This is a genomic window from Microbacterium sp. NPDC091382, assembly GCF_044757025.1.
In the GTDB taxonomy this organism is placed as follows: domain Bacteria; phylum Actinomycetota; class Actinomycetes; order Actinomycetales; family Microbacteriaceae; genus Microbacterium.
Genome location: NZ_JBIVUD010000002.1, coordinates 395,723 through 453,393 on the forward strand (window position 1 = coordinate 395,723; position 57,671 = coordinate 453,393).

The following is a 57,671-nucleotide window of genomic DNA, read 5'->3' on the forward strand; positions in this document are numbered from 1 at the left end:
GACGAAGAGGCCGACCCGTCGCGCAGGGTCGTGGCGGTCCATGATCTCGCCGTGACGGCGGAGCAGCGTGTCCATCACCCGCGTGCGGTGGATCGTGTCATACCAGGCGGCGTCGTCGAAGCTCAGCGCCGACCCCTTCACATCCCACTCCCCCGTCGGGAGCGTGTAGTAGTGCAGGCTCAGCGCATCCATGTGACCGGCCGCGCGCGCCATGAGCACCTCGGTCCACTCGTAGTCGTCCGCATTCGCTCCGCACGCCACCTTCGCGACGTGGCTGTCGCCGTAGTCGCGCACGAACGTCTGGTACTGCCGGTAGAGGTTGGCGTAATGGAGCGGGAGCATGTTGCCGCCGCATCCCCAGCTCTCGTTGCCGACCCCGAAGAACTGCAGCTTCCACGGCTGGTCACGTCCATGCGCTCGACGGAGCTCGGCCATGGGGGTGTGCTTGTCGAGGGTCATGTACTCGACCCAATCCTGCATCTCCGCCACCGACCCGCTGCCGACGTTGCCGTTGACGTAGGCCTCGGCGTCGAGCTGATGCAGGAGCTCGAAGTACTCGTCCGTCCCGAAGGTATTGGGGTCGACGACGCCGCCCCAGTGCGTGTTGACCATCGCGCGGCGCTGCTGCGTCGGTCCCACGCCGCCCAGCCAGTGGTACTCGTCGGCGAAGCAGCCGCCCGGCCAGCGGACGACGGGCACCTTGATCTCGCGGAGAGCCGCGATCGCGTCCGTACGCAGACCGTTCTTGTGCGGGATCTCGTCCTGCTCGCCGACCCAGAGGCCTTCGTAGATACCGCGTCCGAGGTGCTCGGCGAACTGGCCGTAGATGCGGCGGTCGATGCGGTGGGCGCGGGTGGTGGCGGTGATGAGGCTCATGCGGTTCTCTCCGTCGAGGGGGTGAGGTCTGGTCAGGTCAGGGGTGGCGGATCTCGGGCAGGTCTGAGAGTCGGGCGAGCGCCGCTCCGACCCGCCCGCCGCGGTGGAACACCGGGATGGAAGCCAGGGGTGCGTCGACAGTGATCGTCTGCCCGCCACGGTGGCTGCGCCCCGTCCGGGCGTCGGTCCATTCGGCCCCCGCCGGCAGATAGACGTTCCACCGGGTCGCGCCCGGCGAGGTCACTGGCGCCACGAGGATGTCGGGACCGAACAGGAATTGCCCCGATGTCGTCCAGGCCAGCTCGTCGTCGGGGAACTCGAAGAACATGCCGCGCATGACCGGTGCCCCGTCGTGGTGGGCGTCGGCCATCGCTTCACGCGTGTAGCTCCGCAGGTCCTCGCGCAGCCGGATGTACTCGACCAGAAGGCCCTCGATCTCTTCGCCGAAGCTCCAGACCTCGTTGTCGGCACCGGTGCCCACCCGCGCGACGCCCTGGGTGTCCACGATCGGGATGCCGGGCACTCGGTCGCCGTGCAGACGCATCACCGGGCTGAACGCGCCGAACTGGAACCAGCGGATGAGGAGTTCGTGGAACGCGGGTTCGCGCACGTCGCCGCCGGTGAATCCGCCGATGTCGGTCGTGAACCAGGGGATGCCGGCGGCCCCCATGTGGATTCCCGCGGAGATCTGCGCTTTCAGATCGTCGAAGGTCGAGTGCACGTCACCCGACCATACGAGCGCGCCGTGCCGCTGCGATCCGGCCCATGCCGCTCGAACGAGCGAGACCGGCTGGTCGTTCCCCTCCGCACGGAGGCCGTCGGCGATCGCCCGGGTGAATTCCCGCGGGTAGAGGTTCGCGACCTGCGCGCTGGGGCCGGCCGCCAACCGGTAGTTCTCGAAGTGGTAGGCGCCGTACTCGGGCTCAGCCTCGTCGAGCCAGAAGGCGGTGATGCCGTAAGCCCCGTAGTTCTCGGCGAGCTTCTGCCAGAGGAACTCCCTGGCCCGAGGCTCGGTGACGTCGAGGAAGCGGGTGTACTGACCGTCGAAGTAGTACTGCACATCGATGCCTCGCCGGGTGCGCACGAGCATGTTGCCGTCGCGCAGTTCCTCCCAGTTCTCGGACTGCGGGACGATCTGCGGCCACACCGACACCATGAGCTCGATTCCGAGTTCGCGAAGCTCGGCCGTCATCGCCGCGGGATCGGGCCAGAACTCGTCCTCGAAACGCCAGTCCCCCATCCACCGCCAGTGGAAGAAGTCGGCCACGATGACGTCGATCGGGATGCCGCGGCGGCGATACTCGCGCGCCACGGAGAGGAGCTCGTCCTGCGTCGAGTAGCGGAGCTTGCACTGCCAGAAGCCGAGACCGTACTCCGGCATGATCGGCGCATGCCCGGTCGCCTCGGCGTACGCGGCGGCGATCCCGGCGGGGCGGGGATCGGCGCACACCCACCAGTCGATCTGCGTCGCGCTCTCGGCCTCCCACTCGGTGCGGTTCGCGCCGAAGACGGCGCGGCCGATCGCCGGCAGGTTCCAGAGGAAGCCGTACCCGGCGCTCGAGACGACGAAGGGTACGGAGGTCTGCGAGTTCCGGTGCGCGAGCTCGAGCACGGTACCCTTCAGATCGACGAGATCCTGCTGGTAGAGCCCCATGCCGACGAGATGCTCGTCCGCGGGGGCCGCGAGGCTCAGTCGCACCCGGTGGTCACCGCCCTCAGTGGGACGGAACTCGCGCGCGGAGAGCTTCAGCGCACCGCCGTCGGTGATCTCCTCGAACAGGAGTCGGCCGTCGGCATCCTGCACCTGGAGCCGCAATCGGGTGGTGTGGAAACCCACCGACCAATCGTTGTACTCGTCCTCGACGGCCGTCACCCTGACGCCGCCCGCGGCCACCGTCGCGCGGAGACCCTCGACGACGACGACTGCCTCGGTGCCGGGGACGTCCAGGAGAGCGCCCGGGGCGTCATCGATCGCCCCGAGCGCAGCGCGCACGCGCACCCCGCGCCCCCACGCGTCGATCGAGACCGTCTGACCGTCGCCGCGCCACAGCACGCCGGTGTCCGAAACCTGGAACGTCATGAGATCGCCTTTCGTGGTGCCGCAGCCGTGCTCCCCCGCACGACCAGTCGGGTGGGAACGAGCAATCGCCGGACGGCGTCCGCATCGTCGATACGAGCCAGCAGGACGTCGACGGCAGCGCGCCCGACCTCCTCGAACTCCTGATGGATCGAGGTCAGCGGTGGCCAGAACTGGGCTGCCTCGGGCATATCGTCGAAGCCCACGACGCTGACCCGCGAGGGAATGGCGACACGGGCTTCGTGGAAGGCCCGGAGCACTCCCAGCGCCATCTGGTCGTTGGCGGCGAAGACGGCGGTGACGTCGGGCTCCGCGCGCAGTCGGCATCCGGCGTCGTACCCGGACTGCGCGCTCCAATCGCCCCGCTCGAGCGGCGGCGCCGCTCGCCCCGCGTCCGTCAGCGCCACACGCCACCCGTGCTCGCGGCGAACGGCGGAGTACGAGCTCGCAGGTCCTGCAACGTGATGGACGGTCTTGTGGCCGAGGTGCAGCAGGTGCGTGACGGCCTGGCCTGCACCCATCGTCTGATCCGTGTCGACGTAGGACCGGTCCTCGAGCGCCGAGGCGTCGACCACCACGACCGCGAGGTCGTCGGGCAGCGGCAGATCCTCGCCTGCCGAGAGATGATCGCCGATCGCGATGACGAGCCCATCGACGGCCTGATCGCGGGCGCGCTCGATCGCCTCGGCGACGGCGGTGCGATCGAATCCCGCCGTGGGGACGAGTGCGACCGCGTACCCCGAGGCCGCACCGGCGCGTGAGATGGCCTCCCACGTGCGGACGCTGCCGTACGAGGTCAGATCGCTCATGATCACGCCGATGCTCCGGTAGCGGGCCGAGCGCAGAGCCCGTGCCGCGCGGTTCGGCCGGTACCCGAGCTCCCGCATGCTCGCGCGAACGCGCTCCTGCGTCTCATCGTCGACGCGGGCAGCCCCCGTGACGACGCGAGAGACCGTCTGCGCCGAGACCCCCGCGTGGCGGGCGACATCGGCCTGCGTCGGCACCCCGTGAGGCGTCCCACCGCGTCGCGCGACGGGCTCGTCGAGGGGGGCAACGACACCCGTCTCCGGGGCCGGTCGCGTGCTACGCTGAGGCGACATGATTGCGTAAACATAGCAGTTGACGCAGCGGCAGGACACCCCTTCTCCACGCGGTAGGGCGTCCGAACCCAGCTCCGAGTGGAGATCACATGAGCACCTTCGCCATCGGCGACCGCGACTTCCTCCTGGACGGACAGCCGCACCGCATCATCTCCGGAGCGATGCACTACTTCCGGATCCACCCCGGCGACTGGGCCGACCGCATCCGCAAGGCGCGGCTCATGGGGCTGAACACGATCGAGACGTACGTCGCGTGGAACGCCCACGAGCCCGTCCAGGGTCGATGGAGCGAATCCGACGGTCTCGACCTGGGTCACTTCCTCGATCTCGTCGCCGCCGAGGGACTGCACGCGATCGTGCGCCCCGGGCCGTATATCTGCGCCGAGTGGCACAACGGCGGCCTCCCGACGTGGCTCACGGCCACCCCCGGCATCCGCCTGCGCCAGACGGATGCCGCCTATCAGGCCGCGCTCGAGACCTACCTCCGCCGTGTGTACAGCATCATCGCGCCGCGCCAGATCGACCGGGGCGGCAACGTCGTGCTCGTGCAGATCGAGAACGAGTACGGCGCGTACGGTTCGGACAAGGACTACCTGACCGAGCTCGTCCGCATCACGCGGGACGCGGACATCACGGTTCCCCTCACGACGGTCGACCAGCCCGAGCCCGACATGCTCGAGGCGGGCTCGCTCCCCGGCATCCACCTGACCGGCTCGTTCGGCTCCCGCGCCCGCGAGCGGCTCGCGACCCTCCGCGAACACCAGCCCACGGGACCGCTCATGTGCTCGGAGTTCTGGGACGGCTGGTTCGACTGGTGGGGTGGACCGCATCACACGACGGATGCCGCGACCGCCGCGGCCGAGCTGGATGACCTGCTGGCCGCCGGAGCCTCGGTGAACATCTACATGTTCCACGGCGGGACCAACTTCGGCACGACCAACGGAGCGAACGACAAGGGGCGCTACCTCCCGATCGTCACCTCCTACGACTACGACGCGCCTCTCGACGAGGCGGGCGACCCCACCGACAAGTACCACGCGTTCCGCGACGTCATCGCGAAGTACGCAGACGTGCCCGCCGAGGTACCCGACGCACCCGCACCGCGGCCGGAGATGTCCGTTGCGCTGACCGAGGTCTCGCGGCCGGGCCCCACGGAGGCCGGGGGGTTCGAGGGACTGTTGACGTTCGAGGACGCCGAGCACACCGGCACCCTCATGCGCGTCGAGGTCGCCCTGCCCGGCGGCTTCAGCGGTGGCGTGCTCTCGGTCGTCGAGGTCCGCGATCAGGCGTGGGTGTCCGTCGACGGCGTCCGTGTCGGTTCGCTCTCGCGGACCCGGCACGAGCACACGCTGCGGCTACCGGCGGGGACGGATCTGTCGATCCTGGTCGAAGAGCAGGGCCGGGTGAACTACGACGACCGACTCGGCGAGGTCAAGGGACTCATCGGACCGGTGACGGTCGACGGGAGGGAGCTGTCCGGGTGGCGGACGACGCCCGTTCTCCTCGGCGACGCCGTCGACGCACCGGAGCTCCTCGTGGCCGAGGGGTCGTTCGAACTCGACGCTCCGTCCGATCTGTTCCTCGACACGGCCTCGTGGGGGAAGGGGTACGTCTTCGTCGGCGGATTCCTGCTCGGGCGCTACTGGTCGAACGGTCCGCAGCGGACGCTCTACGTCCCCGCCCCCGCAACCCGGGCCGGATCGAACACGATCAGGGTCGTCGAGATAGAGCAGCCGACTCCGGCCGCGGCGCGATTCGTCGCCGCGCCGTCCCTCGGGCCACTGCACGAGTGACCGCGCGGACGATCACTGCCCGACGGTGATCCCCGGCGAGAACGCGACGTAGCCCGAGAAGTCTGCGCCGACGCGGTCGAACGCGGACGGGTAGGGGTTGGGATACGACCACGCACCGTCGGTCATCCGCTCCGTACCGGCCTCGACGTGGAAGTACTGGCACTCCCCCTTCCACGGGCACGTATACGGGGTCGGGCTCTCGACGAGGACACCCTGCTTCACGGATGACGGCGGGAAGTACGCGTTCCCCTCGATCCGGATGATCTCGTCGTCGGCCGCCTCTGCGATGACGGTGTCACCGATGGTCGCTTTCATGTGTTCTCCGATCGCCGAATGGTGTGGGCTCAGAGTACGCCCGCTGGAGAGTAGCGTGGGTGGGTGAGCGGAGAGCGTCGGCATGAGACGACCCCGGTGAGCGGGCCAGGCCTCCGCGCCTGGCTCATCTGGGGCACCGGCGTCGCCGCCTACGTCCTCGCGGTGACCAACCGGACCTCTCTCGCGGCGGTCGGTGTCGATGCCGCAGACCGCTTCCAGGCGGATGCGGCGACCCTGTCGCTGTTCGCGGTGGTCCAGCTCGCGGTCTACGGCGGAATGCAGATCCCGGTGGGCGTCCTTCTCGACCGCTACGGATCGCGCCCGATCATCACCATCGGGATGCTCTTGATGGCCGTCGGCCAGCTCACCATGGCCCTCTCCCCCAGCGTGGGGGTGGCGATCGTGGCTCGCATGCTCCTGGGCGCCGGCGACGCCGCCGTCTTCCCCGCGGTCCTCCGGCTCGTCGCGACGTGGTTCCCCGCTCAACGCGGGCCGCTCATGGTGCAGCTGACGGGCATCCTCGGGCAGGCGGGTCAGCTCGTCGCCGTCATACCGATCGCCGCCGTGCTGCACGCCACGAGTTGGACGGTGACCTTCGGCGGGATCGCCGGACTCTGCGTCCTCTTCGCCGTCCTCGTCTTCGCCCTCGTGCGGAATCGACCCCCCGAACTCGCTCGCGACGTCAGCGTCGACACCGACACCGGTGCGATCCGCGTCGTGACCTCCACCGTCGACACGGGGGTCGGGATCCGAGCCGCCCTCGCGCACCCCGGGACCCGCCTGGCCTTCTGGTCCCACTTCACGACGCCGTTCGCGGGGACGGCGTTCATCCTGCTGTGGGGCTTCCCCTACCTCACGGCGGGCGAGGGACTCACGACGGGTCAGGCCGGCGTCCTCACCTCGCTCTACGTCTTCGCCGGAATGGCCCTGGGCCCGGTCCTCGGCGAGCTCTCCCGCCGCGCACCGCATCGTCGCTCCCGCGCGCTCGTCCTCCCGGCCGTCGCCTTCCAGCTGGTCGCCTGGATGACCGTGATCGTCTGGCCCGGACGCGCCCCGATCTGGCTGCTCGTCATCCTGCTGATAGCCCTGGCCATGGGTGGCCCGGCGTCCATGATCGCGTTCGATCACGCGCGGACCCACAACCCGTCGCACCGACTCAGCACGGCGACGGGCGTCACGAACGCCGGCGGGTTCCTCGCCGCTCTCATCGCGATCTTCGCCATCGGGTTCGTGCTGGATCTGCAGGGCGCAGGGACGCCGAACACCTATCGCCTCGATGCGTTTCGGATCGCCTTCCTCGTGCAGGTGCCCCTGTGGCTGATCGGCGCCACCTTCATCAGCATCGAACGGCGACGCACCCGCATCCACATCGGCATGGATCAGCCGCGTCGACGCCCGCGCAGATGACGAATGGCCCGCCCCGCGAAGGGACGGGCCATATCGTTTCCGCGAGCCGACGTCAGATGGAACCGTCTCCCGACGTCCGGGTCTCGGAGCGGGTGACCCGCTCCCCTGCGACAGGGTCGACCGTTCGGACGGTCGATTCGCTGGAACGCCGACGCAGCACCAGCACGAGGCCGATGAGGAAGACGACGACACCGGCTGCCATCAGGATGTAGCCGATCAGGTTGAGGTCGACGTACTGCACATCGACGTTCACGGCGAACGCCAGGATGGCGCCGATCACGAACAGCACGATTCCGGATCCGATGCTCATGCGCACCCTCACTTTCTTGGCGGTGTGGTCCCGATCATCGTCGCCGCTGACAAGAAGCTGATAGCCCTTGACAGGTGCCCGCCGTGAGGGATTCAGTCGTGCGGGCGAGGTTCGACTCGGAACCATTCCCCGTACTTGGCCTCGCGACCGTCGCCGGAGGACGTGCCCGTCAGTCGGCGTCGCAGCCACGGGCCGAGGTGCTCGCGGAAGTACCGGCCGCGGGTGAGGGCGACGCTGTCGTCTCTGTCGTCCAGGCGCCACCACTCGGCGGGCGCCTTCTCGCCGAGCGCCTCGAGCACGCGAGCCGCGACACGGTGGTGGCCCCGGGCGTTCATATGCAGCCGATCCTCGGACCAGAACGATGCGTCCGACAACTCGGTGTCGGGCCAGTTCAACGCGACGACGACGTCGTCTCGTCCCTCGAGGCGCGCGGTGACGGCCTGCGACAGCTCGTCGCCGCGTCGCTGGATGAGCCGTGACAGGGGAAGCTGAGCCGATGGGTTCGCCCCGGAGAGGACGACGAGGGTCACTCCCTCCTCGTCGCAGCGACGGAGAACCTCGGTGAAGACGTCCGCGACCCGAGCGATCGGCGTTCGAGGGCGGAGCATGTCGTTGCCGCCGCCGTTGAACGAGAGGTGCGTCGGGCGCAGCGCGAGAGCGCGTTCGAGTTGTTCCTCGACGATGGGCTGGATGAGTTTTCCGCGGATGGCGAGGTTCGCGTAGGAGATCGCCTCCCCGCGGGAGTCCGCCCACCCCTGGGCGACGAGGTCCGCCCAGCCCCGGACGCTGCCGTCCGGCAGCTCGTCACCGACGCCTTCTGTGAACGAGTCCCCGATCGCGACGTAGCGGATGTCCTGCGGCATCCTCTCAGCCTATGACTCAGTCCGCGAGCGAGCGTCCCCGCGATTCCGCGAGACCCCAGGTCGCGGCGGCGGCGACCGCGAAGAAAGCGCTCAGGACGATGAAGACGACCGGGATGCCGCCGAGGGTCTGCAGCACCGGTACGATCGGCGGCGCCAGGATCGACGCGATGCGCCCGATGCCGGCGGCCCACCCGGCACCGGTCGCGCGAAGCGATGTCGAGTACGTCTCGGGCGTCACGGCGTACAGCGCACCCCACGCGCCCAGGTTGAAGAACGACAGCGCCATCCCGGTCGCAAGAATCAGCGGAACGGTCGTCGCCTGGCCGAAGAGGATCGCCGCCACCGCCGATCCTGCCAGGAACACCGACAGGGTCACGCGCCTCCCCCACACCTCGATCAGCCACGCGGCGACGGCGTACCCGGGCAGCTGCGCGAGAGTGATCAGGAGCGTGAACTCGAAACTGCGGACGAGCCCGAACCCCTGCGAGACGAGCAGCGTCGGAATCCAGATGAACGCGCCGTAGTACGAGAAGTTGACGCAGAACCAGACGATCCAGAGGGATGCCGTCCGTCGGCGCATCCCGGACGCCCACAGGCCGCGGAGCCGCTCTCGGACCGTCGTCGCCCGGGCTGCGGGCGCGTCGATGGCCTCGGCCGCCGACGTCACGCGGCGGCCCAGCAGCGCCGGCGAGGACTCCAGACCCGAGACCACGCGTTCGGCATCTGCCGTACGTCCCCGCGAAGCGAGCCACCGCGGCGACTCCGGCAACGCCCACCGCACGATCAGCGCGTACACCGCGGGAACCGCGCCGATGGCGAGAGCCCAGCGCCAGCCCTCGGGGACGGACGGGATGACCAGGTATCCGATGAGGGCGGACGCCGTCCAGCCGACCGCCCAGAACGCCTCGAGCACGACGATGATGCGTCCCCGCATACGCGCCGGCGCGAACTCGCTCACATACGTGCTGGCGACGGGCAACTCCGCGCCCAGGCCCAACCCGACGACGAAGCGCAGAGCGATGAGGGCGACGAGTCCGCCCGCCAGCGCGCTCGCGCCGGTCGCGATGCCGTAGACCAGAAGGGTGATCGCGAAGACCGATCGCCGACCGATCCGGTCCGCGAGCAGTCCGCCCACCGTGGCCCCGATCGCCATCCCCGCGAACCCCGCCGAGGCGATCCACGACGTCGACGACGTCGTCAGGTCCCACTCGCTCACGAGCGCCGCGATGACGAACGAGATCAACCCGACGTCCATCGCATCCAGCGCCCAGCCGGCGCCGGACCCGGTGAGGACGCGCAGGTGCGTGCGGGTGAAGGGGAGGCGATCGAGCCGGCTGGTGATGGAGCCGGTCGTGGTCGTGGTCATCCTCGCATCGTACGAGGCGCGGCGGGTGACGCGATCATTCGCCGAGCATCTCGCGCACGAGCGGAATCACTTTGGTGCCGTAGAGCTCGACGGAGCGCATCAGTTTGTCGTGCCCGAGGGTGCCGTTGGCGTACTTCAGGTCGAAGCGTCCCGCCCCGAGCGTCGTGATGGTGTCCGCGATCTTGCGCGCCACCGTCTCGGGAGAGCCGGCGTAGATGGACCCTCCCGGACCGACCTCCTGCTGGAACCGCAACCGACTGTAGGGCGGCCAGCCCCGGTCGCGGCCGATCGAGTTGTTCTGCGCCTCGAAACCCGGGTACGCCTCTTCCCACGCCTGCTCATCGGTATCGGCGATGTGGCCCGGCGAGTGGATGCCGATGGGCTGCGCCTCGCCGCCCAGCTCACCGATCGCACGGTGGTAGAGGTCGACGTAGGGGCGGAATCGGGCCGCTGGCCCACCGATGATGGCCAGCATCAGTCCGTAGCCGTAGCGCGCGGTGCGGATGACGGACTCGGGTGAGCCGCCGACGCCGACCCAGGCGCGGATGCCGTGCTCGGTCTTCGGGTACACATCCGCATCCGTCAGAGCGGCACGCGTCGAGCCCTGCCACGTGATCGGGTTCTCCGTGCGCAGCAGCGAAAACAGTTCCAACCGCTCCTCGAAGAGGGTCTCGTAGTCAGAGAGGTCGAATCCGAACAGGGGGAAGGATTCGATGAAGGAGCCGCGGCCGAGGATCACCTCCGCACGCCCGTTCGAGATCGCCGACAGCGTTGCGAAACGCTCGTACACCCGGACGGGATCGTCGCTGGAGAGGACCGTCACCGCCGTTCCGACGCGGATGTGCTCCGTTCGCGCGGCGATCGCGGCCAGCACGATCTCGGGGCTCGAGACGGAGTACTCGGCGCGGTGGTGCTCCCCCACTCCGATGAAATCGACGCCGGCCTGATCGGCCAGCGTGGCCTGCGCCACGAGGTTGCGGATCGCCTGCGCGCCCGACACACGGTCGCCGTTGTCGTCGACGGTGATGTCCCCGAAAGTGTCCAGGCCCAGCTCCACAGCGGTCATGTCCGCCCCTTTCATTCAGATGCATAAACGAAGGGGAACGTCGGATATTCCCGGCGTCCCCCTCCGTCGTCGCAGAACGCCGACGTCAGCCGTCGCGAAGCGCCGCTCGCAGCGTGTCGAGACCGACCCCGCCGAGCCGGAGCGCCCGCATGTGGAACTGCTTGATGTCGAAATCCGCACCGCCGCGCTGGGCCGCCTCGTCGCGGATCTGCTCCCAGATCCGCTGGCCCACCTTGTAGGACGGCGCCTGTCCGGGCCATCCCAGGTAGCGGTTCACCTCGAACTGGATGAACTCATCGGACATGTTGACGTTGCGGCGCATGAACTCAAGCGCGTAATCGGCGTCCCATGTGCCGTGACCGTCGAGGCGCGGCTTACCGAGGTGCACTCCGATATCGAGGACGACGCGCGCCGCCCGCATCCGCTGACCGTCGAGCATCCCGAGGCGGTCGGCCGGGTCGTCGAGGTAACCGAGCTCCGCCATCAGCCGCTCGGCGTACAGGGCCCATCCCTCGGCGTGGCCGCTGGAGCCGGCGAGCAGACGGCGCCACGAGTTCAGCTCCGTGCGGTTGTAGACCGCCTGCGCGATCTGCAGGTGGTGTCCCGGAACACCCTCGTGATAGACCGTTGTGAGCTCGCGCCACGTGTCGAACGTGTCGACGCCCTCGGGAACCGACCACCACATGCGACCCGGACGCGAGAAGTCGTCCGTCGGTCCGGTGTAGTAGATGCCGCCCTCGTTGGTCGGCGCGATCATGCACTCGAGCCGCCGGATCGGGTCCGGGATGTCGAAGTGCGTGCGTCCGAGCTCCTCGACGGCCCGGTCGCTCGTCTCCTGCATCCACCGCTGGAGGGCGTCCGTGCCGCGCAGCTTCCGGGCCTCGTCCTGCTCGAGGAAGGCGACGGCCTCCTCGACGGACGCGCCGGCCTTGATCTCGTCGGCGATGGACTCCTGCTCCGCCACCATCCGGGAGAGCTCTTCGACGCCCCAGTCGTAGGTCTCGTCGAGATCGATGGTCGCGCCGAGGAAGCGGCGCGAGTGGAGCGCGTAGAGCTCACGGCCCACGGCATCGACATCGGATGCCGCCGGAGCCAGCTCGTCGCGGAGGAATGCGGCGAGCTGGTCGTAGGCGACTCGAGCGGCGCCGGCGTTGTCGGCGAGCTCACGAGCCAGCGACGCCGGCAGGTGGCCGTCTGCAGGAGCGGCATCGCCCACGAAGGTTGCGAAGAAGCCGGAGTCGCTCGTGTAGCGGGCGATCTGCGTCACGACTTCGGTCACCTGGCGGCGCGCCGGGACGACGCCGTCGGAGATCCCCTGCCGCAGTGTCTGCACATACCCGGCCAGCGCCGTCGGGATCGCGGAAAGACGCGTCGAGACGACGGACCAGTCGTCTACGGTGTCGGTCGGCATGAGGTCGAACGCCGCACGGATGTCCTGCGAGGGCGAGGCGATCACGTTGATGTCGCGGAGGTGCGACTTCGCGTCGTGTAGATCGAGCTGCAGACCGAGTTCGGCGGACAGGTCCATCTTCGTGACCTCGTCGACGGAATCGACGGCGTCGGCAGCCTCGAGCGCCCGAAGGGTCTCCGCCCCTGCGGCGGCCAGTCGATCGTGGCCCTCCGGCGAGAAGTCGTCGAGACGGCCGTTGTGCTCGGTTCGTCCGATGTAGGTCGCGAGGCTCGGTGAGAGCTCCGCCAGCGTGTCCACCCAGCGGTCCGCGATCGTATCGATGGGGGTGGGCGTGCGTTGTGCGTCGGTCATCCCTCGAGCGTAGAGCGTCGTGCGCCCGGCGTCAGTGAGCCGCCTCGTCCCAGTGACTCCCGCGCCCGATCTGCACATCGAGCGGGACCGAGAGCGCGGCCGCGTCACCCATCCGGGTCCGGACGATCTCCTCGACCGCGTCCCACTCCCCCGTCGCCACCTCGACGACGAGTTCGTCGTGGATCTGCAGGAGGACGCGAGACGCCAGCTCCTTCTCGCGGAGGTCACCGTGGATCTCGACGAGCGCGATCTTCATGATGTCGGCGGCACTGCCCTGGATCGGGGCGTTGAGCGCAGCGCGCTCCGCGTTCTCGCGGAGTACGCGGTTCGGGCTGGTCAGGTCGGGGAAGGGACGGCGGCGACCGAAGATGGTCTCGGTGTAGCCGTCGATCCGGGCCTGCTCGACAGAGGAGCGCAGATAGTCGCGCACCGCGCCGAACCGGGCGAAGTACTCGAGCATGAGCTGCTTCGCCTCCGACTGCTCGATGCGCAACTGCTTCGACAACCCGAAGGCGCTCAGACCATAGACGAGGCCGTACGACATCGCCTTCACCTTCGTGCGCATCGGAGCGGTCACCTCGCCGGGGTCGACGCCGAACACGCGGGCACCGACGAAACGGTGCAGGTCCTCCCCCGAGTTGAACGCCTCGATGAGTCCCGGATCGCCCGACAGATGCGCCATGATGCGCATCTCGATCTGCGAGTAGTCCGCCGTCAGCAGCGTCTCGTAGCCCTCGCCGACCTCGAACGCCGCACGGATCCGCCGGGATTCCTCGTTGCGGATCGGGATGTTCTGCAGGTTCGGATCGGTGCTCGAGAGGCGACCCGTCTGACTGCCGGTCTGCACGTAGGTGGTGTGGATGCGGCCATCGTCGGCGATGCCGACGGTCAGCGACTCGATGATCTGACGGAGCTTGGTCGCCTCGCGGTGCTGCAGGAGAAGACCGAGGAAGGGATGCGGGTGGGAGTCCTGCAGGTCGGCGAGGACGGCGGCATCCGTCGAGTACCCCGTCTTGGTCTTGCGGGTCTTCGGCAGCTCCAGCTGGTCGAACAGCACCTCCTGAAGCTGCTTCGGCGAACCCAGGTTCACCTCGCGGCCGATGATGCCGTACGCCTCCTGCGCGATCGCATCGGCGCGGGCCGCGAGCTCCCCCGAGAACCCGGCGAGCTTCTCGCGCGAGACCGAGACACCGGCGAGCTCCATGTCTGCCAGAGCGTCCAAGGAGGGGAGCTCGATGTCGGTCAGGACGGCGCCGACAGGGGCCGGGAGCTCGGCACGTTCGGCCTCGGCCACCCGCAGCGCGAACCATGCCAGTTGGCCGGGCGTCGCGCCCTCCGTCTCGGGAACCAGTTGGGACGGGTCGGCCTCGGGGAGCTTCTCGTCGAGGTAGCGGTCGACGAGGTCGGCGAGTGTCTTGTCGGGCAGGCTCGGACGCAGCAGCCAGCCCGCCAGCAGGACGTCGAAGGTCAGACCGCTCAGCCGGACACCGGCGCGACGGAGAGCCTTCACCTGCGGCTTCGCGTCGGTCATGACCTTCGGTGCGTCGCTTTCGAGCCAGGGGACCAGCGTCTCGCGAGCGCTGTCGTCCCAGTCGATCTCGTGCACCGTCTCCGACGTCGCGACGCCGAGACGCGTCGGCAGGCCGCCGGCGACGGTGACCGTCAGAGCCAGTTCGCCCGTCTGCTGCGTGAGCCACGCGGCCAGGGCCGCGCCATCCGTCTGCTGCGGTTCGGGAGCCGACACCTCGGGCGCCGGCGGCTCATCGGTCGCGTTGAACGCCTCGAAAACGCGCGGCAGGAGGGTGCGGAATTCGAGCCGCGCGAAGATGTCGCGGACGGCCTGCGTATCGAGCGGACGGACGGCAAGATCCTCCGGTGCGTACTCGAGCTCGACGTCGCGGAGCAGCCGGTTCAGCTGACGGTTGCGGCGGACGTCGTCGAGGTGCTCGCGGAGGTTGCCGCCGACGACCCCCTTGATCTCGTCGGCACGCTCGAGCAGCGCGTCCAGCGTCCCGAACTGCGTGATCCACTTGACGGCGGTCTTCTCGCCGACCTTCGGGACGCCGGGGAGATTGTCACTGGTCTCGCCGACGAGCGCCGCGATGTCGGGATAGTTCTCGGGCGGGAGGCCGTACTTCTCGACGACCGCCTCGGGCGTGTAGCGCTTGAGCTGCGAGACGCCCTGGACGCTCGGGTAGAGCAGCGTGACGTCGTCGGTCACGAGCTGGATCGTGTCCCGGTCACCGGAGCAGACGAGCACGTCGTAACCGCTCTCCACCCCGCGCGTCGCGAGCGTCGCGAGGATGTCGTCGGCTTCGACGTCCTCCTTCGTCAGGACAGGCACACCCATGGCGGCGAGGCAGTCCTGCAGCAGCGGGATCTGCCCCTTGAACTCCGCGGGTGACTCCGACCGGTTGGCCTTGTACTCCTCGTAGACCCGGGTCCGGAACGACTGCCGCGAGGTGTCGAACGCGACGGCCAGATGCGTCGGCTTCTCGGCCTTGACCAGGTTCACGAACATCGACAGGAAGCCGTAGATCCCGTTGGTGTGCTGGCCGTCCTTCGTCGAGAAGTTGTCGACCGGGAGCGCGTAGAACGCCCGGTAGGCCAGCGAGTGGCCGTCGACGACGAGCAGAGTAGGCTTTGCGGAGTCGCTCACCCGACCAGCCTAGTTCGGGCCCGCGACATCGACTCCCCCGCGGCGCCCCGTCGGCGCCGCTCGATCCGCGAGGTGAATCGCCATGCCCGAGTCCGCGTCCTTCCCCTCCGACGCGCTCGAGTGGGCGGCCGACCGCGGCATGGGAGCCCTCGCCGAGAAGATGGGCATCGAGTTCACCGAGTTCACCCCGGAACGGGCGATCGCGCGGATGCCGGTGGCCGGCAACACGCAGCCCGTCGGCCTGCTGCACGGCGGCGCCTACGTCGTCCTCGGCGAGTCCCTCGGCTCCATGCACGCCAACCTGCACGCCGGTCCCGGCAGACTCGCCGTGGGCATCGACATCAACGCGACGCACACCCGGTCGGCGACCGAGGGCTGGGTCACCGGGGTCTGCACTCCGCTCCACCTCGGCCGCAGCCTCACCGTCCACGAGATCGTCGTCTCGGACGACCAGGGTCGCCGGTGCTCGACGGTCCGGATCACCAACATGGTGCGGGACCTGCCGGCATCCTGATCCGAGTCAGCGCGAGACGGCGAGCTTGAAGCCGATGTGCGAGTCGACGAACCCCAGCCGCGTGTAGAACCGATGGGCATCGGTGCGCGCGGCATCCGACGTCAACTGCACGAGGGTTGCTCCCACGGCAGATGCGGCGACGTCGGCGACCCACGTCATCATCGCGGCGCCGATCCCCGCGGAGCGCTCCGCGCTCGCGACGCGCACAGCCTCGACCAGGAGTCGCGTGCTGCCGCGGCGCGCCATTCCGGGGATCACCGTCAGCTGCATCGTCGCGATGACGCGGCCGTCTCGCTCCGCGACCAGCACGTCGTTGCTGTCCGAGTCCAGGATACGCGTCAGGCCACGGAGATAGAGTCGACGGTCCTCCGCCGCGGCCACGTCGCCCCGGCCGGCACTAACCGGGTCGTCCGACAGCAGCGCCACGATCGCATCGAGGTCGTCCTGCATCGCGCCCCGCAGCCGCACCGAACCGTTCCGCGATGCGAGCACTACGGGAAGGTCGAGCTCGTCGAGCATGACGGAGGCGTCAGGACTTCTTCGGCGCGAGCTGCTCGATGATCGCCTTGGCGACGTCCTGCATCGTGAGGCGACGATCCATCGACGCCTTCTGGATCCAGCGGAACGCCTCGGGCTCGGACAGGCCCATCTTCTCGTTGAGCAGGCCCTTGGCCCGGTCCACCAGCTTGCGGGTCTCGAAGCGTTCCACCATGTCGGCGACCTCGGCCTCGAGCGTGATGATCTGCTCGTAGCGCGCCAGGGCGATCTCGATCGCAGGCAGCAGGTCGTTCGGGGTGAACGGCTTGACGACGTAGGCCAGTGCGCCGGCCTCGCTCGCCCGCTCTACGAGCTCCTTCTGGCTGAAGGCGGTGAGCAGGACGACCGGCGCGACGTGGTTCTTGCTGAGCTTCTCGGCAGCGCTGATGCCGTCGAGGATCGGCATCTTCACGTCCATGATGACGAGGTCCGGGCGGAGCTCGGTCGCCAGCTGGACGGCGGTTTCGCCGTCACCCGCTTCGCCGACCACGTCGAAGCCGCTGTCGCGCAGGATCTCGACGATGTCGAGGCGGATCAGCGACTCATCCTCCGCGACGACGACGCGTCGCGGAGCGGGAGCTGCCTGGGGGGCCGTGGAGGGTTCCTGCTCAGTCACTCGTCCATCCTAGGCCAGGGCGCACCCGCATCCTGCGGTATCGTCGTTGAGGCTCAAGCCGGTGTGGCGGAATGGCAGACGCGACCGACTCAAACTCGGTTGCCCGAAAGGGCGTGTGGGTTCGACTCCCACCACCGGCACGACAGTGAGACGACACAGCGAAACGGCGCCCCCTGTGAGGGGACGCCGTTTCGTGCATCACGGGCGTGCGGTCAGCTCTCCGCCTTGTAGATCGGGGCCTTGCCGTGCACGGCGTCGCCGATCTTGTGGATGCGGATGTCGTTGGTCGCACCGATGATTCCGGGAGGGGACCCGGAGATCACGACGACCTTGTCGCCCTCTTCGAGGAGGCCGCGCGACAGAAAGTAGTCGTCCACCTGAAGGAACATGAGGTCCGTGTGCGCGACGTGCTCGACGAGCGCGGACTGGATGCCCCAGGTCATGGCCATCCGGCGACGGATCGCCGGCTCGATGGTGAAGGCGAGCATCGGGATGCCGGAGCGCAACCGCGACATGCGACGAGCCGTGTCACCCGACTCCGTGAAGAGGCAGATGTATTTCGCCTCGACGAACTCGGCGACCTCGTTCGCGGCGAGGGTGATGATGCCACCCTGCGTGCGAGGCTTGGCCGTCAGCGGGGGGATGCGCTCGAGACCGTGGGTCTCGGTCGCGTCGATGATGCGGGCCATCGTCTCGACGACGCCCACCGGGTGCTTGCCCACGCTCGTCTCGCCCGAGAGCATGACCGCGTCCGCGCCGTCGAGGACGGCGTTCGCGACGTCGCTGGTCTCGGCACGGGTGGGAACCGGGTTCTCGATCATCGTCTCGAGCATCTGCGTGGCCACGATGACGGGCTTCGCCATGCGGCGGCAGAGCTCGACCGCGCGCTTCTGCACGATCGGAACGGCCTCGAGCGGCAGCTCCACGCCGAGGTCGCCACGGGCGACCATGATGCCGTCGAAGGCGTCGATGATCTCCTCGAGGGCCTCGACAGCCTGCGGCTTCTCGATCTTGGCGATGACGGGGACCTTGCGGCCCTCCTCCGCCATGATCTCGTGAACACGGGTCACGTCGGCGGCGTTGCGCACGAACGAGAGCGCGATGATGTCGGCACCGGCACGCAGACCCCAGCGGAGGTCGGCCTCGTCCTTCTCGGACAGCGCCGGGACGTTCACAGCGACGCCCGGGAGGTTGATTCCCTTGTTGTTGGACACGTAGCCGGCGACGATGACCTCGGTCGTGACGACCGGTCCGTCGACGCCCGTGACCTGGACACGTACCTTGCCGTCGTCGATCAGGAGGTAGTCGCCCTTCTGGACGTCCTCGGGCAGCCCCTTAAAGGTCGTGCCGACGATCTCTTTGGTTCCGGCGATGTCCTCGGTCGTGATCTTGAAGACGTCGCCGACGGCGAGGAAGTGGGGACCTTCGGCGAACCGGCCGAGCCGGATCTTGGGGCCCTGCAGGTCGACGAGGACGGCGACGGCACGGCCGGCGTCGTCCGCCGCCTTGCGCACGTTCGCCAGTCGGGCGTCATGGTCGGCGTAGTCACCGTGGCTGAGGTTGAAGCGGGTCACGTCCACACCGGCATCGATGATGGCTCGAACCATCTCGTAGCTTTCGGTGGCGGGACCCAGAGTGGCGACGATCTTCGCGCGTCTCACAGAAATAGCTCCGTCGGGTAGTGATGTGGGAACGGTTCCAGCCTAGGCGTGCTGGAGACCGATCGCGACGTCGGTCGGTCGGACCGGCGCCGGGAGGCTGGTCGATCCCATGAGGTACTCGTCGACGGCCGAAGCCGCCGCGCGTCCTTCTGCGATCGCCCAGACGATGAGGGACTGGCCGCGCCCGGCGTCGCCGGCCACGAAGACACCCGGTGCCGTCGCCTGCCAGTCGTCTGCCCGCTCGACATTGCCGTTCGAGGTGAACACGGCACCGAGCTGCTGCTCGAGCGCCGGGCGCTCCGGACCGGTGAAGCCCATCGCGATGAGGACGAGATCTGCGGGGATCTCCCGCTCGGTGCCGCTCTTGGGGACGCGACGGCCGTCGAGGAACTCGGTCTCGGCGACGCGCAGGGCCCGGACCTCCCCCGCCTCGTTTCCGAGGAACTCGACCGTCGACGCGAGGTAGGAGCGCTCCCCGCCCTCTTCGTGCGCGGACGCGACCTCGAAGAGGGTCGGCATCATCGGCCACGGCTGGTGGTCGGGCCGCGACTCGGGCGGCTGCTTGCCGATGGCGAGGTTGGTGACGCTCAGCGCACCCTGTCGGTGCGCCGTGCCGATGCAGTCCGCACCCGTGTCGCCGCCGCCGATGACGATGACGTGCTTGCCCTCGGCGTGGATCTGGTGCGGCACCTGATCGCCCGCCACAGCCTTGTTCGACTCGACGAGGTACTCCATCGCGAAGTGGACGCCATCGAGATCGCGACCGGGGATCGACAGGTCGCGCGGGACGGTGGCGCCGGTCGCGACGACGACGGCGTCGTAGCGAGCCCGGAGGTCCGCCCACGACAGGTCCTTGCCGATCTCGACACCGGCGCGGAACCGCGTGCCCTCGTCGCGCATCTGACGCAGTCGCGTCTCGAGGTGACGCTTCTCCATCTTGAAGTCCGGGATGCCGTAGCGCAGCAGGCCGCCGATGCGATCGTCGCGCTCGTACACGGCGACCGTGTGCCCCGCGCGGGTCAGCTGCTGCGCAGCGGCGAGTCCGGCGGGGCCCGACCCGACGACGGCGACGGTCTTGCCCGTCAGGCGTCCGGGCGGCTCGGCCTCGACCCAGCCGTGCGCGAACGCCTCGTCGATCGTGGAGACCTCGATCTGCTTGATCGTGACGGCGGGCTGATTGATGCCGAGGACGCACGAGCTCTCGCACGGGGCGGGACACAGGCGACCGGTGAACTCCGGGAAATTGTTCGTCGCGTGGAGCCGTTCGATGGCCGCGCGGCCTTCACCGCGCCACGTGAGGTCGTTCCACTCCGGGATCAGGTTGCCGAGCGGACATCCCTGGTGGCAGAACGGGACGCCGCAGTCCATGCAGCGACCCGCCTGGCGACGGAGCACGGCCTGGTCGCCCTGCTCGTACACCTCTTTCCAGTCCATGATGCGTACGGGAACGGGCCGGCGCGGCGGGAGCTCGCGCTCGGTGACTTTGAGGAAGCCCTTCGGGTCAGCCACCGGTCACCTCCAGGATGCGGTTCCAGACGACGTCGCTGTCGGGGTCCAACCCCTCGGCGGCCGCCTCCTGGCGGGTTTTCAGGACGGCCGCGTAGTCGCGCGGCAGGACGCGGGTGAAGTTCGCCGCATCGGTGTCGAGGTTCGCGAGCAACCGCTCGGCCAGGTCGGACCCGGTCTCCTCGACATGACGGTTCAGGAGGTCCCGAAGGATCTCGACGTCGCCGGCACCCAGGTCGAGGAGCTCCAGCTCACCGGTTGCGAGGGCCTCACGGTTGATCAGCGCGCGATCGAGCTTGTAGATGTACGCCGACCCGCCGGACATGCCCGCACCGAGGTTGCGGCCGGTCGCGCCGAGGATGACGGCGAGACCGCCGGTCATGTACTCGAGGGCGTGGTCCCCGACACCCTCGACGACCGCGGTCGCGCCGGAGTTGCGCACGAGGAAGCGTTCGCCGACGACGCCCCGGAGGAACATCGATCCCTGGGTGGCGCCGTAGCCGATCACGTTCCCGGCGATGACGTTCTGGGAAGCGTCGAAGGCGGCGGTCCGCGGAGGTCGGACGACGATCTCCCCGCCCGAGAGCCCCTTGCCGACATAGTCGTTCGAATCGCCCTCGAGACGCAGCGTGATCCCCGATGGGAGGAACGCGCCGAAGGACTGACCCGCCGATCCGGTGAGGTTCACCTCGATCGTCCCGGACGGGAGCCCGTTCTCGCCGTGCGCCTTCGTCACGTGGTGGCCGAGCATGGTCCCGACGGCGCGCTCGGTGTTGCGCACCGGCAGGTCGATCTCCAGGTGACCGCCGTGCTCGATGACGTCGCGGGCACGATCGAGCACAGCGACGTCGAAGTGCTCTTCGAGCTCGTGGTCCTGCTCGCGGACGCGGCGCCGCGGCGCGTCGTCGCCGAAGGCCGGCCCGTGGAGGATCGGCGAGAGGTCGAGACCGTACGCCTTCCAGTGGTCGACGGCGGGCTGGACGTCGAGGACCTCGGTGTGGCCGACGGCGTCCTCGATCGAACGGAAGCCGAGCTCGGCGAGGTACTCGCGCACCTCCTGCGCGATGAACTCCATGAAGTTCACGACGTGCTCCGCCTTCCCCGTGAACCGCTTGCGCAGTTCGGGGTTCTGCGTCGCGACGCCCACCGGGCAGGTGTCGAGGTGGCACACGCGCATCATGATGCAGCCTTCGACCACGAGCGCGCTCGTCGCGAAGCCGAACTCCTCGGCGCCCAGGAGCGCGGCGATGAGCACGTCGCGGCCGGTCTTGAGCTGCCCGTCCGCCTGGACGACCACGCGCCCTCGCATGTCGTTGATCATGAGCGTCTGCTGCGTCTCGGCGAGACCCAGCTCCCACGGCGTTCCCGCGTGCTTCAGCGAGTTCAGCGGGCTGGCGCCCGTCCCACCGTCATGTCCCGAGACGAGGATGACGTCGGCGAGGGCCTTGGCCGTTCCGGCCGCGACCGCCCCGATCCCGGACTGGCTGACCAGCTTGACGTGTACCCGTGCGGACGGGTTGGCGCGCTTCACGTCGAAGATCAGCTGCTTGAGGTCCTCGATCGAGTAGATGTCGTGGTGCGGCGGCGGCGAGATGAGGCCGACGCCGGGCGTCCCGCCGCGCGTGCGCGCGATCCATGGATAGACCTTGCCGGGCGGCAACTGACCTCCCTCGCCCGGCTTGGCGCCCTGGGCGAGCTTGATCTGGATGTCGTCGGCGTGCGTGAGGTACATGCTCGTCACACCGAAACGCCCCGATGCGACCTGCTTGATCGCGCTCCGGCGCTCGGGGTCGAGGAGGCGGTCGACGTCCTCGCCGCCCTCCCCCGTGTTCGACTTCGCGCCGAGGCGGTTCATCGCGATCGCGAGGGTCTCGTGAGCCTCCTGCGAGATGGAGCCGTAGCTCATCGCGCCGGTCGAGAAACGCTTGACGATCGAGGACACCGGTTCGACCTCGTCGATCGGGATCGCCGGGCGCGTGCCGGTCTTGAGTCGGAACAGTCCCCGGAGGGTCTTCAGCTCTGTCGCCTGGTCGTCGACCAGCTGCGTGTACTCGCGGAAGATGTCGTAACGGCGGGTGCGCGTCGCGTGTTGCAGCCGGAACACCGTGTCGGGGTTGAACAGGTGCGGGGACCCGTCGCGGCGCCACTGGTACTCGCCACCCGTCCACAGACGCTCGTGGGCGCGCACCGCCTGATCGGCGGGGTACGCGAACTCGTGACGCGCCAGATTCTCGCGCGAGATCTCCTCGATACCGATACCGCCGAGCTTGGTCTCGGTGCCGGTGAAGTACGTGTCGATGAAGTCCTGCGACAGCCCCACCGCCTCGAAGACCTGCGCGCCGGCGTAGGAGGACACGGTCGAGATGCCCATCTTCGACATGATCTTCAGGACGCCCTTGCCGAGGGCGTAGATCAGGTTCCGGACGGCCTTCTCGGGCTCGAGACCCGTGATGTAGCCCGCGCGCACCAGGTATTCGACGGTCTCCATCGCGAGGTACGGGTTGACCGCTGACGCGCCGTAACCGATGAGGGTCGCGACGTGGTGGACCTCCCGAACATCGCCCGCCTCGACGACGAGCCCCACCTTCATGCGGTTCTCGTTGCGGATGAGGTGGTGGTGAACGGCCGACAGCGTCAGCAGCGACGGGATCGGCACGAGGTCCGATGTCGAGTCGCGGTCGCTCAGGATGATGAACTCGACACCGTCGGCGATGGCGGCGTCCACCTCGGCACAGATCTCGTCGAGCCGCGACCGGAGCGAGTCCGCATCGGCGTCGGCGCGGTACAGACCGCGGATCGTGATCGACCGGCGACCCGGCAGGGCGCGATCGATGTTCTGCAGCTTCGCCAGCTCGTCGTTGTCGATGACCGGGAAGTCGAGCGTGATGACCCGGGTGTGATCGGGGCCGGATGCCAGCAGGTTCCGCTCGGGTCCGAGTCCGAGACCGAGCGAGGTGACGACCTCCTCGCGGATCGAGTCCAGCGGCGGGTTCGTGACCTGCGCGAACTGCTGCACGAAGTAGTCGAACAGCAGCCGCGGGCGCTCGCTCAGGACGGCGATCGGTGTGTCCGATCCCATCGCACCGAGGGGTTCGGCTCCCGTCTGACCCATCGGGGTCAACAGGATGCGCACCTCCTCCTCGGTGTAGCCGAACGTGCGCTGACGGCGCGTGATCGAAGCGATCGGGTGCACGATGTGCTCGCGCTCGGGCAGATCCTTGAGGCGCACGCGACCCTCGTCGAGCCACTCCTGCCACGGGTGCAGGGAAGCGAGATCCCGCTTGATCTCCTCGTCCTCGACGATGCGGCCCTGAGCCGTGTCGACGACGAACATGCGTCCCGGCTGGAGCCGGCCGCGGCGCTTGATCCGCTGGGGCTCGAAGTCGAGCACACCGGTCTCGCTGCCGATGACGACGAGTCCGTCCGTCGTCTCGGTCCAGCGCCCCGGACGGAGACCGTTGCGGTCGAGGGTCGCACCCACCAGCGATCCATCGGTGAAGATGAGGGCGGCGGGGCCGTCCCATTGCTCCATCTGCATCGAGTGGTACTCGTAGAAGGCGCGCAGGTCGCCGGGGATGTCCGCCTGCTTCTCGTAGGCCTCGGGGACCATCATCATGATGGCGTGGGGCAGACTCCGCCCCGTGAGGGTGAGGAGCTCGAGAACCTCGTCGAAGGACGCCGAGTCGCTCTGGCCGGGACTGCAGATCGGCAGGAGCGGCGACATGTCGCCCAGGAGCTCGGACTCGAGCTGCGACTGACGCGCCCGCATCCAGTTGCGGTTGCCGTTGACGGTGTTGATCTCGCCGTTGTGCGCGAGCATCCGCAGCGGCTGGGCGAGCGGCCACGACGGGAAGGTGTTCGTCGAGTACCGCGAGTGCACGACGGCGAGTTCGGTGGCGAACCGCTCGTCCTGCAGGTCCGGGTAGAACGGCTCCAGCTGGAGCGTCGTCACCATCCCCTTGTAGCCGAGCGTGCGGCTCGACAGCGAGACGAAATACGCGTCGAGCTCGTGCTGCGCCCGCTTGCGCAGGCGATAGGTGCGACGGTCGAGCGCGATGCCCGACAGCGCGGCCGCGTCGCCGACAGCGGGCCGCGAGACGAAGAGCTGCTCGAACACGGGTTGCGCGTTGAACGCGAGCTTGCCGAGGTTCTCATCCGCCGTGGGCACGGGGCGCCAGCCGAGGACGGTCAGGCCCTCGCTCTCCGCGATGGCCTCGACGGCCGCCTTCTGGGACGCGCGCTCGTCGTGATCCGTCGGCAGGAATGCCAGTCCTGCGGCGTACTCGCCGGCCGCGGGGAGCTCGAAGTCCACGACGGCGCGCAGGAAGGCGTCGGGCATCTGGGTCAGGATGCCGGCACCGTCACCCGTCCCGGCATCCGAACCGATGGCACCACGGTGCTCGAGGTTGCGGAGCGCGGTCAGGGCGAGGTCCACGATGTCGTGGCCCGCCTCGCCGCGGAGGGTTGCGACCATCGCGAGACCGCAGGCGTCCTTTTCGAACGCCGGGTTGTACATCCCCTGCTTCGCAGGGAACGAACCACCGGGAACGGTCCCGGCCGGCCGGGTCGTGGTGTCTTCGTGACGGGAGCTCGAGGGCATGCCTACCGTCCTCACATGGGTGCTCAACCTGGGACGACGTCGGCCCTGCGGTGCTATCGGGTGGTGAGGGAGCTTGTGGCCCCACCGGAGGATTCTTCGGACGCGGGGGGTGCGCTCACGTCCACGAAGTCATCGGTTCCCTGCGAGTGTACCTCGCCCGGAGGGGTCCACTCGCGACCGGGCTGGTACGGCGACGGCTCGAGGCCGGGGTGGCGACGCTTCTGCACGATCATGATGGCCAGACCCACGACGACGCCGAGGATCGCGGCCCACACGTTGGTGCGGAGCCCCAGGAAGACCTCGCTCGGGTCGATGCGGATGGATTCCCAGACGATGCGCCCCGCGGAGTACCACGTCAGGTAGAGGCCGAACAGGCGACCCCACTGCAACCGGAACCGACGGCCGGCGGCGGCGATGATGATGACACCCATGACGTTCCAGATGACCTCGTAGAGGAACGTCGGGTGGAAGAGGGTGCCCTCCGGCAGGCCTGCAGGCCACGCCGAGTTCGGGTAGTCGATCTGCAGACCCCACGGCAGGTCGGTGGGCAGACCGTAGAGCTCCTGGTTGAACCAGTTGCCGAAGCGTCCGAACGCCTGAGCGAGCAGGAGCGCCGGCGCGAGGGCATCGGCGAAGCTCCAGAACCGGATTCCGCTCCACTTGCAGCCGAGCCACGCGCCGATGGCGCCGCCGATGAGGGCACCGAAGATGGCGATGCCGCCCTCCCAGATCCGGAAGATCGCCCAGATGTCCTTGCCCTCGCCGAAGTAGAAGCCCGGGTGCGTGAAGACGTGGAAGATGCGCGCGCCGATGATGGCCAAGGGGACCGCGAGCAGGGCGATGTCGATGACGACCCACGGCTCCGCACCGCGCTTGGTGAGGCGGTGGTTGGTCCAGAAGGTCGCCACGACGATGCCCGCCAGGATGCAGAGGGCGTAGAAGTGGATCGTCAGCGGGCCGAGCTGGAACGAACTGATCGGCGGGCTGGGAATGCTCGCGACGACGGAGAGGGCTGCAGAAGTCACGACGGCGAGTCTACGCGGTGGCGGCGTGCGGTCCTGCGCCCTGCGACAGCTCGCGCGCCGTGGCGGCCAGGCCGTCCACGCCGCCGTCTCGCAGCGCGCGGACCAGAGCCGTCCCCACGATCGCGCCGTCCGCGTAGTCGAGGACGCCGTCGACCTGATCGGCGGTGGAGATGCCGATGCCGACGCAGGCGTTCTCGACACCGTGGGCGCGGAGACGCTCCACGAGCGCGCGCGCCGCGGCATCCAGTTCCGCCCGCTCCCCCGTGATCCCCATGGTCGAGACGGTGTAGACGAAGCCCGTGGAATGCTGGGCGATCATCTCGAGGCGCTCCTCGGTGGAGGATGGCGCGGCCAGGAAGATGCGGTCGAGGCCGGTGCGCTCCGACGCCGCGATCCAATCGGCGGCGGCATCGGGCGTGATGTCCGGCGTGATGAGACCGGCACCGCCGGCAGCGGCGAGCTCGTCGGCGAAGCGGTCGACGCCGTACTGGAACACCGGGTTCCAGTAGGTCATGACGACGATGGGGACGTCGACCCGCTCGGCGATCGCGCGGACCGCCGTGAAGGTGTCGCGGAAGCGGAAGCCCGCGGCGAGGGCCGCCTGCGTCGCCTCCTGGATGACGACGCCGTCCATCACGGGATCCGAGTACGGTGGACCGAGCTCGAGGATGTCCGCGCCGTTCTCGGCCAGAGCCACGGCGGCGTCGATGCTCGTCTGCAGATCGGGGTAGCCGATCGGCAGGTAGCCGACGAATGCTCCGCGCCCGCCATCCTTCGCCGCGGAGATCGCTGCCGAGACGCGAGATGTCACAGCTCTACTCCTTCGCCGCTGCCGTGCTCGGGGTCGGCGGGAACCTCCACGGGCTCCTTGTCGGCGTCGTACAGCTCGAACCACCGGGCGGCGGTGTCCATGTCCTTGTCGCCGCGACCGGAGAGGTTGATCGCGATGACGCCCTCTGGTCCGAGCTCCCGACCGATCCGCAGAGCGCCCGCCAGGGCGTGCGCGGATTCGATCGCGGGGATGATCCCCTCCGTGCGGCTCAGCAGACGCAGCGCCTCCATCGCCTCGGTGTCGGTCGCGGGGATGTACTGCGCCCGGCCGATGCTCGCGAGCCACGCGTGCTCGGGGCCGACGCCCGGATAGTCGAGGCCGGCGGAGATGGAGTGCGACTCCGTCGTCTGACCGTCCTCGTCCTGCAGGACGAAGGTCTTCGCGCCGTGAAGGATGCCGGGGCGACCGCGTTCGATGGATGCCGCGTGCTTCGGCGTGTCGACGCCGTCACCGGCTGCCTCGACACCGTAAAGCGCGACGCCCTCGTCATCGAGGAAGGCGTCGAACATGCCGATCGCGTTCGATCCGCCTCCCACGCACGCGACGACCGCGTCGGGGAGCCTGCCGATCTCATCGAGGAGCTGCTGACGCGCCTCCTCGCTGATGACCTTCTGGAAGTCCCGGACCATCGCCGGGAACGGGTGCGGGCCTGCGGCCGTCCCGAAGATGTAGTTGGTCGTGTCGACGGATGCGACCCAGTCGCGGTACGCCTCGTTGATGGCATCCTTCAGCGTCCGGGAGCCCGTCGTGACCGGGATGACCTCGGCACCCAGCAGGCGCATGCGCGCGACGTTCAGCGCCTGGCGCTCCGTGTCGACCTCGCCCATGTAGATCGTGCACTCGAAGCCGAACAGCGCGGCGGCCGTCGCCGTGGCGACGCCGTGCTGCCCCGCTCCGGTCTCGGCGATCACGCGCTTCTTGCCGAGGCGCTTCGTGATGAGCGCCTGGCCGATCACGTTGTTGATCTTGTGCGACCCGGTGTGGTTGAGGTCCTCGCGCTTGAGGAACACCCGCGCCCCGCCGGCGTGCTCGGCGAACCGCGGCACTTCGGTCAGCGCCGAGGGCCGGCCCGCGTACACGTTCAGCAGGCGCGCGAACTCCGCGGCGAACTCCGGGTCCGCCTTGGCGTCCTCGTAGACGGCTGTCAACTCGTCGATGGCGGCGATGAGCGACTCGGGCATGTAGCGCCCGCCGAACTCGCCGAAGAAGGGACCCGCGGCTGCGCGCAGACTCATGAACCTGCCTCCAGGAACGAGGCGAGCGTCGACACGGGGTCGTTCGTGACGAGCGCTTCGCCGATCAGGACGACGTCGGCACCCGCGGCGCGGTAGTGCGCGACGTCGGCGGGTGCGAGGACCGCGGACTCGGCGATCTTGATCACACCCTCGGGAATCTCGGGGACGAGCCGGCCGAAGAGGTCGCGGTCGAGCTCGAACGTGGAGAGGTTGCGTGCATTGACGCCGATCAGACGCGCGCCGATGTCGTTCGCGCGCGCCAGCTCTTCGGCGGAATGCGTCTCGACGAGCGGCGTCATGCCGAGGTCCTGGATGAGGCCGTAGAGCTCGGCGAGGACGTTCTGCTCCAACCCGGCGACGATGAGGAGCACGAGGTCGGCGCCGGCGGCGCGAGCCTCGAACACCTGGTAGGGCGTCGAGACGAAGTCCTTGCGGAGGACGGGAAGGGTGACGGCGGCACGCACGGCTTCGAGGTCGGCGAGGGAGCCCTTGAACTTCCGCGCTTCGGTCAACACCGAGATGGCGGACGCGCCGCCCAACTCGTATCGGCGCGCCTGCAGTGCGGGATCGGGGATGTCGGCGAGGTCGCCGCGCGAGGGGCTCGCACGCTTCACCTCGGCGATGATCTTCACCCGATCGGCGGGCGCGAGGGCAGCCAGGGCATCGATCGCGGGGGGCTGCGTCAGGGCGAGCTTCTCGACGACCGCCGAAGGGCGGATCGACTCCCGCTCTCGTGCATCCTCCACCGCGCCGGCCATCAGGTCGGCGAGCACGTCAGTGCTGCTTCGTGACGGTCTTCGACCCGCCGACGCCGTAGCCGGCCTTGGTCATGATGTACCCGACAACGAGCCCGACGACCAGCAGGACGACGGAGAGCCACACGAACAAGGGCATGTCGAGGAAGAAGAAGACGGTGCCGATCGTCACGGCGACGAGCATGATGATGACCGTCGTCCACGCCGCCGGGGAGTGTCCGTGGCCGGGGTCCTCGATGCCGCTCATAGTTCTCCTTCGATGCGAAGCACGGGTTCTCTGGGTCGGCCGGAGCCGCTCCACCAGTCTAGCGGGGCGCGCACCCCGCCCTGCCCCGCGCGGGGTCAGGTGGTCGGGTCCTCGCCCCGGGACAGATCGTCCCAGGAGTCGATGCTGTCCCGGGGCCCACTGGTGCGGTCGGTCCGGTATCTGCGGCCGGCGCTCGTCCAGCGATGAGCGGTCGCGAGCGCGACGATCCCGCCGAGAACGATGAGGACGGATGCCGCGACCGTCACCGCCGGCCACGGTGTCGCCGTGATCTCGGACACGATCGAGGCGATGCCCTGTTCGCCACTCAGACCCGTCGCATCCGTGACGGGCCCCGCGACGGCGTCGACGGGACGCTGGGCCGCGATCCGGAACGCGCCCCACCCGAGTCCCGCGCCGAGCGCGACCGCGATCACCGCGAAGGCGTAGCGCAGGACACGTCCGACGATCGTGAGGGCGAGCGCCAGCGCGAGGGCTGCGAGACTCAGCGGTGCGACCACGGCGAGAGCGTCGGTCCCCGGGACCGCGATCGGGACCGCCGAACCGTCGTCGACAGTCGCGTCGAGCCATGTCTGGGTCGATCCGATGATGCCGATGGCCCCGCCCACGAGGATCGCGAGCACGGCCGTGAGCCGTGTCCGTCGCGAGGTCGTCTCGGTCACGAGAACTCGCCGACGACGGGCTCGAGGTCGTCGGCGTCGAAGCACGTGCGGTCGCCGGTGTGGCATGCGGCACCGACCTGCTCGACGCTCACGAGCAGGGTGTCGCCGTCGCAGTCGAGCCGGACGCCTTTCACGAACTGGGCGTGACCCGACGTGTCGCCCTTTCGCCAGTACTCCTGTCGGGAGCGCGACCAGAACGTCACGCGTCCCTCTGTGAGGGTGCGGCGGAGGGCCTCGGCATCCATCCACCCGAGCATGAGCACCTCGCGGGTGTCGTGCTGCTGCACGATTGCGGGCACGAGGCCGTCCGCGTTGTAGACCACGCGGGACATGCGTTCCTCGATCGACCGGGTCATCGGCGGACCTCCACGCCCTCGGCGACGAGGGCCTGCTTCACGTCCGCGACCGTCAGCTGTCCGGAGTGAAAGACGGATGCCGCGAGCACCGCGTCGGCGCCGGCGTCGATCGCCGGGGCGAAGTGCGCGGCATCCCCCGCCCCGCCGGAGGCGATCACCGGGACCGAGGAGGCCTCGCGCATGAGCGAGACGAGCTCGAGGTCGAAACCGTCCTTCGTGCCGTCCGCGTCGATCGAGTTGACCAGCAGCTCCCCTGCGCCGCGCTCGATCGCCTCGCGCGCCCAGGCGAGCGCGTCGAGGTCGGTCAGCGTGCGCCCGCCGTGCGTCGTGACGGCGAAACCGGAGGGCGTGCCGGGAGCTCGCTTGACGTCGAGCGAGAGCACGAGGACCTGCGAACCGAAGCGGTCGGCGATCTCGCCGAGAAGCTCTGGCCGGGCGATCGCCGCGGAATTGACCCCGACCTTGTCGGCGCCGACGCCGAGGAGTCGTGCGACGTCCTCGGCCGACCGGACTCCGCCCCCCACGGTCAGCGGGATGAAGACCTGCTCGGCGGTCCGCTGCACGACGTCGTACGTCGTGTCGCGGGCGTCGACGGTCGCCGTCACGTCGAGGAACGTGATCTCGTCGGCACCCTGCTCGTAGTACCGCCGGGCGAGTTCGACGGGGTCGCCCATCTCACGCAGGTTCTCGAAGTTGACGCCCTTCACGACCTTGCCCGCCGCGACGTCGAGGCACGGGATGACCCGGCAGACGAGCGACACCTCAGAGCCTCGCGTTGTGGATCGCGGTCACGAGGATCGCGCGGGCGCCCATCTCGTAGAGCGCGTCCATGACCTGGTTGACGGTCTTGCGCGGGCTCATCACGCGGACGGCCACCCACTCCGGATCGCGCAGCGGCGAGATCGTCGGCGATTCGATGCCCGGTGTGAGTGCCACCGCGTCGTCGACGAGGTGCGCGGGCAGGTCGTAGTCGATGAGGACGTAACGCCGCGCGACCATGACGCCGCGCAGGCGACGCAGGAGGGTCTCGGTGCCGTCGGCCTCCGTCGGTGCGCCGATGAGGACCGCCTCGGATTCCAGGAGGACGGGGCCGAAGATCTCCAGGCCCGCCTGACGGAGCGTCGTGCCGGTCGAGACGACGTCGGCGACGGCATCCGCCACACCGAGCTGGACGGCTGATTCGACCGCACCGTCCAGCGGCACGAGATCGACCGCCACCCCGTGTTCGTCGAGGTAGGCGTCGACGAGGCCGGGGTACGCGGTCGCGACGCGCAGTCCGTCGAGGTCGGACAGCTCCGTGAAGCGCCCGGGAGGACCGGCGAAGCGGAACGTGGAGCCGCCGAAGCCGAGCTGTTCGATCTCGCGGGCACCCGGCATCCGGGCGTCGAGCAGGAGGTCGCGGCCCGTGATGCCGACGTCGAGGGCGCCCGAGCCGACGTAGGTCGCGATGTCCTTGGGACGGAGGTAGAAGAACTCGACGTCGTTGACCGGGTCGATGACGTGCAGGTCCTTGGGGTCGCGGCGGCCGGTGTACCCGGCTTCGGCGAGCATCCCTGCGGTGGTTTCGGCGAGCATGCCCTTGTTGGGGACGGCGATGCGCAGCATGGAGCGTCTTTCGGTGTGGAGGTGGGCGGACGTCACGAGGGCCGATCAGAGATGTCGGTACACGTCCTCGAGCGTCAGGCCCTTCGCGAGCATCATCACCTGCAAGTGGTAGAGCAGCTGCGAGATCTCCTCGGCCGTCTCGGCGTCGGACTGGTACTCGGCGGCCATCCAGACCTCGGCCGCCTCTTCGACGATCTTTTTCCCGATCGCGTGGACGCCTCGGTCCAGCTGCGCGACGGTGCCGGATCCCTCCGGACGGGTCGTCGCCGTATCGCTCAGCTCGGAGAACAGTGCGTCGAAGGTCTTCACACCTTCCAGGGTACCGGCCCGTCCATCCCGGCCGGTCCCTCGCGACGCTCAGGCGTCAGTGTCGGTGAGCGGATGCCGCGGCCGAGCGGAGCGCGCTGATCGCCGCGCCGGGGTCGTCGGCCCCGAAGACGGCGGAGCCCGCCACGAACGTGTCGGCACCGGCATCCGCTGCGTGCGCGATCGTCGACTCCCCGATGCCGCCGTCGACCTGCAGCCACACCTGCGACCCGCGACGGCGGGCCTCGTCGGCGAGGCGGCGGAGTTTGGGCATCTGATCCGCCATGAAGCTCTGACCGCCGAAACCGGGTTCGACGGTCATCACGAGGATCTGATCGAACTCGTCGAGCACCTCGAACAGCTGCTCGACGGCGGTTGCGGGCTTCACCGCCACACCGGCGCGCGCACCGATACGCCGGAGGCGACGGGCGAGGGCGACCGGCTCGGCGGCGGCCTCGAGGTGGAACGTGACGGACGCGGCACCGATCTCGGCGTACTCGGGGGCCCAGCGGTCGGCGTCGCTGATCATCAGGTGCACGTCGAGAGGCACGGGGCTCGTCGCCTGGATGCGCTGGACCATCTGCGGCCCGAACGTCAGGTTCGGGACGAAGTGGTTGTCCATGACGTCGACGTGGACGAAGTCTGCCGATGCGATGCGGGCGAGCTCCGCCTGCATGTTCACGAAGTCGGCGGCGAGGATGCTGGGGTTGATGCGTACGTCGGAGTCGGCCACGTCAGCCATTATCCCGGTGCCCGGTCAGTTCTTCCGGAGAAGCCAGATCGACATCGCGTCGGTGCCGTGCCGATGGGGCCACAGCTGGGCGCGACCCGCGCCGTCCCCGGGCTCGGCGAGGTCGATGTCGTCGCCGGCGACCCGACGAAGGACCTGACGCGCGTCGAGCTGGCTCAGGGCGTCGCCGAAGCGGCGCTCCACCTCGGCCACGACCCCCGCCGTCTCGGCGAGGTGGGGCGAACACGTGACGTAGGCGACAACGCCGCCGGGCGCGAGCGCGTCGATGGCAGCCGTCAGCAGTTCGGTCTGCAGCTGGGACAGATCGGGGACGTCCGCAGGGCCTTTTCGCCAGCGGGCTTCGGGGCGGCGCCGGAGCGCACCGAGACCCGTGCAGGGCGCATCGACGAGGATCCTGTCGTAAACCCCGCGGCCCGCCCGCGTGCGACCGTCCTCCTCGGACACGGGCACGTCCAGCGGTACAGCCGCGACGGATTGGCGGACCAGTCGGGCGCGTGCAGACGACAATTCGTTGGCTTCGAGGGCGGCGCCTGCCGCAGCTGCCTCGGCCGCGAGGACCGCGGTCTTGCCGCCCGGCGCGGCGCACAGGTCCAGCCACGTCTCCCCTGCCCTCACGGGAAGAGCACGCGACAGCGCGAGCGCGGCGAGCTGGGAGCCCTCGTCCTGCACGCGAACGGCGCCGCCCGACCCCCTGACGATCCGCTCCGGATCACCACCGGCGAGTCGGAACCCGATCGGCGAGAACGGGGTGCGCTCCGCATCCTCCGGCACCGTGCTGACACCCCGGAGGGCCGCGAGCGTCACCGTGGGAGCGGCGTTGTCGGCGGCCAGCAGGTCGAGGAGCTCGTCGCTTCTCCCCTCCGCAGCCAGGGCACGCCGGAATGCCCGGATGATCCAGACGGGGTGCGCATAGCGGACGGAGAGCCGCTCGTCGTCGGAGCGGGCGGCATCCTCGATCCGTGACAGCCACTCCTCCTCGCCCCGCTCCGACACGCGGCGGAGGACCGCGTTCGCGAAGCCGGTCGCCCGCCGACCGGCTTCACGTCCGACGAGGTCGACCGTCTCGTGGACGGCGGCGTGCGCGGGGACCCGGGTGGCGAGGAGTTGATGCGTCCCGAGGCGCAGCGCGTCGAGGACGGGGGCGTCGATACCGGAGACCGGGCGGGACGCCGCGATCTCGATGATCGCGTCGTACGTCCCCACACGCCGGAGCGTGCCGTACGTGAGCTCCGTCGCGAGCGCGGCGTCGGCCGTGGACAGCCGAGCGCGTTCCAGCTCGCGCGGGAGGAGAAGATTCGCGTACGCGTCGTCCTCGCCGACGGAGCGGATGACCGCGTACGCGACGTCGCGGGCGGCGGTCATGACGCCGCTCCGGGCAGATCGAGCTGCGGGGCGTCGGAGCGGAGCCCCCGCCACCAGTCGGCAGCGTTCATGGCGCCTTTGCCGGCGGGCTGCACCGTGCGCAGGAGAACGCTCCCCTCCCCCGCGCCGACGAGGACGTCTCGACCGACGAGGGCGACCCGACCGGGGGCCAACTCTGCGTCGGGGCCCCGCAGGGCGGCGAGGATCTTCACGCGCTGCCCGTCGAGCGAGGCGTGCGCGCCCGGCTCCGGCGTCGTGCCCCGGAAGCGGTCCAGCACGCGATCGGCGTGCTCCCGGAAGTCGAGGGCACCATCCGCCTGACTCAGTTTCGGTGCGAGGGTCGGCTCACCCTCCTGAGGCGTCGCGACCGCGCTGCCATCGGCGATCGCGTCCACGACTGCGGTCACGAGGTCGGCGCCGGACGTGGCGAGGTCGTCGAGGACGTCTCCGGCCGTGGCGCCGCGAGGGACGTCGTAGCGCAGCTCGGCGAAGACGTCGCCCGCGTCGAGGGCAGGGACCAGCTGGAAGACCGCGGCCCCGGTGACCCGGTCGCCCGCGATGAGGGCGTGCTGCACGGGTGCGGCACCGCGCCAGCGCGGCAGGAGCGAGAAGTGCAGATTGATCCAGCCGTGGGCCGGAGCGGACAGGAGGGGCTCGCGGACGAGGCCCCCGTACGCGACGATCACACCGAGGTCGGCGCCCAGCGCAGCGATCTCGGTTGTCGCGGCGTCATCGAGGCGGTCGGCCTTGATGACGGGAAGACCCAGGTCATCCGCGGCCGTGGCCACCGGCGAGGGTGTCAGAACCCGCTTGCGTCCGAGGGGAGCGTCCCGCCGCGTGACGACGCCGACGACCTCGTGAGAGGACGCGGCAAGAGCGCGGAGGGAGGGGACGGCCGGTTCGGGGGTTCCGGCGAAAACGACGCGCATTCAGGTCCTCACAGATCGAGCTCGGGCACATCGAGCCGAACCCTGAGTGTAGTCCGGGGCCCCGGACCCCGACGCCGGCCGCGGACGGCGTCGGCGACCACGGAGGCACGCAGCTGCTCCGCGACGGCGCGACCGTGGGCGTAGTCGACCCGCACGAGCGCCCGCGCACCGTCCTCGGTCGGAACGGGGCCGAGCACGGCGAGCGGACCGAGATCCGGCACCGTCTCGCGCAGCTCCGTGAGCGCACGGTCGACGGATGCCGCGGCTCCCTCGACCGCGGCGACCCGGACGGTGGGCGGCATCAGCAGCGGTGCCCGGTCGGCGAGCTCCGCCCGGGCGTAGGCGGCCTGGGTCCAGGTCGCCAGAGCTCGAGCGACGGGGCCGGTCACGCCGACGAGGTGCACGGGCGCGCCGGGGGCCGCAAGCGCAGCGGCGTTCGACCACCACCGGAGGCATGACTCACCGATGCGCAGCTGCTCGGCCATGAGCATCTTGTCGCCGTCGAGGAGGATGACCGCGCGGTACCCCCCTTCCGCGGGGGGTTCCGCACCGCGCGTCGCGATCACGAGGGCTGGCCGGCCGTCCACCGCCGCGACGGGATGGTCGCCGTCGGCGACGATGACGCGGATGCCGGGGAACGCCCGACCGAGTTCGTCCGCCGTCCGCTCGCTGCCCGACGACGCCATCCGGAAGCGGGTTCCGGAGCAGTTGGCGCAGCTCCAGTTCGGCGCGGACCTGCCGCACCACCCGCAGTCGGGGGTCGCGCCGGGTCGGCGGGCCCGGAGCGGGCCAGAGCAGTGCCGGCACCGCGCCGGCGTCCGGCATTCCGCACAGACGAGGACCGGCGAGTACCCGGGTCGGGCCACCTGGACCAGGACCGGGCCCTGCTGGAGCGCCTCCCGCGCCGCCGCGAACGCCGCAGACGGGACGCGCGCTCCCCGATGCTCCGCCTCGTGGGTCGCGGACAGGACGACACGGGGACTCGCCCGCCGTGCCGCGGGGACATCGCGCACCCAGCCGAGCTGCACCAGACGCTCGACGTCGCTCGTCCGGGTGTGCCCGGCGAAGACGAGGGCGGAGTGCTCTTCCTCCTGGCGGACCAGGGCGGCGTCCCGCGCGTGCACGCCGGGGCTGAGAGGCTCGGCGAGGAGGGTATCGCCGTCGTCCCAGACGAACACCGCACCGACGTCGTGCGCCGGTGCGTACACCGTCGACCGGTTGCCGACCACGATGCACGGTGCGGGGCTCAGCAGCCGCAGGTAAGCGGCGAATCGCTCCGGGCCGGACCGCCGGGCGTCGTCGCGGACGACGGCCTCGTTCGGAACCAGGCTCTCGAGGGCTTCGAGGATCTGCGACTGGTCGCGGTGATCCGGGACGACGATGAGAGCGCTCCGTCCCGACTCCAGCACGAGCGCCGCGAGCGCCGCCAGCAGGTCGGACCATGCCCCGCGCAGGGCGCCCGGCGTGGGGTGGGGCGGCGCGTCCAGGGCGATGCGCTCCCCCGCGAGGACCGCATCGGCGAGCCCCGGATACGTCGTCGCGAGGTCGCGTGCGCGGGCCGCGGCATCCGGCTCCACCCGTGGTCGCTCGACGGGGTCGGCGGCCGCCCAGGCCTTCTCGGCCCGTACCATGCGCTTCGGGATCGCGAGACGCAGAACGTCGCTCGCCGAACCCGCGGCGCGGTCCGCGACGCGGCGCGCGAGTGCGTACAGCGACGCGGGGAGGACGGGGACCGCAGAGACGACGGATGCCAGCTCGGACAGCGGTCGCCCCCCGGGCTCCACCTCCGCGCGCTCGATGACCCACCCCTCGACCGTCCGGCCTGCGCTGCGCAGGGGCACCTTCACCCGCACCCCCGGTCGGGCGTCGGCGTCCAGCGATTCGGGGACGGCGTAGTCGAACAGACGGTCCAGCTGAGGAAGCGGCGAATCGAGGAGGATCCGCGCGACGGCGATCACGGGCGTCAGAGCCCGACAGCGGCCCGCAAGGCGTCGACGCGGTCCGTGCGCTCCCACGTGAACTCGGGGAGTTCGCGCCCGAAGTGGCCGTACGCGGCGGTCTGGGCGTAGAGGGGGCGCAGGAGGTCGAGGTCGTCGATGATCGCCTGCGGGCGCAGGTCGAACGACTCGCGGATCGCGGCGGTGATCTTCTCGTCCGACACGTGACCCGTCCCGAAGGTCTCGACGTACAGCCCGACGGGGGCGGCGCGACCGATGGCGTAGGCGACCTGCACCTCGAGCCGGTCGGCGAGTCCCGCCGCGACGGCGTTCTTGGCGACCCAGCGCATCGCGTACGCGGCGGAGCGGTCGACCTTGGACGGGTCCTTGCCGCTGAAGGCCCCGCCGCCGTGGCGCGCGGCGCCGCCGTACGTGTCGATGATGATCTTGCGGCCCGTCAGTCCCGCGTCGCCCTTCGGGCCGCCGACGACGAAGGGCCCGGCGGGGTTGATGACGTAGCGGACGTCCGACACATCCAGCCCGGTCTGCGCGAGGACGGGGTCGATGACCTCCGCCTGCACGGCGGCGCGCAGCGCAGGGAGCGAGATGTCGGGGTGGTGCTGCGTGGACAGGACGACCGTGTCGACGGTGCGCGGCGTCGTGCCGTCGTAGCCGAGCGTCACCTGCGTCTTGCCGTCGGGGCGCAGGAAGGGAAGCGCGCCGCTGCGGCGGGCGTCCGTGAGCCGCTCCGCCAGGCGATGAGCCGTCCAGATGGCGGTGGGCATGTACGAGGGGGTCTCGTTCGTCGCGTAGCCGAACATGATGCCCTGATCCCCGGCACCGAGCGCGTCGACGGGGTCGACGGAACCGCCCTCACGGTGCTCGAGCGCGTTGTCGACGCCCGCGGCGATGTCGCCGGACTGCTCGCCGATGGACACCGTCACACCGCACGAGTCGCCGTCGAAACCGGTCTCCGACGAGGTGTACCCGATGCGGTTCACGACGCGGCGGACGATGCCCGGGATATCGACGTAGCCGTCGGTGCGGACCTCGCCGGCGACGTGCACGAGACCGGTCGTCACGAGGGTCTCGACGGCGACGCGGCTGCTGCGGTCGACGGCGAGGAGGGCATCGAGGATGCTGTCGGAGATCTGGTCGCAGATCTTGTCGGGGTGACCTTCGGTCACGGACTCCGACGTGAACAGGCGCAGCGCGCTCATCGGTCCTCCAGAGGGCGGATCGGGGGTGTGAAAACCATCATGCCCGCGGTCCCCGACACGGGGGACACGCGGGCATGAGGATGACGCCGTGTGGCGTCGGGGTCATGACGTCGAGATCACTCGGCCGCGCGCAGGCGCAGCTTGTCCTCGTGGATCTCGTGAAGCGCGATCGTCAGGGGCTTGTCCTCGACGTTCGAGTCGACGAGCGGGCCCACGTTGTCGAACAGGTTGCCCTCGTGGAGGTCCGAGTAGTAGTCGTTGATCTGACGCGCCCGCTTGGATGCGTAGATGACGAGCTGGTACTTCGAGTCGACCTTGTCGAGCAGTGCGTCGATGGGCGGGTCGATGATGCCCTGGTCACGGTTGGCCATGGTGGTCCTCCAGGATCGGTGAGGAGAGATCGTCTGCCGGAACGCGCGCGGATGCGGCGCGGCATCCCCCCAGTCTACAGGTCGCGCCGCACCGGCGACGCGCAGCGCCTCAGCGGCTGAGGAGCTGCCGCTTCGAGCTGAGGACCCCGGTGTCGAAGCCCGCGAGGTGCAGACCCCCGTGGAAGCGCGCGTGCTCGATCTTGACGCACCGGTCCATGACGACCGACAACCCCGCGTCGGCGGCGATCTTCGCGGCGCCCTCGTGCCACGAGCCGAGCTGCAGCCAGAGCGTCGAGGCACCGGCATCCACCGCCTCCTGCGCGACACCGGGCAGGTCGTCGTGCTTGCGGAAGACGTCGACGATGTCGGGGACGACGGGGAGGTCGGCGAGAGATGCGTAGGCGGGCTGCCCCAGGATCTCGCTCGCACGCGGGTTGACGTAGTATACGTCGTACGGCGAGCTGCCGCTCAGATACGTCGCGACGAAGTAGCTCGCACGGGCCGGGTTGTCGGAGGCGCCCACGATCGCGATCGACTTCGCCCGGCGGAGGATCTCGAACCGCTCCTGGGGGCCGGCGGCGGGCCAGGTGCGCTCGGGGTGGGCGGCCGGGGCAGCGCCGGGAAGTGCGCACGCGACTCCCTCGGTCGGGGCGGGCTGCGGCACGGCGCAGACGTTCGCGTCGGTCATCGGGAGACTCCTGTCGCGGCGGTGAGGGCCTGATCGAGGTCCCACACGATGTCCTCGGGGTCCTCGAGACCCACCGAGATGCGGATGAGGTCGGCGGGTACGCCGGCGGCGACGAGCTGGTCGGCGCTGAGCTGCTGGTGCGTCGTCGAAGCAGGGTGGATGACGAGGGTGCGGGCGTCGCCGATGTTCGCGAGGTGCGAGGCCAGCTGCAACGCGTCGATGACGGCCTCCCCCGCGCGGCGTCCCGCGGCGACGCGTTCGTCCTCGCTCGCGGCGTCGCCCCCGGCCTTGACCCCGAACGCGAAGACCGAACCCGGCCCGAGCGGGAGGTACTTCTCGGCCCGGGCACGGTGGGGGTGATCCGGCAAGCCCGCCCACGTGACGAACGAGACCCGCGGGTCGGAGTCGAGCCACTCGGCGACGATGCGCGCGTTCGCACCGTGCGCGTCGATGCGCTGCGGCAGGGTCTCGATGCCCTGCAGCAGCAGGAAGGCCGAGTGCGGACTGAGGGCCGCACCGATGTCGCGGAGCTGCTCGCTCCGGAGCTTGGTGAGGAAGCCGTACTCGCCGAAGTTGTCCCACCATCTGATTCCGCCGTAGGAAGCGACAGGTTCGGTCATCTGCGGGAACTTGCCGTTGCCCCAGTCGAACGTGCCCTTTTCGATCACGACGCCGCCGAGGGTCGTGCCGTGGCCGCCGAGGAACTTCGTCACCGAGTGGATGACGATGTCCGCACCGTGCTCGAGCGGGCGCGCGAGGTAGGGGGTCGCGAGGGTCGAGTCGACGACGAGCGGGATGCCGGCTGCGTGGGCGACCTCGGCGAGGCCCTCGATGTCGGCGATCTCCCCCGACGGGTTGCCGATGGTCTCGACGTAGAGGACCTTCGTGTCGGGGCGGATCGCCGCCGCGTAGTCGGCCGGATCGCTCGAGGCGACGAAGGTCGTGTCGACGCCGAACCGGCGGAGTGTCACGTCGAGCTGGGTGACCGTGCCGCCGTAGAGCTGAGCAGACGCGACGACGTGGTCGCCGACGCCCACGAGCGCGGCGAAGGTGATGAACTCGGCGCTCATCCCCGACGCGGTCGCCACCGCCCCGATACCGCCCTCGAGCGACGCCAGGCGCTCCTCCAGCGCCGCGACCGTCGGGTTGCCGATGCGCGAGTAGATGTTGCCGTACTTCTGCAGCGCGAACAGGTTCGCAGCATCGGTCGCGTCGTCGAAGACGAACGACGAGGTCTGATAGATCGGGACGGCGCGGGCGCCGGTGGCGGCGTCCGGCGTGCCGCCGGCGTGGAGGGCGCGCGTGCGGAATCCGAAGCGGTGTTCGTCGGTCATGGTCTCTTTCTGGCAGATGGGAGCCGCGAGGTGGATGCCGCGGGTCAGGCCGCGGCCAGGGCGGCGGCGATCCGGGCGACGGCGTCGGGGTTCTGGAGCGATGTGGTGTCGCCGAGGGGCGCGGGTTCGCGTCCGGCGCGTCGGTCCTGCTCGGCCTCCCACAGCTGAGCGAGCAGGCGGCGGAGGATCTTGCCGGAGCGGGTCTTCGGGAGGTCGGGGACGACGACCACGTGACGCGGCTTCGCGACCGGGCCGATCTCGCGGGCGACGTGCGCGCGGAGGTCGGCGGCATCCGGTTCCCCCGTCCCGGAAGGCACGACGAACGCGGCGACGGCGTGGCCGGTCAGGGGATCGACCACACCCGTCGTGCCGGCCTCGCCGACCGAGGCGTGTGCGACGAGCGCTGATTCGATCTCGATCGTCGACAGCCGATGGCCGGAGACGTTCACGACGTCGTCGAGGCGACCGAGGATCCAGATGTGGCCGTCGGCGTCGCGAGTCGCCCCGTCGCCGGCGACGTAGTACCCGCCGTGATCACCGTGGCCGGCGTAGGTGGACCAGTACGAGTCGCGGTACCGCTCCGGGTTGCCCCACACCGTCCGCGCCATTCCCGGCCACGGCCGGCGGACGACGAGCGTCCCGGACCGACCCGCATCGACCTCGCGTCCGTCGGGGTCCACCACCGCGGCATCGATCCCGGGCAGTGGAACGCTGGCCGAACCCGGCTTCAGTGTCGTGGCTCCCGGGAGCGGGGCGATCATCGCGGCGCCGGTCTCGGACTGCCACCAGGTGTCGACCACGGGGACCTCGTCGCGCCCGAAGGCGCGCCGGAACCACGCCCACGCGACGGGGTTGATCGCCTCGCCGACGGTACCGAGCAGACGGATGCTCGACAGGTCGTGCCCCTCGGGGAGCTCTTCGCCGAACCAGGTCATGAAGGTGCGGATGAGAGTGGGCGCCGTGTAGTACACGGTGACGCCGTACCGCTCGATGATCTCGAGGTGCCGCTCCCGGTGGGGCGCGTCCGGCGTCCCCTCGTAGATGACCTGGGTGAGGCCGTTCGACAGCGGTCCGTAGATCTCGTAGGTGTGCGCCGTGACCCACGCGAGGTCGGCAGTGCACCAGTGCACGTCGTGGGGCTTCGCATCGAAGTGGGCCCAGTGGGCCCAGCTCGCGTGCGCGAGGTACCCGCCCGAAGTGTGGACGAGGCCCTTCGGCTTCCCGGTCGTTCCCGATGTGTAGATGATGAAGAGCGGATGCTCGGCGTCGAACGGCGTCGCCTCGTGGACGGCCGACGCGGTGTCGACGACGTCGTGCCACCAGACGTCGCGTCCAGGCGTCCAGGCCACATCGCTGCCGGTGCGCCGGACGACGAGGACGTGCTCGAGCGCCGGCAAGCCCGCGGCGGCGGTGTCGGCGGCTGATTTGACCTCGACCGCTCCCCCACGGCGGAACTGGCCGTCGCTCGTGACGAGGAGCTTCGCGCCGGTGTCCTCGAGCCGGAACCGCACCGCCTCGGCCGAGAAGCCGCCGAACACGAGGGAGTGCACCGCCCCGATGCGCGCGCAGGCGAGCGCGATGACGACCGTCTCGACGAGGACCGGCAGATAGACGACGACGCGATCACCGGGCTGGATGCCGAGGGCGATGAGGGCATTCGCGGCCTGCGACACGCGGCGCTGGAGGTCGGCGTAGGTGACGGGGATGCGGTCGCCCGGCTCGCCCTCGAAGTAGAGCGCGACCTTCTCGCCGCGCCCGGCATCGACGTGACGGTCGACGCAGTTGGCGGCGACGTTCAAGGTGCCGCCGTCGAACCACCGGGCGGCGGGGATCGAGAGCGCGCCGTCGGCGTCGCGCACCGGCGGCCGCCAGTCGAGCGCGGTGTGCCACGGAGTCCGCCAGTCGAGCCGCCGGGCGGCGTCCTCCCAGAACGCGATCGGGTCGGCCGCGGCATCCGTGTACGCGGACGCCGTCACATTGGCCTCCGTGGCGAAGGCCTCCGGGGCGGGGTAGGCGCGGGTCTCGACGAGGCGGAGCTCGTCTGCGGTGTGCGCCGTCATGCCCATCTCCTGAGGACTCGGCGCTGGAGCAGCGTCACGAGCCCGTTCGACAGCGTGCCGAGTGCCGCGAGGATGACGATGGCGAGGAAGATGCGGTCGACGCGGCCGGTGCTCTGCGCGTCGGTGAGGAGGAACCCGAGCCCCATCGAGGCTGCGAGGAGTTCCGCGGCTACGAGGAAGAGCCAGGCCTGTGCAAGAGCGAGGCGCAGACCGGAGATCACGGCGGGAACCGTTGCCGGCAGTTGTACCGAGCGGAACAACTCCCAGCCGCGGAGGCCGAACGACCGGCCCATCTCCACCAACTGAGGATCGACGTGGCGCAGAGCGCCCGCAACCGTCGTGAACAGTGGGAAGAACGCACCGATCGCGACGAGAGTGACCTTCGAGTTCTCTCCGATCCCCAACCAGAGCAGGAGCAGCGGAACGAGCGCGAGGGAGGGGATGGCGCGGAATGCCGCCAGGATCGGGCTCAGGAGCACATCGCCGGATCGGGTCAGCCCCACGATGGCCGCCACCGCCAGCCCGACGAGCGATCCGAACGCGAACCCGAGGACGACACGCTGCACCGAGATCGCGACGTGGTTCCACAGCGCCCCGTCGTCCGCGAGCTGGATGGCCGCGTTGACGACGTCCATCGGAGCCGGAAGGCGGTAGGCGGGGATGAGCCCGAGCCCCGTCACGGCCTGCCAGAGCGCCAGGACGGCGACCGGGACGACGAGCCCCCCGACGATGCGGACACTCGTCCGCGACCAGAACGGCCGCACCGCCGCGGCGCCCGAGGGCGCTGCGGCGGTGGCGGTCGCGTCGACGGATGCCGTCATCGTCAGCCCGCTGCCTTCTCGGCGAACGTCGGCTCGATGATCGTGTCGAGCGCGGTGTCGACGGCACTCTGCCCGCCGGTTACGGCATCGGAGTCCACGAGGACAGGGGCGATCTTCTTCAGGACGGCGAGCTGCGCGTCGCCCGGGATGCCACTGACGTCGAGGTTCGAGCGCTCGCCGATGACCGTCGTGGCGACCTTCGGGTCGATGCCGGCCACCTTCGCGAGGAGCGCCGCGGTCTCGTCGGGGTGCGCGAGCGCCCACGTGCGGGCCTCCTCGTAGGCGTCCACGACGACCTGCGCGACGTCTTCGTGGTCGGAAAGGAACTCCTCGGTCGCATTGAGGAACCCGTAGGAGTTGAAGTCGACGTTCCGGTAGATGAGCTTGTCGCCGGACTCGACCTCGGCGGCCGCCATGATCGGGTCGAGGCCCGCCCAGGCGTCGACCGAGCCGCCGTCGAGGGCCGCGCGGCCGTCCGCGTGCTGCAGGTTCTGCACGTCGACGTCCGCGACGCTGAGGCCCTCGGTCTCGAGCGCCTGCAGCAGGAAGAAGTACGGGTCGGTTCCGCTCGTCGCCGCGATCTTCTTGCCCTTCAGGTCGGCGACCGAACTGATGTCGCTGTTCGGCCCGACGACGATGGCCGACCATTCGGGCTGCGAGTAGACGTCGATCACCTTGATGGGCGAGCCGTTCGCCCGGGCGAGCAGCGCCGCCGAGCCGGCGGTGGAGCCGACGTCGAGGGCTCCGGCGCGGAGCAGCTCGTTCGCCTTGTTCGATCCGGCGGACTGCGTCCACTCGACGTCGACGTCGTCACCGAGCGCCTTCTCGATGAGGCCCTGGTCCTTCACGACGAGGCTCAGCGGGTTGTAGGTGGCGAAGTCGATCGAGAGCGTGTCGGTCGACCACGATCCTGCGCTCGCGCCGCCCGAGGTGGAGCTCGCGTTCTCGCCGGCGAGGCATCCCGTCGCCATGAGCATCACCACGGCACCCACGGCGAGGGCGGGAACGGTGCGGCGGACGACGGTGCTCATCGGGTCTCCTGAAGGGTTGAGCGGTGGGTGTCGACGCCGAGTCCGTCGAGGAGCTCGGCGCGAAGGTCCGTGAAGCCGCGATCGGCGCGGTCACGGGGACGGATGCCGGGGACCTCGATCACTCGGGCGATCGAGGCGTCCTCGGCGTCGGCGTCGATCGCGCGCAGCTGAAGCACACGATCGGCCAGGTACAGGGCCTCCTCCACGTCGTGCGTCACGAGGACGACGGTGGTGGGTTCGGCGGAATGGATGTCGAGGAGCAGGTCCTGCATGCGGAGCCGGGTCAGCGCATCGAGCGCTCCGAACGGCTCATCGAGCAGCAGTACTTCAGGACCGCGGGCGAGGGCGCGCGCGAGGGAGGCCCGCTGCGCCATGCCGCCGGACACCTCTCGCGGACGGAGCGAGGCGGCGCCAGTCAGACCTACGAGGTCCAGCAGCTCCGCCACGCGTGCGGACGCGGTGGCTCGCGCGGTGCCGCGCGGCATCCCGAGCGCCACGTTCTGGCTGATCGTGCGCCACGGCAGCAGACGCGGTTCCTGGAAGGCGACGGCGGTGCGCTCGTCGGTGTCGCGCAGAGGTGTGCCGTCGACGGTCACGGTGCCGGCCGACGGCGCGTCGAGACCGGCGAGCAGCCGGAGGAGCGTCGACTTGCCGCACCCGGACGGTCCGACGATCGCGACGATCTCGCCGGGTTCGATGGCGAGGTCCACGCCGCGCAGGACCGGGACGGCCCCCTTGGCGCCCGCGAAAGTCCGTCGGACATCCGACAGCGACACGGCACCCCGGGGCGCGGGCGTGCTCCCGACGGCGTCGGAGGCGGTGAGGACGGCGGACATGAGTCCAGCTTCCCGGACGCCGAGGCAGCACCCGCATCGGGGCGTAACGATGTGAAACGAAGCGCTCCGGGATGCCGCGCCGAGGATCAGTGGGCGAGTCGCGCGACCTCGGCCGCGGCGCGCGCGACGTCGTCGTTGACAACGCGGTAGTCGAATTCGCCCTGCGACGCGAGCTCGACGCGTGCGGTCTTGAGCCGACGAGCCCGCTCCTCTTCGCCCTCGGTTCCGCGCCCCACGAGCCGGTTCACGAGCTCGTCCCAGCTGGGCGGCAGGAGGAAGACGAGCGTCGCGTCGGGAGCAGCCGCACGCACCTGGCGGGCGCCCTGCAGATCGATCTCCAGGAGCACCGTCCGCCCCTCCGCGAGGGCCGCATCGATCGGCCGCCGCGGCGTGCCGTAACGGTAGGCATTGTGCACCGTCGCGTATTCGAGGAGCTCGCCGTCGGCGACCAGCCGGTCGAACTCCGCGTCATCGACGAAGTAGTAGTGCTCGCCCTCGACCTCGCCGGGCCGCGGGGGTCGCGTGGTCGCCGACACCGACAGCAGGATCTCGGGGTGGTGCTCCTTGATGTGCGCCGCAACGGTTCCCTTGCCCACCGCTGTGGGACCGGCGAGGACGATCAGCCGGCTTCGGGCCTCGCGTGCACGCGGCTCGGGCAGGCGCTTGTCGAGGTAGTCCTGCAGCACCTGACGCTGACGGATGCCCAGACCGCCGATCTTCTTCACCGGGGCGATCTGCAGGTCTGCGAGGATGCGGTCGCGCTTGCCCTCGCCGATCGCCGGGATCGCGGTGAGGAACTCCGTCACCCGCATCGCCGCGGCCGCGGACTGCGGCTCGGCCCACGCGCGGCGCAGGAGGTCCTGCGGGCTGATGACGCGGGTCGACACGTCGCGCTTGAGCGCCGCACGCTCGCGGCGGGCGGCGACGGCGCGACGCGACGCAGCGGCGCGATCGACCTCGGGAGGGGTGCGGGAGTCAGGCATGTCGGGCGTCCTGGAGTTCGGAGTTGTGGGTGTCGATGGCGGCGGCGATCCCGTCGGGACCGGCACCGAGAATGCTGCGGCTGGCGCTCGCGAGCACCTGGGGCGCCAGGGCGCCGAACCGCTCGGAGATGTCGCGAAGGCGGGCACCCTGCGCTCCGAATCCGGGGGCGAGGAGGGACGCGCGGTGCAGCGCGGCATCCGTCAGTCCCAGATCTGCGCGCTCCACTGTAGCCCCGACGACGAAGCCCACCGGACCGAATCGGTCCTCCCCCACGACCGCCGACGAGTTCGCCGACCCGGCGCGCTGCGCGACCCAGTCCGCGACAGTCTGCCCGCGCTCGGCGTCGACCGCCGTGATCTCGGCGGACTGGAGCCCCGCGGCCTCGGGGTTGCTCGTCGCGGCGAGGACGTACACGCCCTTGCCCTCTCGAACGGCCGTCGCGATCGTGCCGCGCAGCGAATCCGGCCCGAGGTAGGGGCTCACGGTCACCGCATCGGACTCGAGCGGCGACCCCGCCGAGAGCCAGGCCTCGGCGTAGCCGTCCATCGTGGTCCCGATGTCGCCGCGCTTGGCATCGGCGATCACGATCAGCCCCGCCGCACGGGCCGTCCCGATGACCTCTTCGAGGGCGGCGAAGCCTCGGGACCCGTAACGCTCGAAGAACGCCACCTGCGGCTTGACCACGCCCACACGGCTACGCGCGGCATCCACCACGCGCAGGCCGAACTCGCGGACACCCGCAGCGGATGCCGGGAGCCCCCACGCGTCGAGGAGCGACGCGTGGGGGTCTATGCCGACGCACAGCGGGCCGTGGGCGTCGACCGCCCCGGCCAACCGTGAACCGAATGAGGTCACACCGTCGCCTTCCGGTCGGCGGCGTACTCCTGCAGGCTGCGGACGTCGAAGCCGTTCCGGAGGACGGGCATCGCCGACACCGCTGCGCCGAGCACGGCCATCGTGGTGAACAGCGCCTTGTCGGCGGCGACGGCGGCGGCGCGGATCTCGTAGCCGTCGGCCCGGGCGATACCGCCGGACGGCGTGTTCACGACGATGTCGATCTCGCCCGCGTTGATGAGGTCGACGACGTTCGACTCCCCCGAGTCCTGCGTCTCGGAGTACTTCGAGACGACTTCCACCCGGATGCCGTTGCGCGCGAGGATCTCCGCCGTGCCCTCCGTCGCGATGAGCGTGTAGCCGAGTTCCTGCAGTCGGTGGGCCGGCAGGATGACGGCGCGCTTGTCGTCGTCGGCGACCGAGAGGAACACGGTCCCCGAGGTCGGCATCCCGCCGTAGGCCGCGGCCTGGCTCTTCGCGAACGCCGTCGGGAAGTCGCGGTCGATGCCCATGACCTCACCGGTCGAGCGCATCTCGGGCCCGAGCACGGAGTCGACGGTGCGACCGTCGGCGGTGCGGAACCGCTTGAAGGGCAGCACGGCCTCCTTCACGGCGACCGGCGCGTCGAGCGGCACGCGCGAGCCGTCCTGCTCGGGCAGCAGCCCTTCGGCGATGAGCTCGGCGATCGAGGCGCCCGCCATGATGCGGCTCGCGGCCTTGGCCATCGGGATGCCGAGGGCCTTCGACACGAACGGCACGGTGCGCGACGCGCGCGGATTGGCCTCGATGACGTAGAGGACGCCCGCCGACACGGCGAACTGGACGTTCAGAAGACCGCGCACACCCACGCCTTCGGCGATGGCGTGCGTCGCGACGCGGACGCGATCGATCTCGCCGCGACCGAGCGACATGGGCGGCAGCGTGCACGACGAGTCGCCGGAGTGGATGCCGGCCTCCTCGAGGTGCTCCATGACGCCGCCGATGTAGAGCTGCTCGCCGTCGAAGAGAGCGTCGACGTCGATCTCCACCGCGTCGTCGAGGAAGCGGTCGACCAGCAGAGGCGCATCCTCGCGGATGATCGCCTGGTCGGCGGTGCGCGCGAAGTAGTCGCGAAGGCTCGCGGTGTCGTAGACGATCTCCATGCCGCGTCCGCCGAGCACGAAGCTCGGGCGCACGAGCACCGGGTAGCCGATCTCCTCGGCGATCGCGATCGCGCCGGCCTCGTCGGTCGCCGTGCCGTGACGCGGCGCCGTCAGCCCCGCGCGGTCGAGCAGCTGCGAGAAGAGCTCACGCTCCTCGGCGATGTCGATGGCGGCGGGCTTGGTGCCGAGGATCGTGTAGCCGGCGGCCTCGATCCCCTTCGCGAGACCGAGCGGGGTCTGGCCTCCGAGCTGGCAGACGACGCCGACGATCTCACCGGACTGCGCCTCGGCGTGGAGCACCTCGAGGACGTCCTCGAGCGTCAGCGGTTCGAAGTACAGCCGGTCGCTCGTGTCGTAGTCGGTCGACACCGTCTCGGGGTTGCAGTTGACCATGATGGTCTCGAAACCCGCATCCGACAGCGCGAACGAGGCGTGCACGCACGAGTAGTCGAACTCGACGCCCTGGCCGATGCGGTTCGGGCCCGAGCCGATGATGACGACCTTGCGGCCCTCGCTCGGGGTGACCTCGGTCTCGCGATCGTAGGAGGAGTAGTGGTACGGCGTGAGAGCCGGGAACTCCCCGGCGCACGTGTCGACCGTCTTGTAGACCGGGCGCAGGCCGAAACCATGTCGGATGCTGCGCACCTCCGCCTCGTCGAGACCGCGGAGTTCCCCGATCTGCGCGTCGCTGAAGCCGTGGTCCTTCGCGAGGCGCAGGATGTCCCCGGTCAGCTCGTCCGCCTCGCGGATGTACTCGGCGACCTCGTTGATGAGGATCATCTGGTCCAGGAACCACGCGTCGATCGCCGTCGCCTCGAACGCCTGCTCGAGCGTGGCACCCTTGCGGAGCGCCTGCTGCAGGACGACGATGCGGCCGTCGGTCGGCGTCTTCGCGATCTCGAGCAGCTCCTCGACGGACCGGTCCTCCGCGCCCCAGTGGAAGCTGGATCCGCGCTTCTCGAGCGACCGCAGCGCCTTCTGCAGCGCCGTCGTGTAGTTGCGGCCGATCGCCATCGCCTCGCCGACCGACTTCATGGTGGTCGTGAGGGTCGTATCGGCGGCGGGGAACTTCTCGAAGTTGAAGCGCGGGACCTTGACGACCACGTAGTCGAGCGTCGGTTCGAAGCTCGCCGGCGTCGCCTTCGTGATGTCGTTGGGCACCTCGTCGAGGCGATAGCCGATGGCGAGCTTCGCCGCGAGCTTGGCGATCGGGAACCCGGTCGCCTTCGACGCCAGAGCCGACGAGCGCGAGACGCGCGGGTTCATCTCGATGACGATGATCCGGCCCGTCGCCGGGTCGACCGCGAACTGGATGTTGCAGCCGCCGGTGTCGACGCCGACGGCGCGGATGATGTCGATGCCGATGTCGCGGAGCTTCTGGTACTCGCGGTCGGTGAGCGTCAGCGCGGGCGCGACGGTGATCGAATCACCCGTGTGGACGCCGACGGGGTCGACGTTCTCGATGGAGCAGACGACGACCGTGTTGTCGGCGGTGTCGCGCATGAGCTCGAGCTCGTACTCCTTCCACCCGAGGATCGACTCCTCGAGGAGAACCTCAGTCGTGGGCGAGTCGCGCAGACCCGCGCCGCCGATGCGGCGGAGATCCTCCTCGTCGTACGCGAACCCGGAGCCGAGGCCGCCCATCGTGAAGGAGGGACGGACGACGAGCGGGTACCCGAGCTCCTCGGCACCGGCGAGCAGGTCGTCCATGGTGTGGGCGATCTTGCTGCGCGCGACCTCCGCACCGGACTCGAGGACGAGCTCCTTGAAGACCTGGCGGTCCTCGCCCTTGCGGATCGCGTCGACCTTGGCGCCGATGAGCTCCACGCCGTACTTCTCGAGGATGCCGCGGTCGTGCAGGGCCATCGCCGCATTCAAGGCGGTCTGGCCGCCGAGGGTCGGCAGGATCGCGTCGGGCTTCTCCTTGGCGATGATCGTCTCGATGACCTCGGGGGTGATCGGCTCGACGTACGTCGCGTCGGCGAAGTCGGGATCGGTCATGATCGTGGCCGGGTTGGAGTTCACGAGGATGACTCGCACGCCCTCCTCGCGGAGCACGCGGCACGCCTGGGTGCCGGAGTAGTCGAATTCGCAGGCCTGACCGATGACGATCGGGCCCGATCCGATGACGAGGACGCTCTGGATGTCGTCGCGCTTAGGCATTCTTCGTCTCCTGGCTGGCGACCACGAGGTCGCGGAAGCGGTCGAACAGGTAGTTGGCGTCGTGCGGGCCGGCGGCGGCCTCGGGGTGGTACTGCACGCTGAACGCCGGCAGGTCGAGGGCGCGGAGCCCCTCGACCACGTTGTCGTTGAGGCCGACGTGGCTCACCTCGACGCGGCCATAGCCGTTCGGGCTGTCGATGACGCCCTCGATGGGAGCGTCGACGGCGAACCCGTGGTTGTGCGCGGTGATCTCGACCCGGCCCGTCGTCTTGTCGAGGACCGGCTGGTTGATGCCGCGGTGCCCGAACGGCAGCTTGTAGGTGCCGAACCCGAGGGCCCGGCCGAACAGCTGGTTGCCGAAGCAGATGCCGAAGAACGGCAGGCGCGCGTCGAGGACCTCGCGCAGGAGCGCGACGTGACGATCGGATGCCGCGGGGTCACCGGGACCGTTCGAGTAGAAGACCGCGACCGGGTCGACCGCCTGGATGTCGGCGAACGAGATCGTCTGCGGCAGGACGTGGACCTCGAACCCGCGGCCGGCGAGGTTGTTGACGGTCGCCTGCTTGACGCCGAGGTCGAGGATCGCGAGGTTGCCGATCTTGTCGCCGACAGCCGGGGTCACCTGGGCGGCGGGCACGGAGACATCCGCGGACAGGTTCTGTCCGCTCATCTCGGGGGCCTCGCGCACGATGCGCAGCTGCTCGTCGTCGCTGAGCTCTGCGGCGTCCCCGGAGAACACGCCGCCGCGCATCGACCCGGCGGAGCGGAGCACGCGCGTGACGGCCCTGGTGTCGACGCCGCTGATGCCGACGATGCCGTCGCGGACGAGGGCGTCCTCGAGCGAGTGGTCGGCTCGCCAGTTGGAAACGATGCGCGAGGGGTCGCGGACGACGTAGCCGGAGACCCAGATGCGGCGGGATTCGTGGTCCTCGCCGTTCATGCCGGTGTTGCCGATGTGGGGTGCGGTCTGGAGAACGATCTGCCCCGCGTAGGAGGGGTCGGTGATGGTCTCCTGGTAGCCGGTCATCGCGGTCGCGAAGACGACCTCGCCGAGGGTGGTGCCGCGCGCGCCATAGGCGTGCCCGGGGTGTCGGGAACCGTCTTCGAGGACGAGGACGGCGGGTTCGGGAGCTTGGAATCTCTGGATACTCATGCGTCGCTTCCGGGTATCTGCTGGGGAGAGGTGGGAGTGGGGGTGGCGGGGAGGACTCGACCGATCGCGTCGGTGAGCGATCGTGCGGACAGGTCCTGCGGGCGGAGGTAGCTGTCGACGACCGTGCCCTCCGGGGTGGTCCAGGTGAGCCGGACGAGCCCGTCGCGCTCGACGACCCGGTCGATGGCGACCGTCGCCTGCCCGACCGACACGAGGTCGTCCGCCGCCAGGAAGATCCGCGGCTGACCGGTCAGGTCGAGGGCGACGCCCCTGTCCGTGACGGTGACGTCGACACGGGACCGGAATGCGAGCCCACGGATGGCCAGACGCTCGAGCGCATCGTCGTGACGCGTCGTCGCGACGTACAGGCCCTCCGAGCGGAGGCTCGTGACGGCTCCCCCGGGAACGTCGGAGACCGGCGCGGTCAGGCCCGCATCCCGCCTCGATCGTCGTCGCCACGCGATGAGCCCGATCACGATCAGCACGACGGCGACCGCCACCATGACGAGGACGGCGGCCTCGCGGGTCACGAGAGGACCTCGACGACGGCGCCGTCGGCGACCGTCTGTCGGCCACGGAAGAACGTCGCCCGGACCTCGCCCGGCAGGTCCCGCCCGAGGTAGGGCGAGTTCACGCTGCGACCACGCAGGTCGTCCGTCGTGAATGCGCGGACCGGGGACAGGTCGTAGAGGACGAGGGATGCCGGGGCTCCGACCGCGATCGGGGTCCCGGCATCCGCCAGTCGGCCGATACGCGCAGGGGCCGCCGACATCACGCGGACGACATCGGACCACTCGAGCATGCCGGTGTCCACCATCGCCGCGTGCACGACGCGGAGCGCCGATTCCAGACCGACCATGCCGTTCGCCGCAGCCTGCCACTCGCATGTCTTGGCTTCAGCGGGGTGCGGCGCGTGATCGGTGGCGACGATGTCGATCGTGCCGTCGGCCAGTCCCTCGCGGACGGCGCGCACGTCCTCGTCCCGGCGCAGCGGCGGGTTCACCTTGAACCGCGGGTCGTAACCTCGGACGAGGTCCTCGGTCAGCAGCAGGTGGTGGGGGGTCACCTCCGCGGTGACGTTGATCCCGCGCTTCTTCGCCCACCGGATGAGGTCGACGGAGCCCGCCGTCGAGAGGTGGCAGACATGCAGGCGAGAGCCGACGTGCTCGGCGAGCAGCACATCGCGCGCGATGATCGACTCCTCGGCGACGGCCGGCCAGCCGGTGAGACCCAGCTCGGCCGACACGGTGCCCTCGTTCATCTGAGCGCCCTCGGTGAGCCGGGGGTCCTGCGCGTGCTGTGCGACGACGCCGTCGAAGGACTTCACATACTCGAGGGCGCGCCGCATGATGAGCGGATCGAAGACGCAGAAGCCGTCGTCGCTGAAGACGCGGACGCGGGCGCGCGAGGACGCCATGGCCCCGAGTTCGGCGAGCCGCTCGCCTTTCTGCCCGACGGTCACGGCGCCGATCGGCTGCACGTGTGCGTACCCGGCCGCCTCTCCCAAGGCGAGCTCCTGCTCGACCACGCCCGCCGTATCGGCGACCGGTGAGGTGTTCGGCATGGCGAACACCGTCGTGAAGCCGCCGGCAGCGGCCGCGCGGGATCCCGACAGGATCGTCTCGGACGCTTCGTAACCGGGTTCGCGGAGGTGGGTGTGCAGGTCGACGAGACCGGGGAGCGCGATCAGACCTTCGGCATCCACCGTCCGTGCGCCCGTCGCGCTGATACCCGTGCCGAGGTCGGCGATCACGCCGTCCTGGATCAGGATGTCCGCGGCGACGCCGCCATCGATCCGCGCCCCGCGGATGAGGATGCTCTCGCTCATCGGGCCTCCTCCTGTGGGTGGGTGGTGGTTCGCTCCCCCGCCAGGAGCAGGTACAGCGCCGCCATGCGGACCGACACCCCGTTGGCGACCTGTTCGAGCACGGTCGATCGGGGTGAATCGGCGGCGTCGGCGGAGATCTCCAGACCCCGGTTCATGGGTCCGGGGTGCATGACAATGCTAGCGGTCGGCAACGACGCCACTCGCGCGGCATCCAATCCCCACCGGCGCGAATATTCCCGTTCAGTGGGGAAATAGGCGGCGTTCATCCGCTCCAGCTGGATGCGGAGCATCATGACGGCGTCCGGCGCGTCGGCGATGGCGTCGTCGAGGTCGTAGACCACGGAGACGGGCCAGGCCGAGACGTCCTGCGGGACCAGTGTCGGAGGCGCCACCAGCGTCACGCGGGCGCCGAGCGTCGTGAGCAGCCAGACGTTGGAGCGGGCGACGCGCGAGTGGAGGATGTCGCCGACGATCGCGACGTGGAGGCCGGCGAGGTCCCGGCCACGACTGTCGTCGCCGAAGAAGCGCTTGCGGATCGTGAACGCGTCGAGCAGCGCTTGCGTCGGGTGCTCGTGCGTGCCGTCGCCGGCGTTGAGGACACCCGCCGAGATCCAGCCGCTCGTGGCGAGGGTGTGCGGCGCCCCCGAGGCCCCGTGACGGATGACGACCGCGTCGGCGCCCATCGCCTGCAGGGTCTGGGCCGTGTCCTGGAGGGACTCGCCCTTGGAGACCGACGAGCCCTTCGCCGAGAAGTTGATGACATCGGCGGAGAGCCGCTTGGCGGCCGCTTCGAAGGAGATGCGGGTGCGTGTCGAGTCCTCGAAGAACAGGTTGACGACGGTCTTGCCGCGCAAGGTCGGGAGCTTCTTCACCTCGCGGGACTGCGTGTCGCGCATGTCCTCGGCGACGTCGAGGATGCGGAGCGCGTCCTCCCGGGCGAGGGTGCGGGTGTCGAGGAGGTGCCTCATGAGGCGATCGTCACCTCCTCGGCGCCGTCGACGTCGGCGAGGCGCACATTCACGCGCTCCTCGCGCGAACTGGGCAGGTTCTTGCCGACGAAGTCCGGACGGATGGGCAGCTCGCGGTGACCTCGGTCCACGAGGATCGCCAGCCGCACGACGGCGGGACGACCGATGTCCTGGAGCGCGTCGAGAGCGGCGCGGATGGAGCGCCCCGAGAACAGCACGTCGTCGACGAGGACGACGGTCTTCGCGTCGATGCCGCCGGCGGGGATCTCCGTCGGACGCGGCGTGCGCGTCGGGTTGCGGTGCAGGTCATCCCGGTACATCGTGACGTCGAGCGACCCGACCGGGACGGTGACGCCCGTGAACGAGGCGATGAGAGCGGCGATGCGCTCGGCGAGGAAGACGCCGCGGGTGGGGATCCCGAGAAGCACGAGCCCGTCGGGGCCCTTGTTCGACTCGAGGATCTCATGAGAGATGCGCGTGAGTGCGCGGGCGATGTCAGCGTCGTGCAAGACGGTGCGCGAAGTCATCCGCCGCTCCCTTCTCCGCCTCACAGGACGGTGTTAAAGGTTGCTTGTACGAGACCACTCTAGCGGGGCCGGGTTGGCGCTCGCGGCATCCGTCCCCGTCGTGGCGTCCGTCCCGCGCCGTCCCTCCCGCCCCGTCCCTCCCGCGGAGATCCGCCTTCGCGAGGACGGATCGCAGGCGCACGGCCCGCGGGAGGCGGGATCTCCGCTCGTGCATCGGTGGCCCGAGGTCCAGGACCGCTTCCTGCGCGCTCTGGCCCAGGGCCTGCACCTCGCATGAGCACCAGCCGTGCCGCGGAGATCTGCGTTCGCGCGGAAGTCATCTCCCGCCATCGGCCGAGGGAACACCAAGTCCGCGCGAACGCGGGTGACGCGCCCCGGGTCAGCTGCGCGCGATCCGCGCGAGGACGCCGTGGACGAACGAGCCGGAGTCGTCGGTCGAGAACTCCTTGGCGAGCTCGACCGCCTCGTCGATCGCGACCGCGGTCGGCACCTGGTCGTTGTGAAGGATCTCCCACACGCCGATCCGCAGGATGGCGCGGTCGACCGCCGGCATCCGCTCGAGCTTCCAATCACGCGCGTGCGTGACGATCTGCTCGTCGATCTCGCTCTGCGCGTCGATGACGCCGTCGACGATCTCGCGGGCGTACAGCCACGAGGCCTCACGCGCAGGCTCGTTCGCCGCGCGCTTGGCCTCGGCGGCGAGGGTGACACCGAGTTCGTCGCCGCGGATGTCGGCCTGGTAGAGGATGTCGAGGGCGCGCTTGCGCGCCTTGCTCCGAGCGCTCATCGGGCGGTCAGTTCACGCGGCCGAGGTAGTCCCCGGTGCGCGTGTCGACCTTGACCTTGGTGCCCTGTTCGACGAACAGCGGAACCTGGATCTCGTAACCGGTCTCGAGGGTGGCGGACTTCGTGCCGGCCGACGAGCGGTCGCCCTGCAGACCCGGCTCGGTGTACGTGATCTCGAGGACGACCGAAGCCGGCATCTCGACGTAGAGCGGGTTGCCGTTGTTCAGCGCGATCTGCACCTGCTGGTTCTCGAGCAGGTAGTTGGCCGCGTCACCGACGACGGTGGCCGAGACGTTGAGCTGGTCGTAGTCGGCGACGTCCATGAAGACGTAGCTGTCGCCGTCGTTGTAGAGGTAAGTGAAGTCGCGGCGGTCGACGTTCTCGATCTCGATCTTCGCGCCCGCGTTGTAGGTGCGGTCGACGACCTTGCCCGAGACGACGTTCTTGAGCTTGGTGCGGACGAAGGCGCCACCCTTGCCGGGCTTCACGTGCTGGAACTCGACGACGTTCCAGAGCTGTCCGTCGATGGACAGGACGACGCCGTTCTTGATGTCTGCAGTGGATGCCATGAGAGTGCGATTTTCCGTTCGATGAGTTCGGGGCCGGAGCGGCCGACGATCGATTCTACGGGATGCCGCGACCTCCGCCCCGGGAACCGGTCAGCCGGCGAGCTTCGAGATCAGCTCGCGAGTCGCCTCGGCGTAGCCGGCGACCCCCCGGCCGACGACGTGGACGACGGCGACATCCGCGACATAAGAGTGGTGACGGAAGGGCTCCCGCGCCATCACATCGGAGATGTGGACCTCCGCGACGGGCAGCGCAACCCCCGAGAGGGCGTCGCGGAGCACGACGGAGGTGTGCGTGAGCCCGCCCGGGTTGATGACGATGCCGGCGCAGTCGGCACGCGCCGCGTGGATCGCGTCGATCAGGACGCCCTCGTGGTTGCTCTGCACCGCGCGGACCTCGTAGCCGTACTCGGCCGCGGCCCGCGCGACGAGAGTCTCGACGTCTGCGAGGGTCTCGTGGCCGTAGACATCGGGCTCACGGATGCCGAGGAGGTTCAGATTCGGTCCGTTGACGAGCAGCAGGCGGCGGGGGGTCGACACGTGACGACCCTACTGGGACGGGCGGTGCATCTGGATCTCGCGCCCGACGTCGGTGTCCAGCGCGAGCCCCGTGGCGATGAAGCCGAGCCGGCGGTAGGCCGCCTGGGCGCGGGCGTTGTCGATGTGGACGTCGAGGGTCAGCCCGTCCGCTCCGACGGCCTGGGCCCACACGGATGCCGCCGCCACGAGCTCGTCGAGGACGCCTCGCCCGCGGTGGTCGGCGTCGACGAAGACGCCCACGAGTTCAGCCCGCGGGGCGGCGACAGGACGTCCGAGCGCGTCGGTCGCACCGGCGTCCCGCACGAGCACCGTCGCGGATCCGACCCACCGCTCCCCGGCGATCGACACGAATTGCGCCGCGTTCTGGCCGAGAGCCGCGTCCGCGACTCGGGACTGCCAGTGCGCATCATCGCGGGCCAGCTCCTGCTCGCGCGTGGTCAGGAACGCGATGGACGCCGCAGGATCGCTGACCGCCCGGATCCGGAGCTCGCGGACCTCGCGCCACTCGTGCACGCGGACTCGGCGGACCGCGGCATCCGTCACCCGGCGATCTCCTGGTACGCCGCGAACAGCAGCGACTCGTCCGGGGCCTGCATCACGGTGGGCTTGCCGATCGCGTCGAGCACGATGAAGCGGAGCATGCCGGCGCGGGACTTCTTGTCGCGCTGCATGACGCCGAGGAGATGCTGCCAGCCGTCCATCCGGTAGCTCGTGGGAAGGCCAAGGAGGTCGAAGATGCGACGGTGGCGCGCGACGTCCTCGTCGGACAGG

At 69.8% G+C, this 57,671-nt stretch carries 53 protein-coding genes and 1 tRNA gene (2 of these 54 running past the window's edge); 4 read left to right on the forward strand and 50 right to left on the reverse strand.

Translation table 11 applies throughout. The features are described 5' to 3' along the window. The 3 genes in view from ACIQLK_RS09400 to ACIQLK_RS09410 are tightly spaced (at most 37 nt apart) and all read right to left on the reverse strand, a layout consistent with a single transcriptional unit that may run on beyond the window. A protein-coding gene (locus tag ACIQLK_RS09400) for an alpha-N-arabinofuranosidase (RefSeq protein WP_400364447.1) crosses the window boundary here: on the reverse strand, positions 1-876 show its 5' portion. 594 nt of this gene lie to the left of the window's left edge; only the first 876 of its 1,470 coding nucleotides appear in the window; the start codon lies at positions 874-876; its stop codon lies off the left edge, out of view. A 37-nt stretch (positions 877-913) separates the two neighbouring features. Beyond that, entirely contained in the window at positions 914-2,956 is a 2,043-nt protein-coding gene (locus ACIQLK_RS09405; protein WP_400364449.1) for a TIM-barrel domain-containing protein, read from the reverse strand. Beyond that, entirely contained in the window at positions 2,953-3,957 is a 1,005-nt protein-coding gene (locus ACIQLK_RS09410) for a LacI family DNA-binding transcriptional regulator (protein WP_400364450.1), read from the reverse strand. Before ACIQLK_RS09410 ends, ACIQLK_RS09405 begins: the two co-directional genes overlap by 4 nt. Before the next feature lie 185 nt (positions 3,958-4,142). Here ACIQLK_RS09410 and ACIQLK_RS09415 point away from each other — a divergent pair, with 185 nt between their 5' ends. After that, positions 4,143-5,846 (forward strand): beta-galactosidase family protein, encoded by a 1,704-nt coding sequence (locus ACIQLK_RS09415; RefSeq protein WP_400364452.1) that lies wholly within the window; start codon positions 4,143-4,145, stop codon positions 5,844-5,846. Positions 5,847-5,858: 12 nt separating this feature from the next. On the opposite strand, the gene ACIQLK_RS09420 is transcribed toward ACIQLK_RS09415, so the two are convergent. After that, complete coding sequence (locus tag ACIQLK_RS09420; RefSeq protein WP_400364453.1) at positions 5,859-6,161, reverse strand: DUF427 domain-containing protein; 303 nt, start codon at positions 6,159-6,161, stop codon at positions 5,859-5,861. Positions 6,162-6,224: 63 nt separating this feature from the next. Here ACIQLK_RS09420 and ACIQLK_RS09425 point away from each other — a divergent pair, with 63 nt between their 5' ends. After that, positions 6,225-7,568: a nitrate/nitrite transporter gene (locus ACIQLK_RS09425; protein ID WP_400364454.1), complete on the forward strand. Its 1,344-nt coding sequence runs from the start codon at positions 6,225-6,227 to the stop codon at positions 7,566-7,568. Between the two features lie 52 nt (positions 7,569-7,620). On the opposite strand, the gene ACIQLK_RS09430 is transcribed toward ACIQLK_RS09425, so the two are convergent. The 6 genes from ACIQLK_RS09430 to polA all read right to left on the reverse strand — a co-directional run bounded on the left by ACIQLK_RS09430 (position 7,621) and on the right by polA (position 15,594). Then, on the reverse strand, positions 7,621-7,878 hold the full coding sequence (locus tag ACIQLK_RS09430; protein WP_400364456.1) for a DUF6458 family protein: 258 nt from the start codon (positions 7,876-7,878) through the stop codon (positions 7,621-7,623). 92 nt (positions 7,879-7,970) lie between these two features. Then, on the reverse strand, positions 7,971-8,741 hold the full coding sequence (locus ACIQLK_RS09435) for an SGNH/GDSL hydrolase family protein (protein WP_400364457.1): 771 nt from the start codon (positions 8,739-8,741) through the stop codon (positions 7,971-7,973). 16 nt (positions 8,742-8,757) lie between these two features. Next, a complete protein-coding gene (locus ACIQLK_RS09440; protein WP_400364459.1) occupies positions 8,758-10,107 on the reverse strand; it encodes an MFS transporter in 1,350 nt (449 codons plus the stop codon). A 34-nt stretch (positions 10,108-10,141) separates the two neighbouring features. Then, positions 10,142-11,173, reverse strand: coding sequence for an LLM class flavin-dependent oxidoreductase (locus tag ACIQLK_RS09445; protein ID WP_400364460.1), 1,032 nt, complete (start codon positions 11,171-11,173; stop codon positions 10,142-10,144). An 85-nt stretch (positions 11,174-11,258) separates the two neighbouring features. After that, on the reverse strand, positions 11,259-12,935 hold the full coding sequence (locus ACIQLK_RS09450) for a DUF885 domain-containing protein (RefSeq protein ID WP_400364461.1): 1,677 nt from the start codon (positions 12,933-12,935) through the stop codon (positions 11,259-11,261). A gap of 31 nt (positions 12,936-12,966) precedes the next feature. Beyond that, entirely contained in the window at positions 12,967-15,594 is a 2,628-nt protein-coding gene (gene polA / locus ACIQLK_RS09455; protein ID WP_400364462.1) for a DNA polymerase I, read from the reverse strand. 82 nt (positions 15,595-15,676) lie between these two features. Between polA and ACIQLK_RS09460 the strand changes: the two genes are divergently transcribed. Then, on the forward strand, positions 15,677-16,108 hold the full coding sequence (locus tag ACIQLK_RS09460; RefSeq protein ID WP_400364463.1) for a hotdog fold thioesterase: 432 nt from the start codon (positions 15,677-15,679) through the stop codon (positions 16,106-16,108). A gap of 6 nt (positions 16,109-16,114) precedes the next feature. On the opposite strand, the gene ACIQLK_RS09465 is transcribed toward ACIQLK_RS09460, so the two are convergent. Both ACIQLK_RS09465 and ACIQLK_RS09470 read right to left on the reverse strand, forming a co-directional pair. Further along, positions 16,115-16,627, reverse strand: a complete 513-nt coding sequence (locus tag ACIQLK_RS09465) for a GNAT family N-acetyltransferase (protein ID WP_400364465.1) — start codon at positions 16,625-16,627, stop codon at positions 16,115-16,117. A gap of 10 nt (positions 16,628-16,637) precedes the next feature. After that, on the reverse strand, positions 16,638-17,261 hold the full coding sequence (locus ACIQLK_RS09470) for an ANTAR domain-containing response regulator (protein ID WP_064002042.1): 624 nt from the start codon (positions 17,259-17,261) through the stop codon (positions 16,638-16,640). A gap of 57 nt (positions 17,262-17,318) precedes the next feature. Between ACIQLK_RS09470 and ACIQLK_RS09475 the strand changes: the two genes are divergently transcribed. Beyond that, positions 17,319-17,401 (forward strand) — tRNA-Leu (locus ACIQLK_RS09475). A 72-nt stretch (positions 17,402-17,473) separates the two neighbouring features. Here the strand turns inward: ACIQLK_RS09475 and pyk are convergent. From pyk to aroB, 38 genes are all read right to left on the reverse strand, one after another. Next, positions 17,474-18,922 carry a pyruvate kinase gene (pyk, locus tag ACIQLK_RS09480; RefSeq protein WP_400364466.1) on the reverse strand — a complete coding sequence of 483 codons (1,449 nt, stop codon included), beginning with the start codon at positions 18,920-18,922 and terminating at the stop codon, positions 17,474-17,476. Between the two features lie 42 nt (positions 18,923-18,964). Then, positions 18,965-20,431 carry a glutamate synthase subunit beta gene (locus tag ACIQLK_RS09485; protein WP_400364467.1) on the reverse strand — a complete coding sequence of 489 codons (1,467 nt, stop codon included), beginning with the start codon at positions 20,429-20,431 and terminating at the stop codon, positions 18,965-18,967. Further along, positions 20,424-25,028 (reverse strand): glutamate synthase large subunit, encoded by a 4,605-nt coding sequence (gltB, locus tag ACIQLK_RS09490; protein ID WP_400364468.1) that lies wholly within the window; start codon positions 25,026-25,028, stop codon positions 20,424-20,426. The genes ACIQLK_RS09485 and gltB overlap by 8 nt, the downstream gene beginning before the upstream one ends. 53 nt (positions 25,029-25,081) lie before the next feature. Next, the gene (gene lgt / locus ACIQLK_RS09495) at positions 25,082-26,053 is read right to left on the reverse strand and encodes a prolipoprotein diacylglyceryl transferase (protein WP_400364469.1); all 972 of its coding nucleotides are present in this window, start codon (positions 26,051-26,053) and stop codon (positions 25,082-25,084) included. Positions 26,054-26,063: 10 nt separating this feature from the next. Next, positions 26,064-26,864 carry a tryptophan synthase subunit alpha gene (gene trpA / locus ACIQLK_RS09500; protein WP_400364470.1) on the reverse strand — a complete coding sequence of 267 codons (801 nt, stop codon included), beginning with the start codon at positions 26,862-26,864 and terminating at the stop codon, positions 26,064-26,066. Continuing rightward, entirely contained in the window at positions 26,861-28,120 is a 1,260-nt protein-coding gene (trpB, locus tag ACIQLK_RS09505) for a tryptophan synthase subunit beta (RefSeq protein WP_400364472.1), read from the reverse strand. Before trpB ends, trpA begins: the two co-directional genes overlap by 4 nt. Then, positions 28,117-28,893 (reverse strand): indole-3-glycerol phosphate synthase TrpC, encoded by a 777-nt coding sequence (trpC, locus tag ACIQLK_RS09510; protein WP_400364473.1) that lies wholly within the window; start codon positions 28,891-28,893, stop codon positions 28,117-28,119. The genes trpB and trpC overlap by 4 nt, the downstream gene beginning before the upstream one ends. Before the next feature lies 1 nt (position 28,894). Continuing rightward, positions 28,895-29,122 carry a DUF6704 family protein gene (locus ACIQLK_RS09515; protein WP_400364475.1) on the reverse strand — a complete coding sequence of 76 codons (228 nt, stop codon included), beginning with the start codon at positions 29,120-29,122 and terminating at the stop codon, positions 28,895-28,897. Between the two features lie 95 nt (positions 29,123-29,217). Beyond that, on the reverse strand, positions 29,218-29,802 hold the full coding sequence (locus ACIQLK_RS09520; protein WP_400364476.1) for a Trp biosynthesis-associated membrane protein: 585 nt from the start codon (positions 29,800-29,802) through the stop codon (positions 29,218-29,220). Continuing rightward, positions 29,799-30,158 (reverse strand): phosphoribosyl-AMP cyclohydrolase, encoded by a 360-nt coding sequence (gene hisI / locus ACIQLK_RS09525; RefSeq protein WP_400364478.1) that lies wholly within the window; start codon positions 30,156-30,158, stop codon positions 29,799-29,801. The genes ACIQLK_RS09520 and hisI overlap by 4 nt, the downstream gene beginning before the upstream one ends. After that, positions 30,155-30,919: an imidazole glycerol phosphate synthase subunit HisF gene (hisF, locus tag ACIQLK_RS09530; protein WP_400364480.1), complete on the reverse strand. Its 765-nt coding sequence runs from the start codon at positions 30,917-30,919 to the stop codon at positions 30,155-30,157. The genes hisI and hisF overlap by 4 nt, the downstream gene beginning before the upstream one ends. 1 nt (position 30,920) lies before the next feature. Next, positions 30,921-31,763, reverse strand: coding sequence for an ATP phosphoribosyltransferase (hisG, locus tag ACIQLK_RS09535; protein ID WP_400364482.1), 843 nt, complete (start codon positions 31,761-31,763; stop codon positions 30,921-30,923). A gap of 45 nt (positions 31,764-31,808) precedes the next feature. Further along, the gene (locus ACIQLK_RS09540; protein WP_400364484.1) at positions 31,809-32,072 is read right to left on the reverse strand and encodes a phosphoribosyl-ATP diphosphatase; all 264 of its coding nucleotides are present in this window, start codon (positions 32,070-32,072) and stop codon (positions 31,809-31,811) included. Positions 32,073-32,127: 55 nt separating this feature from the next. Next, a complete protein-coding gene (gene rpe, locus ACIQLK_RS09545; protein WP_400364485.1) occupies positions 32,128-32,811 on the reverse strand; it encodes a ribulose-phosphate 3-epimerase in 684 nt (227 codons plus the stop codon). 15 nt (positions 32,812-32,826) lie between these two features. Continuing rightward, the gene (locus ACIQLK_RS09550) at positions 32,827-34,182 is read right to left on the reverse strand and encodes an RsmB/NOP family class I SAM-dependent RNA methyltransferase (protein ID WP_400364487.1); all 1,356 of its coding nucleotides are present in this window, start codon (positions 34,180-34,182) and stop codon (positions 32,827-32,829) included. Next, complete coding sequence (fmt, locus tag ACIQLK_RS09555) at positions 34,179-35,111, reverse strand: methionyl-tRNA formyltransferase (RefSeq protein ID WP_400364489.1); 933 nt, start codon at positions 35,109-35,111, stop codon at positions 34,179-34,181. The genes ACIQLK_RS09550 and fmt overlap by 4 nt, the downstream gene beginning before the upstream one ends. 8 nt (positions 35,112-35,119) lie before the next feature. Further along, positions 35,120-37,069 (reverse strand): primosomal protein N', encoded by a 1,950-nt coding sequence (locus ACIQLK_RS09560; protein WP_400364490.1) that lies wholly within the window; start codon positions 37,067-37,069, stop codon positions 35,120-35,122. Positions 37,070-37,074: 5 nt separating this feature from the next. Next, positions 37,075-38,268 carry a methionine adenosyltransferase gene (gene metK / locus ACIQLK_RS09565; RefSeq protein ID WP_400364492.1) on the reverse strand — a complete coding sequence of 398 codons (1,194 nt, stop codon included), beginning with the start codon at positions 38,266-38,268 and terminating at the stop codon, positions 37,075-37,077. A 116-nt stretch (positions 38,269-38,384) separates the two neighbouring features. Beyond that, positions 38,385-38,639, reverse strand: a complete 255-nt coding sequence (gene rpoZ, locus ACIQLK_RS09570) for a DNA-directed RNA polymerase subunit omega (protein WP_064002061.1) — start codon at positions 38,637-38,639, stop codon at positions 38,385-38,387. A 109-nt stretch (positions 38,640-38,748) separates the two neighbouring features. Then, on the reverse strand, positions 38,749-39,327 hold the full coding sequence (locus tag ACIQLK_RS09575; protein ID WP_400364493.1) for a CoA-binding protein: 579 nt from the start codon (positions 39,325-39,327) through the stop codon (positions 38,749-38,751). Next, the gene (locus tag ACIQLK_RS09580) at positions 39,324-40,661 is read right to left on the reverse strand and encodes an O-acetylhomoserine aminocarboxypropyltransferase/cysteine synthase family protein (RefSeq protein WP_400364495.1); all 1,338 of its coding nucleotides are present in this window, start codon (positions 40,659-40,661) and stop codon (positions 39,324-39,326) included. The genes ACIQLK_RS09575 and ACIQLK_RS09580 overlap by 4 nt, the downstream gene beginning before the upstream one ends. Positions 40,662-40,705: 44 nt before the next feature. After that, positions 40,706-42,721: an acetate--CoA ligase gene (gene acs / locus ACIQLK_RS09585; protein ID WP_400364496.1), complete on the reverse strand. Its 2,016-nt coding sequence runs from the start codon at positions 42,719-42,721 to the stop codon at positions 40,706-40,708. Beyond that, entirely contained in the window at positions 42,718-43,542 is an 825-nt protein-coding gene (locus tag ACIQLK_RS09590; RefSeq protein WP_400364497.1) for an ABC transporter permease, read from the reverse strand. Before ACIQLK_RS09590 ends, acs begins: the two co-directional genes overlap by 4 nt. Positions 43,543-43,544: 2 nt before the next feature. After that, positions 43,545-44,573 (reverse strand): aliphatic sulfonate ABC transporter substrate-binding protein, encoded by a 1,029-nt coding sequence (locus ACIQLK_RS09595; RefSeq protein WP_400364499.1) that lies wholly within the window; start codon positions 44,571-44,573, stop codon positions 43,545-43,547. Beyond that, positions 44,570-45,409, reverse strand: coding sequence for an ABC transporter ATP-binding protein (locus ACIQLK_RS09600; RefSeq protein ID WP_400364501.1), 840 nt, complete (start codon positions 45,407-45,409; stop codon positions 44,570-44,572). The genes ACIQLK_RS09595 and ACIQLK_RS09600 overlap by 4 nt, the downstream gene beginning before the upstream one ends. A gap of 86 nt (positions 45,410-45,495) precedes the next feature. Next, on the reverse strand, positions 45,496-46,392 hold the full coding sequence (gmk, locus tag ACIQLK_RS09605) for a guanylate kinase (RefSeq protein ID WP_400364502.1): 897 nt from the start codon (positions 46,390-46,392) through the stop codon (positions 45,496-45,498). Further along, entirely contained in the window at positions 46,385-47,248 is an 864-nt protein-coding gene (gene pyrF, locus ACIQLK_RS09610; protein ID WP_400364503.1) for an orotidine-5'-phosphate decarboxylase, read from the reverse strand. Before pyrF ends, gmk begins: the two co-directional genes overlap by 8 nt. Further along, positions 47,245-50,532, reverse strand: coding sequence for a carbamoyl-phosphate synthase large subunit (carB, locus tag ACIQLK_RS09615; protein ID WP_400364504.1), 3,288 nt, complete (start codon positions 50,530-50,532; stop codon positions 47,245-47,247). The genes pyrF and carB overlap by 4 nt, the downstream gene beginning before the upstream one ends. Next, entirely contained in the window at positions 50,525-51,685 is a 1,161-nt protein-coding gene (gene carA / locus ACIQLK_RS09620; protein WP_400364505.1) for a glutamine-hydrolyzing carbamoyl-phosphate synthase small subunit, read from the reverse strand. Before carA ends, carB begins: the two co-directional genes overlap by 8 nt. Further along, positions 51,682-52,215 (reverse strand): hypothetical protein, encoded by a 534-nt coding sequence (locus tag ACIQLK_RS09625; protein WP_400364507.1) that lies wholly within the window; start codon positions 52,213-52,215, stop codon positions 51,682-51,684. The genes carA and ACIQLK_RS09625 overlap by 4 nt, the downstream gene beginning before the upstream one ends. Beyond that, positions 52,212-53,513, reverse strand: coding sequence for a dihydroorotase (locus ACIQLK_RS09630; protein WP_400364509.1), 1,302 nt, complete (start codon positions 53,511-53,513; stop codon positions 52,212-52,214). Before ACIQLK_RS09630 ends, ACIQLK_RS09625 begins: the two co-directional genes overlap by 4 nt. Further along, positions 53,510-54,481: an aspartate carbamoyltransferase catalytic subunit gene (locus ACIQLK_RS09635; RefSeq protein WP_400364510.1), complete on the reverse strand. Its 972-nt coding sequence runs from the start codon at positions 54,479-54,481 to the stop codon at positions 53,510-53,512. The genes ACIQLK_RS09630 and ACIQLK_RS09635 overlap by 4 nt, the downstream gene beginning before the upstream one ends. Next, positions 54,478-55,008 carry a bifunctional pyr operon transcriptional regulator/uracil phosphoribosyltransferase PyrR gene (gene pyrR, locus ACIQLK_RS09640; protein ID WP_400364512.1) on the reverse strand — a complete coding sequence of 177 codons (531 nt, stop codon included), beginning with the start codon at positions 55,006-55,008 and terminating at the stop codon, positions 54,478-54,480. The genes ACIQLK_RS09635 and pyrR overlap by 4 nt, the downstream gene beginning before the upstream one ends. A gap of 379 nt (positions 55,009-55,387) precedes the next feature. Continuing rightward, positions 55,388-55,795, reverse strand: a complete 408-nt coding sequence (gene nusB, locus ACIQLK_RS09645; RefSeq protein WP_400364513.1) for a transcription antitermination factor NusB — start codon at positions 55,793-55,795, stop codon at positions 55,388-55,390. Positions 55,796-55,802: 7 nt separating this feature from the next. Then, the gene (gene efp, locus ACIQLK_RS09650; RefSeq protein WP_065570560.1) at positions 55,803-56,363 is read right to left on the reverse strand and encodes an elongation factor P; all 561 of its coding nucleotides are present in this window, start codon (positions 56,361-56,363) and stop codon (positions 55,803-55,805) included. Positions 56,364-56,453: 90 nt separating this feature from the next. After that, the gene (locus ACIQLK_RS09655) at positions 56,454-56,900 is read right to left on the reverse strand and encodes a type II 3-dehydroquinate dehydratase (protein ID WP_400364515.1); all 447 of its coding nucleotides are present in this window, start codon (positions 56,898-56,900) and stop codon (positions 56,454-56,456) included. A 9-nt stretch (positions 56,901-56,909) separates the two neighbouring features. Beyond that, positions 56,910-57,443: a GNAT family N-acetyltransferase gene (locus ACIQLK_RS09660; protein ID WP_400364517.1), complete on the reverse strand. Its 534-nt coding sequence runs from the start codon at positions 57,441-57,443 to the stop codon at positions 56,910-56,912. After that, positions 57,440-57,671: the 3' portion of a 3-dehydroquinate synthase gene (gene aroB, locus ACIQLK_RS09665; RefSeq protein ID WP_400364518.1), read on the reverse strand. Its footprint extends 848 nt past the window's final position; the window shows 232 of its 1,080 coding nt (coding positions 849-1,080); its start codon lies beyond the right edge, outside the window — the gene reads right to left on this strand; its stop codon occupies positions 57,440-57,442. Before aroB ends, ACIQLK_RS09660 begins: the two co-directional genes overlap by 4 nt.

Coding starts and splice junctions, on each gene's coding strand:
- ACIQLK_RS09405 (WP_400364449.1), bottom strand. CDS start 2,956: ATGACGTTCCAGGTTTCGGACACCGGCGTGCTGTGGCGCGGCGACGGT.
- ACIQLK_RS09415 (WP_400364452.1), top strand. CDS start 4,143: ATGAGCACCTTCGCCATCGGCGACCGCGACTTCCTCCTGGACGGACAG.
- ACIQLK_RS09420 (WP_400364453.1), bottom strand. CDS start 6,161: ATGAAAGCGACCATCGGTGACACCGTCATCGCAGAGGCGGCCGACGAC.
- ACIQLK_RS09430 (WP_400364456.1), bottom strand. CDS start 7,878: ATGAGCATCGGATCCGGAATCGTGCTGTTCGTGATCGGCGCCATCCTG.
- ACIQLK_RS09435 (WP_400364457.1), bottom strand. CDS start 8,741: ATGCCGCAGGACATCCGCTACGTCGCGATCGGGGACTCGTTCACAGAA.
- ACIQLK_RS09440 (WP_400364459.1), bottom strand. CDS start 10,107: ATGACCACGACCACGACCGGCTCCATCACCAGCCGGCTCGATCGCCTC.
- ACIQLK_RS09445 (WP_400364460.1), bottom strand. CDS start 11,173: ATGACCGCTGTGGAGCTGGGCCTGGACACTTTCGGGGACATCACCGTC.
- ACIQLK_RS09450 (WP_400364461.1), bottom strand. CDS start 12,935: ATGACCGACGCACAACGCACGCCCACCCCCATCGATACGATCGCGGAC.
- ACIQLK_RS09460 (WP_400364463.1), top strand. CDS start 15,677: ATGCCCGAGTCCGCGTCCTTCCCCTCCGACGCGCTCGAGTGGGCGGCC.
- ACIQLK_RS09465 (WP_400364465.1), bottom strand. CDS start 16,627: ATGCTCGACGAGCTCGACCTTCCCGTAGTGCTCGCATCGCGGAACGGT.
- gltB (WP_400364468.1), bottom strand. CDS start 25,028: ATGCCCTCGAGCTCCCGTCACGAAGACACCACGACCCGGCCGGCCGGG.
- trpB (WP_400364472.1), bottom strand. CDS start 28,120: ATGAGTCTGCGCGCAGCCGCGGGTCCCTTCTTCGGCGAGTTCGGCGGG.
- ACIQLK_RS09515 (WP_400364475.1), bottom strand. CDS start 29,122: ATGAGCGGCATCGAGGACCCCGGCCACGGACACTCCCCGGCGGCGTGG.
- hisI (WP_400364478.1), bottom strand. CDS start 30,158: ATGACCCGGTCGATCGAGGAACGCATGTCCCGCGTGGTCTACAACGCG.
- hisG (WP_400364482.1), bottom strand. CDS start 31,763: ATGCTGCGCATCGCCGTCCCCAACAAGGGCATGCTCGCCGAAACCACC.
- rpe (WP_400364485.1), bottom strand. CDS start 32,811: ATGGCTGACGTGGCCGACTCCGACGTACGCATCAACCCCAGCATCCTC.
- ACIQLK_RS09550 (WP_400364487.1), bottom strand. CDS start 34,182: ATGACCGCCGCCCGCGACGTCGCGTACGCGGTCATCCGCTCCGTCGGC.
- fmt (WP_400364489.1), bottom strand. CDS start 35,111: ATGCGCGTCGTTTTCGCCGGAACCCCCGAACCGGCCGTCCCCTCCCTC.
- metK (WP_400364492.1), bottom strand. CDS start 38,268: ATGAGCGCGCTGCGCCTGTTCACGTCGGAGTCCGTGACCGAAGGTCAC.
- rpoZ (WP_064002061.1), bottom strand. CDS start 38,639: ATGGCCAACCGTGACCAGGGCATCATCGACCCGCCCATCGACGCACTG.
- ACIQLK_RS09575 (WP_400364493.1), bottom strand. CDS start 39,327: ATGACCGACGCGAACGTCTGCGCCGTGCCGCAGCCCGCCCCGACCGAG.
- ACIQLK_RS09580 (WP_400364495.1), bottom strand. CDS start 40,661: ATGACCGACGAACACCGCTTCGGATTCCGCACGCGCGCCCTCCACGCC.
- acs (WP_400364496.1), bottom strand. CDS start 42,721: ATGACGGCGCACACCGCAGACGAGCTCCGCCTCGTCGAGACCCGCGCC.
- ACIQLK_RS09590 (WP_400364497.1), bottom strand. CDS start 43,542: ATGACGGCATCCGTCGACGCGACCGCCACCGCCGCAGCGCCCTCGGGC.
- ACIQLK_RS09595 (WP_400364499.1), bottom strand. CDS start 44,573: ATGAGCACCGTCGTCCGCCGCACCGTTCCCGCCCTCGCCGTGGGTGCC.
- ACIQLK_RS09600 (WP_400364501.1), bottom strand. CDS start 45,409: ATGTCCGCCGTCCTCACCGCCTCCGACGCCGTCGGGAGCACGCCCGCG.
- gmk (WP_400364502.1), bottom strand. CDS start 46,392: ATGCCTGACTCCCGCACCCCTCCCGAGGTCGATCGCGCCGCTGCGTCG.
- carB (WP_400364504.1), bottom strand. CDS start 50,532: ATGCCTAAGCGCGACGACATCCAGAGCGTCCTCGTCATCGGATCGGGC.
- carA (WP_400364505.1), bottom strand. CDS start 51,685: ATGAGTATCCAGAGATTCCAAGCTCCCGAACCCGCCGTCCTCGTCCTC.
- ACIQLK_RS09630 (WP_400364509.1), bottom strand. CDS start 53,513: ATGAGCGAGAGCATCCTCATCCGCGGGGCGCGGATCGATGGCGGCGTC.
- ACIQLK_RS09635 (WP_400364510.1), bottom strand. CDS start 54,481: ATGAGGCACCTCCTCGACACCCGCACCCTCGCCCGGGAGGACGCGCTC.
- pyrR (WP_400364512.1), bottom strand. CDS start 55,008: ATGACTTCGCGCACCGTCTTGCACGACGCTGACATCGCCCGCGCACTC.
- nusB (WP_400364513.1), bottom strand. CDS start 55,795: ATGAGCGCTCGGAGCAAGGCGCGCAAGCGCGCCCTCGACATCCTCTAC.
- efp (WP_065570560.1), bottom strand. CDS start 56,363: ATGGCATCCACTGCAGACATCAAGAACGGCGTCGTCCTGTCCATCGAC.